This is a genomic window from Microcoleus sp. PH2017_28_MFU_U_A (genome assembly GCF_020738035.1).
Lineage (GTDB): Bacteria > Cyanobacteriota > Cyanobacteriia > Cyanobacteriales > Microcoleaceae > Microcoleus.
The window spans coordinates 58402-116072 of the sequence record NZ_JAEQCX010000045.1; the positions used below are offsets into that span (position 1 = coordinate 58402).

48 protein-coding genes (1 of these 48 running past the window's edge) are annotated in these 57671 nt (G+C 44.2%); 30 read left to right on the forward strand and 18 right to left on the reverse strand.

Features of this window, described 5'->3' with window-relative positions:
• Nucleotides 1-99: 99 nt before the first annotated feature.
• From JGK14_RS10930 to JGK14_RS10955, 6 genes are all read right to left on the reverse strand, one after another.
• Nucleotides 100-774 carry an SDR family oxidoreductase gene (locus JGK14_RS10930; protein WP_293197244.1) on the reverse strand — a complete coding sequence of 225 codons (675 nt, stop codon included), beginning with the start codon at nt 772-774 and terminating at the stop codon, nt 100-102.
• A 164-nt stretch (nt 775-938) separates the two neighbouring features.
• Nucleotides 939-1550 (reverse strand): class I SAM-dependent methyltransferase, encoded by a 612-nt coding sequence (locus JGK14_RS10935; RefSeq protein WP_293179678.1) that lies wholly within the window; start codon nt 1548-1550, stop codon nt 939-941.
• A 128-nt stretch (nt 1551-1678) separates the two neighbouring features.
• Nucleotides 1679-2746, reverse strand: a complete 1068-nt coding sequence (gene bioB, locus JGK14_RS10940) for a biotin synthase BioB (RefSeq protein WP_293179681.1) — start codon at nt 2744-2746, stop codon at nt 1679-1681.
• Nucleotides 2747-2763: 17 nt separating this feature from the next.
• Nucleotides 2764-4071 (reverse strand): adenosylmethionine--8-amino-7-oxononanoate transaminase, encoded by a 1308-nt coding sequence (bioA, locus tag JGK14_RS10945; protein WP_293314007.1) that lies wholly within the window; start codon nt 4069-4071, stop codon nt 2764-2766.
• A gap of 129 nt (nt 4072-4200) precedes the next feature.
• Nucleotides 4201-5706 (reverse strand): adenylate/guanylate cyclase domain-containing protein, encoded by a 1506-nt coding sequence (locus JGK14_RS10950; RefSeq protein ID WP_293179687.1) that lies wholly within the window; start codon nt 5704-5706, stop codon nt 4201-4203.
• Between the two features lie 280 nt (nt 5707-5986).
• The gene (locus JGK14_RS10955) at nt 5987-7462 is read right to left on the reverse strand and encodes an adenylate/guanylate cyclase domain-containing protein (RefSeq protein ID WP_293179690.1); all 1476 of its coding nucleotides are present in this window, start codon (nt 7460-7462) and stop codon (nt 5987-5989) included.
• Nucleotides 7463-7754: 292 nt separating this feature from the next.
• Here JGK14_RS10955 and JGK14_RS10960 point away from each other — a divergent pair, with 292 nt between their 5' ends.
• On the forward strand, nt 7755-8504 hold the full coding sequence (locus tag JGK14_RS10960) for a class I SAM-dependent methyltransferase (protein WP_293197242.1): 750 nt from the start codon (nt 7755-7757) through the stop codon (nt 8502-8504).
• 128 nt (nt 8505-8632) lie between these two features.
• Here JGK14_RS10960 and JGK14_RS10965 read toward each other — a convergent pair whose 3' ends face one another.
• The gene (locus JGK14_RS10965) at nt 8633-9019 is read right to left on the reverse strand and encodes a hypothetical protein (protein WP_293179696.1); all 387 of its coding nucleotides are present in this window, start codon (nt 9017-9019) and stop codon (nt 8633-8635) included.
• Between the two features lie 185 nt (nt 9020-9204).
• On the reverse strand, nt 9205-10092 hold the full coding sequence (locus JGK14_RS10970) for an ABC transporter permease (protein WP_293179809.1): 888 nt from the start codon (nt 10090-10092) through the stop codon (nt 9205-9207).
• Between the two features lie 106 nt (nt 10093-10198).
• Between JGK14_RS10970 and JGK14_RS10975 the strand changes: the two genes are divergently transcribed.
• From JGK14_RS10975 to JGK14_RS10995, 5 genes are all read left to right on the forward strand, one after another.
• Nucleotides 10199-10456 (forward strand): hypothetical protein, encoded by a 258-nt coding sequence (locus JGK14_RS10975; RefSeq protein ID WP_293179699.1) that lies wholly within the window; start codon nt 10199-10201, stop codon nt 10454-10456.
• 103 nt (nt 10457-10559) lie between these two features.
• Complete coding sequence (locus JGK14_RS10980) at nt 10560-10976, forward strand: XisH family protein (protein ID WP_293179702.1); 417 nt, start codon at nt 10560-10562, stop codon at nt 10974-10976.
• Nucleotides 10964-11299, forward strand: a complete 336-nt coding sequence (locus tag JGK14_RS10985) for a XisI protein (protein ID WP_293179705.1) — start codon at nt 10964-10966, stop codon at nt 11297-11299. Before JGK14_RS10980 ends, JGK14_RS10985 begins: the two co-directional genes overlap by 13 nt.
• A 17-nt stretch (nt 11300-11316) precedes the next feature.
• Nucleotides 11317-11802, forward strand: coding sequence for a hypothetical protein (locus JGK14_RS10990; protein WP_325315054.1), 486 nt, complete (start codon nt 11317-11319; stop codon nt 11800-11802).
• Nucleotides 11786-11908: a hypothetical protein gene (locus JGK14_RS10995; protein ID WP_293179711.1), complete on the forward strand. Its 123-nt coding sequence runs from the start codon at nt 11786-11788 to the stop codon at nt 11906-11908. The genes JGK14_RS10990 and JGK14_RS10995 overlap by 17 nt, the downstream gene beginning before the upstream one ends.
• A gap of 45 nt (nt 11909-11953) precedes the next feature.
• Here the strand turns inward: JGK14_RS10995 and JGK14_RS11000 are convergent, their stop codons facing one another.
• Nucleotides 11954-13024, reverse strand: a complete 1071-nt coding sequence (locus JGK14_RS11000; protein ID WP_293179714.1) for a hypothetical protein — start codon at nt 13022-13024, stop codon at nt 11954-11956.
• 389 nt (nt 13025-13413) lie between these two features.
• Here JGK14_RS11000 and JGK14_RS11005 point away from each other — a divergent pair, with 389 nt between their 5' ends.
• A complete protein-coding gene (locus JGK14_RS11005; RefSeq protein WP_325315055.1) occupies nt 13414-14028 on the forward strand; it encodes a Uma2 family endonuclease in 615 nt (204 codons plus the stop codon).
• Between the two features lie 106 nt (nt 14029-14134).
• On the opposite strand, the gene JGK14_RS11010 is transcribed toward JGK14_RS11005, so the two are convergent.
• From JGK14_RS11010 to JGK14_RS11025, 4 genes are all read right to left on the reverse strand, one after another.
• Complete coding sequence (locus JGK14_RS11010) at nt 14135-14470, reverse strand: DUF433 domain-containing protein (protein ID WP_293193185.1); 336 nt, start codon at nt 14468-14470, stop codon at nt 14135-14137.
• 166 nt (nt 14471-14636) lie between these two features.
• Nucleotides 14637-15659, reverse strand: coding sequence for an ABC transporter ATP-binding protein (locus JGK14_RS11015; RefSeq protein WP_325315062.1), 1023 nt, complete (start codon nt 15657-15659; stop codon nt 14637-14639).
• A gap of 759 nt (nt 15660-16418) precedes the next feature.
• Nucleotides 16419-16607: a hypothetical protein gene (locus tag JGK14_RS11020; protein WP_015175516.1), complete on the reverse strand. Its 189-nt coding sequence runs from the start codon at nt 16605-16607 to the stop codon at nt 16419-16421.
• Nucleotides 16608-16987: 380 nt separating this feature from the next.
• The gene (locus JGK14_RS11025; RefSeq protein WP_293179726.1) at nt 16988-17911 is read right to left on the reverse strand and encodes a histone deacetylase family protein; all 924 of its coding nucleotides are present in this window, start codon (nt 17909-17911) and stop codon (nt 16988-16990) included.
• A gap of 403 nt (nt 17912-18314) precedes the next feature.
• Here JGK14_RS11025 and gyrA point away from each other — a divergent pair, with 403 nt between their 5' ends.
• Together gyrA and JGK14_RS11035 are read left to right on the forward strand one after the other, a co-directional pair.
• Nucleotides 18315-21026: a DNA gyrase subunit A gene (gene gyrA / locus JGK14_RS11030; RefSeq protein ID WP_293206594.1), complete on the forward strand. Its 2712-nt coding sequence runs from the start codon at nt 18315-18317 to the stop codon at nt 21024-21026.
• A 190-nt stretch (nt 21027-21216) separates the two neighbouring features.
• Nucleotides 21217-21870: a Uma2 family endonuclease gene (locus JGK14_RS11035; protein WP_293212601.1), complete on the forward strand. Its 654-nt coding sequence runs from the start codon at nt 21217-21219 to the stop codon at nt 21868-21870.
• A 182-nt stretch (nt 21871-22052) separates the two neighbouring features.
• Here the strand turns inward: JGK14_RS11035 and JGK14_RS11040 are convergent, their stop codons facing one another.
• Nucleotides 22053-22913 (reverse strand): Uma2 family endonuclease, encoded by an 861-nt coding sequence (locus tag JGK14_RS11040; RefSeq protein ID WP_293219205.1) that lies wholly within the window; start codon nt 22911-22913, stop codon nt 22053-22055.
• Between the two features lie 570 nt (nt 22914-23483).
• Here JGK14_RS11040 and JGK14_RS11045 point away from each other — a divergent pair.
• The 7 genes from JGK14_RS11045 (at nt 23484) to JGK14_RS11075 (ending at nt 32220) form a co-directional block, all read left to right on the forward strand.
• Nucleotides 23484-25154: a hypothetical protein gene (locus JGK14_RS11045; RefSeq protein WP_293236505.1), complete on the forward strand. Its 1671-nt coding sequence runs from the start codon at nt 23484-23486 to the stop codon at nt 25152-25154.
• A gap of 18 nt (nt 25155-25172) precedes the next feature.
• Complete coding sequence (locus JGK14_RS11050) at nt 25173-28313, forward strand: ATP-binding protein (RefSeq protein WP_293219201.1); 3141 nt, start codon at nt 25173-25175, stop codon at nt 28311-28313.
• A 2-nt stretch (nt 28314-28315) separates the two neighbouring features.
• On the forward strand, nt 28316-28696 hold the full coding sequence (locus JGK14_RS11055) for a hypothetical protein (RefSeq protein ID WP_293212593.1): 381 nt from the start codon (nt 28316-28318) through the stop codon (nt 28694-28696).
• An 11-nt stretch (nt 28697-28707) separates the two neighbouring features.
• A complete protein-coding gene (locus tag JGK14_RS11060) occupies nt 28708-29253 on the forward strand; it encodes a hypothetical protein (RefSeq protein WP_293212591.1) in 546 nt (181 codons plus the stop codon).
• Between the two features lie 210 nt (nt 29254-29463).
• On the forward strand, nt 29464-30648 hold the full coding sequence (locus JGK14_RS11065; RefSeq protein WP_325315056.1) for a WD40 repeat domain-containing protein: 1185 nt from the start codon (nt 29464-29466) through the stop codon (nt 30646-30648).
• A 19-nt stretch (nt 30649-30667) separates the two neighbouring features.
• The gene (locus JGK14_RS11070) at nt 30668-30739 is read left to right on the forward strand and encodes a WD40 repeat domain-containing protein (protein ID WP_325315063.1); all 72 of its coding nucleotides are present in this window, start codon (nt 30668-30670) and stop codon (nt 30737-30739) included.
• A 185-nt stretch (nt 30740-30924) separates the two neighbouring features.
• Complete coding sequence (locus JGK14_RS11075; RefSeq protein ID WP_293219195.1) at nt 30925-32220, forward strand: ribonuclease D; 1296 nt, start codon at nt 30925-30927, stop codon at nt 32218-32220.
• 185 nt (nt 32221-32405) lie between these two features.
• Here JGK14_RS11075 and JGK14_RS11080 read toward each other — a convergent pair whose 3' ends face one another.
• The gene (locus JGK14_RS11080) at nt 32406-34937 is read right to left on the reverse strand and encodes a vWA domain-containing protein (protein WP_325315057.1); all 2532 of its coding nucleotides are present in this window, start codon (nt 34935-34937) and stop codon (nt 32406-32408) included.
• A 249-nt stretch (nt 34938-35186) separates the two neighbouring features.
• Between JGK14_RS11080 and JGK14_RS11085 the strand changes: the two genes are divergently transcribed.
• Both JGK14_RS11085 and JGK14_RS11090 read left to right on the forward strand, forming a co-directional pair.
• On the forward strand, nt 35187-36173 hold the full coding sequence (locus JGK14_RS11085) for an AEC family transporter (protein ID WP_293179738.1): 987 nt from the start codon (nt 35187-35189) through the stop codon (nt 36171-36173).
• 165 nt (nt 36174-36338) lie between these two features.
• On the forward strand, nt 36339-41783 hold the full coding sequence (locus tag JGK14_RS11090) for a trifunctional serine/threonine-protein kinase/ATP-binding protein/sensor histidine kinase (protein ID WP_325315058.1): 5445 nt from the start codon (nt 36339-36341) through the stop codon (nt 41781-41783).
• Between the two features lie 180 nt (nt 41784-41963).
• On the opposite strand, the gene JGK14_RS11095 is transcribed toward JGK14_RS11090, so the two are convergent.
• Nucleotides 41964-42182 carry a hypothetical protein gene (locus JGK14_RS11095; RefSeq protein ID WP_293179744.1) on the reverse strand — a complete coding sequence of 73 codons (219 nt, stop codon included), beginning with the start codon at nt 42180-42182 and terminating at the stop codon, nt 41964-41966.
• Between the two features lie 412 nt (nt 42183-42594).
• Here JGK14_RS11095 and JGK14_RS11100 point away from each other — a divergent pair, with 412 nt between their 5' ends.
• The 4 genes from JGK14_RS11100 to JGK14_RS11115 are packed head-to-tail and all read left to right on the forward strand — an operon-like array spanning nt 42595 to nt 48657.
• Nucleotides 42595-45354 carry a hybrid sensor histidine kinase/response regulator gene (locus JGK14_RS11100; protein ID WP_293179747.1) on the forward strand — a complete coding sequence of 920 codons (2760 nt, stop codon included), beginning with the start codon at nt 42595-42597 and terminating at the stop codon, nt 45352-45354.
• A 12-nt stretch (nt 45355-45366) separates the two neighbouring features.
• The gene (locus tag JGK14_RS11105; RefSeq protein WP_293179750.1) at nt 45367-46728 is read left to right on the forward strand and encodes a hybrid sensor histidine kinase/response regulator; all 1362 of its coding nucleotides are present in this window, start codon (nt 45367-45369) and stop codon (nt 46726-46728) included.
• A 20-nt stretch (nt 46729-46748) separates the two neighbouring features.
• Complete coding sequence (locus JGK14_RS11110; RefSeq protein ID WP_293179753.1) at nt 46749-46973, forward strand: hypothetical protein; 225 nt, start codon at nt 46749-46751, stop codon at nt 46971-46973.
• A 34-nt stretch (nt 46974-47007) separates the two neighbouring features.
• Nucleotides 47008-48657, forward strand: coding sequence for a calcium-binding protein (locus JGK14_RS11115; protein ID WP_325315059.1), 1650 nt, complete (start codon nt 47008-47010; stop codon nt 48655-48657).
• Nucleotides 48658-48701: 44 nt separating this feature from the next.
• Here the strand turns inward: JGK14_RS11115 and JGK14_RS11120 are convergent, their stop codons facing one another.
• Entirely contained in the window at nt 48702-49064 is a 363-nt protein-coding gene (locus JGK14_RS11120; RefSeq protein ID WP_293179759.1) for a hypothetical protein, read from the reverse strand.
• 399 nt (nt 49065-49463) lie between these two features.
• Here JGK14_RS11120 and JGK14_RS11125 point away from each other — a divergent pair, with 399 nt between their 5' ends.
• Both JGK14_RS11125 and JGK14_RS11130 read left to right on the forward strand, forming a co-directional pair.
• Nucleotides 49464-50309 carry a photosystem II manganese-stabilizing polypeptide gene (locus tag JGK14_RS11125; RefSeq protein ID WP_293179762.1) on the forward strand — a complete coding sequence of 282 codons (846 nt, stop codon included), beginning with the start codon at nt 49464-49466 and terminating at the stop codon, nt 50307-50309.
• 724 nt (nt 50310-51033) lie between these two features.
• Nucleotides 51034-51807 carry an RNA polymerase sigma factor SigF gene (locus JGK14_RS11130; RefSeq protein ID WP_293179764.1) on the forward strand — a complete coding sequence of 258 codons (774 nt, stop codon included), beginning with the start codon at nt 51034-51036 and terminating at the stop codon, nt 51805-51807.
• A 171-nt stretch (nt 51808-51978) separates the two neighbouring features.
• Here the strand turns inward: JGK14_RS11130 and JGK14_RS11135 are convergent, their stop codons facing one another.
• On the reverse strand, nt 51979-53145 hold the full coding sequence (locus JGK14_RS11135) for a pyridoxal phosphate-dependent aminotransferase (RefSeq protein WP_293179767.1): 1167 nt from the start codon (nt 53143-53145) through the stop codon (nt 51979-51981).
• Nucleotides 53146-53341: 196 nt separating this feature from the next.
• Between JGK14_RS11135 and JGK14_RS11140 the strand changes: the two genes are divergently transcribed.
• The 6 genes from JGK14_RS11140 to JGK14_RS11165 form a co-directional block, all read left to right on the forward strand.
• Nucleotides 53342-53854 (forward strand): adenine phosphoribosyltransferase, encoded by a 513-nt coding sequence (locus tag JGK14_RS11140; RefSeq protein ID WP_293212581.1) that lies wholly within the window; start codon nt 53342-53344, stop codon nt 53852-53854.
• Nucleotides 53855-54115: 261 nt separating this feature from the next.
• Nucleotides 54116-55156, forward strand: a complete 1041-nt coding sequence (locus JGK14_RS11145; RefSeq protein ID WP_293193045.1) for an ABC transporter permease — start codon at nt 54116-54118, stop codon at nt 55154-55156.
• 45 nt (nt 55157-55201) lie between these two features.
• Nucleotides 55202-55636, forward strand: a complete 435-nt coding sequence (locus JGK14_RS11150; protein WP_293193047.1) for a hypothetical protein — start codon at nt 55202-55204, stop codon at nt 55634-55636.
• Between the two features lie 7 nt (nt 55637-55643).
• Complete coding sequence (locus JGK14_RS11155) at nt 55644-56216, forward strand: hypothetical protein (RefSeq protein WP_293179776.1); 573 nt, start codon at nt 55644-55646, stop codon at nt 56214-56216.
• A 114-nt stretch (nt 56217-56330) separates the two neighbouring features.
• The gene (locus JGK14_RS11160) at nt 56331-56921 is read left to right on the forward strand and encodes a leucine-rich repeat domain-containing protein (protein ID WP_325315060.1); all 591 of its coding nucleotides are present in this window, start codon (nt 56331-56333) and stop codon (nt 56919-56921) included.
• 28 nt (nt 56922-56949) lie between these two features.
• Nucleotides 56950-57671, forward strand: the 5' portion of a protein-coding gene (locus JGK14_RS11165; protein ID WP_293243299.1) for a DUF6745 domain-containing protein. The gene runs 382 nt beyond the window's last position; 722 of the gene's 1104 nt are visible here — the first part of the coding sequence; the start codon lies at nt 56950-56952; its stop codon lies off the right edge, out of view.

Consider the following 57671-nt stretch of genomic DNA (forward strand, 5'->3'; position numbering starts at 1 on the left):
TGGGGTGGGCTTCTAGCCCGCCCAGAATTTTTTTGAACAGGCAAGATGCCTGTTCCACAAGCAATGAATTATCTTGTGGGGTGGGCTTCTAGCCCGCCCCTAGAAATTTAATACCTCATATTCGAGATTCCCATAAACCATTTGTTTGTCAACTGCCGACAAAACTTTATTATTAGCAGCATCCGAAACTAAACACTGACAAACTAACTGCGCTACATCCGCCCGGTGAATCGTTCCCGCAACTCGACAATCTTCTGTTAACACACCATTGCCCGTCGCAGGTTCCGATTTCAATCCGCCCGGACGAATTACAGTATAAATCATCCCGCTTGCGATTAAATGATTTTCGGCTTTTTCCTTTTCAAGTAATACCGGGCGCAACGTTTCTAAAGCTTGCGGTGGTAAAGCCGCAGCAGTGTTACCGCTACCGATGGATGAAACTAAAATAAATTTTTGTACGCCCGCTTTGACAGCAGCATCAATCAAGTTTTTGTTTCCCAAATAATCGGCTCTTTCCCCATCTTTTGGCAAGCCGCCAATGGTGCTGATTGCGGCATTGATTGGTGCGCCTCCAGCCATCGCAGCTTCCACAGCCGCTGTATCCAAAGCATCGCCTGTCATGACTTTGATGCCCATTGCTTCTAATTCGGTGCGGTGGTTGGGCGATCGCAAAAGTGCAGTTACTTGTATATTTTGTGCTACCAGACATTTGGCGATTTCTAAGCCAACGCCTCGACTAGCACCCGCTAAAAAGATATGCAATTTCTCTGTCATTTTAATCTTGTTTTAAGTTGGGAAGGAGTTAGTTTTTTGACTGTGGGTTATTATACAACAATTCTCGCTTAATTGGTGAGTTTTGTTTTTTTTAACCGCAGAGGGCGCAGAGGGCGCAGAGGAAGAGAGGGGAATGATTCGCAATCGCCAGTATTGCCTTTTGGTTAGATTTTTTTGCCTACGATTACTACCCAAGATTGAGCTTCGCGCGGCAAACCGGGAGGGCGGTAGTAGTGGCTGACAATGGCAAATCCTGCTTGTTCCAAACAAGGTGCTAAAGTTTCGTATTCCCATCCCGCAGTATAGCGTTTTCCTGTCGGTCTCTCGTCGTAGCCTTCCCAATTTCCCCGACACATTGACATGACAATTGCACCGCTAATAACTAAGGTTTTGTGCAAATCTTGCAGCACTTTCACCATGTTGTCGCTGGGAACGTGAATTAGGGAAGCATTGGCAAAAATACCGTCAAATTCAGCCTTTGGTAAGTCGAGTTCAAGAAAAGATTGCTGCAAAACTTCGCAGCCGGATAACTTCTTGGCTATTTGTACAAAAGCTGGAGTTGCATCTAAGCCTACAACGGTATGTCCTTGGCTCTTGAATGCTACTAAATCTCGTCCTGGCCCGCATCCTATATCGAGTATTTTACCGGGGTTGCGGGGCATGGCAGCGGTTAGTGCGGATCGATTTTGGGATACGTCGTGATGCCATGTTCCTTCTCGGAAAGATTCGGCGGTTGTCTGGTATTCTGCGATCGTAATTTCTTCGCGTTTGTCCACAATTCCCCCTCTTGTATGATTTAAAATTGATTCATTCAAAAAGACCGGGCGAATGAAATTCGCGTCTACAAAGACAAAACCCGCCTCCGCGGGTTGAAGAATTGGCGGTAAAAATTAGGTGATCTTCTTTAGTCCGCGGAGGCGGACATCGTTTGTGTAGACGCGGTTTCAACCGCCGTCTTATCTTCGGAAAATTCGATCGCAAATCCCCGATCTTCGGGAGATTCGATCGCAAATCCTGCATCTCGAATCATATCCCAATCTTGATTGGCGCTTTGTCCGGGAGTTGTGAGATAATCGCCCACAAAGATCGAATTAGCAGGGTAAAGTCCCAGAGGTTGCATCGATCGCAAATGCACCTCCCGTCCCCCAGCAATCCGAATTTCTTGGCTGGGAAGCAAAAATCGGAACAAGCAGAGAATCCGCAAACATTGGCGCGGATTTAAGCGATTAACGTCCGCAAAGGGCGTTCCGGGAATCGGAATGAAAAAGTTGACCGGTACGCTCGTAACGCCCAAATTCCGCAGCGACAGCGCCAAATCGATCGCATCGTCATCCGATTCGCCCATCCCCAAAATTCCGCCGGAACAAGTTGTGATTCCGGCTGCTTTGACGTTTTCGACTGTTTCCACGCGATCGCCAAAAGTGTGAGTTGTGCAGATGTCCGTGTGGTACGATTCGGAAGTGTTGAGATTGTGGTTTACGCGATCGACTCCCGCCTTAGCTAAACGGTGAGTTTGCTCCTCGGTCAACAACCCCAAACAAGCACAAATTTTTAGGTTATGATTAGCCTTGACCGTTTCTACAGCATCCAAAACGCGATCGAAAGTAGATGCACTTGGTTGGCGGCCAGAAATCACCAAACAAAACGTACCAGCTTTTAAATCTGCTGCGCGTTGGGCTGCATCCAGAATTTTTTCCTTAGCTAACAGCGGATACTTTTCTATTTCCGCACTCGAAATTTTCGACTGAGAACAATAATGGCAATCTTCAGGACAAAGACCACTTTGAGCGTTTAACAAATAGTGCAACCTGACGCGGTTTCCCCAGTAGTGGTGGCGCACCCGATAAGCTGCGTTTAGTTGTTCCAGCAAAACCTCATCCGGCGCGCGCAATACAGCCAAAGATTGCTCGCGAGAGAGACATTTTCCCGCCAGCGAGTCATCAGCCAAATCGTTCCAATTGGGTAAATTCATTACTAAAATTTAAGGGTTTACAGAGTATCCAAAACCTGACGAATTACCCGATAAATCGATTCTAGTTCATCAGGAGAAATGCAATAGGGAGGCATCAAGTAAAGCGTATTTCCCAAGGGGCGGAGCAAAAACCCCGCTTCCAGAAATCTGGCTTTCAATACAGGGGCGATGTCATTAAAATAACCGGAAACGCTTTCCGTTTTCACATCCATTGCTGCGATAGTGCCGCAAGTCCGAATCCGTTCGAGTTTAGGATGATCTATCAGCCATTGATTCAGGTATTTGCGGTGCAGTTTTTCCATTCCTTGATAGGCATTTGGGTTTTGCTCCAAAAGCTCCAGGGATGCTACACTCACCGCACAAGCTAAGGGATTTCCGGTATAAGAATGACCGTGATAAAAAGCTTTGTCCGATTCATCTCGCCAAAAAGCTTGATAAATATGCTCCGATGCCATTGTGACAGCAATTGGCAAGCAGCCGCCAGACAATCCCTTAGACAAACACAGGATATCCGGTGCAGTGTCAGATTTAACAGAAGCAAACAGTTCGCCCGTGCGCCCAAAACCAGTCATCACCTCATCGTAAATCAACAATACATTAAACTGGCGGGCCATTTGTGCGATCGCCCGCAAAAACTCAGGGCGACACATTCGCATACCCGCAGAACCTTGCACCAAAGGTTCGATAAAAATTCCCGCATACCCCTTCCCATGCTTCAACAAAGACTCAAGTTTCTCCAAACTCGCCGCCTCCTTGCTTTCCACCTCATCATCGCCATCAAAAGTCGCAGGAAAAGGCACAACATCCCCAGCAAACATTAAAGGCGCAAAAGGTTCCCACCACAGCGAACTTCTACCCGCAGACATCGCGCCCACAGTATCGCCGTGATAACCTCCCTCAAAACCAATAAAGCTAGTGCGGTTAGTTTCTCCGAGATTTAGCCAATATTGAAACGCCATTTTCAGAGCAACTTCAACAGCAGTCGAACCATTATCAGAAAAGAAAATCCGCGTCAAAGAATCAGGCGTATGAGTTATCAACTTGTCAGCAAGTTTCTGTGCAGGTTCGTGAGTAAATCCCGCAAAGATTACGTGTTCTAACTTTTTGGCTTGTTCGTAAAGAGCCTCAGCCAGAACAGGATGGCTGTGCCCGTGAATCGTCACCCACCAACTAGAAATACAGTCAAGAATTAGCCGCCCATCTTCTAATTCCAGCAGCGATCCTTTGCCGCTAATTACCTTCAGCGGCGCCGGAGCAGTTTTCATTTGCGTGAAGGGCTGCCAAATTGGTGAAGTTGAAGAATTATGTTCCTGCTTCGCAGTCATTTTTACCCCTGCCACTAATATCAACCTGCATTTTAAAGCAATTGTAACTCAATTGTGAACCCTTTATCTTCTCTTCTTTCTTCTTCTCTTTTCTTCCTTTCTTCGTGTCCTTTGCGCCTTCGCGGTTCGTTAAAAAAAATCTAGTTTAGTGTTGGGGGGCGGGGGCGCTGAAACGTCTACCGCCAGATCCGGTATTCCCGGGCGATAGTTGAATTTGTCAGTTAAATTTTTTCTGCCAATCAGCAAATAAGTCGTCATTGCTCCTTTTCCTTTAACATTGATTTTACCGCGTTTTTCCAACACATACCGATCGCGCAGCAATTCATAAGTTGAGCCGCTAACCTGAATTTTACCAGGGAGTCCCTGGGATTCCATGCGGCTTGCTGTATTTACAGCATCTCCCCACAAGTCGTAAATAAACTTTTTAGTACCGATGACACCGGCTACCACAGGCCCGCTATTAATTCCAATGCGGATACTGAGAGGTATATCGGATTCGTCGCGAAATTTCATAATTTCTTGCTGCATTTCCATCGCCATTTCGGCAATACATTCTGCATGATTTGTAGATGGAAGTGGCAAACCGCCTGCTACCATATAATTGTCACCGATTGTCTTAATCTTTTCCAAGCCGTATTTCTCGCTTAAGCAATCGAAAGCTGAAAATATTTTGTTCAGCAGTTCGACTAATTCTGCTGGAGACGTGCGAGAGGATATTTCGGTAAAGCCCACAATGTCCGCAAACAGCACCGTCACCTCAGCAAATCCATCTGCGATATTTATCTGACCTTGTTTTAGGCGATCGGCAATCATTTCAGGTAAAATATTTAGCAGTAAACGTTCCGACTTTTCTTGTTCGGCGCGCAATATTTCCTCAGCTTGTTTCCGCTGTGCAATTTCCTTGTAAACTCGTTGAAACATTTGATTGAAGGCGACCATAACTTCTCCCAACTCGTCATCGCGCTTGACAGAGAGAGAGTAGAAATCAGGTTTTTCTCGATCTTTGCTCAAAGCTACTCCCGCAGCGATCAAATCATCGCGCAATCTCAAGATTGGTGCAATTACTGTCACCCCTAAAAACAGCATAGTTACAGAAGTGACAAAGGCTGATATAATAATAACTAAAATAGCAACACGCCCTATAAATGCGTATAGTTCTGGTTGAACAGTAGAAGCATCATGCCGAACAATTAACGTATAATCTCCTCCCAAATGTCGCTCTGTCCAAGCAATATCGTAGCGCTTGCCATCGAAAGTTTTCTGGCGAATTATACGAGCAAGTTTTAGTTCATCCAAATCAATTTTGGGTGCTTCACCAAGTTGATATATTAGCTGGTCGTCAAATTGGTAAATAGATAGTCCTAATACTACTTGAGAATCCTTAGTAATATTTTTGACTTCTTCTTCAAAGACAGTACGATCGTAAATATCTTGTTTTAGCAAAACCTCTAGAGCCTCAACAGTCGCGTGAGATACCTGTTCCAGTTGATTTAAAAGTTCATTTTCGCGCCGAAAATAAGAGGGAACTAAAATAATTCCCTCTATCACAAGAATACTAGCAAACACCCACAAAGCTATTTGTCTAGACAAGCGAGATTTGAAAAACTCCAAGAATGATAAAATGTGCGCTGACATAAAATTTAGTCTTCTGCAAAGGGCTAATTTAGGACATAGGAAAAGAAACTGGGTTTCTTGTAATAAATTTTGGGTTTTTCAACCAAGATAGGACGGCGGTTGAAACCGCGCCTACACAAACGAAGTCCGCCTCCGCGGACTGAAGAAAGAAGATAGCGTAATTTTAACCGCCCGCTCTTCAACCTGCGGAGGCGGGTTTTTTTGTGTAGAAGCGGTTTCAACCGCCCGGTCTTCCGATCCCAAGCGTATTGGCTAGCTCCTTAATAATATAATAAACAAATTAAACCGAAACTACACTAACTAATCGGGATACAAGTAAATAAGTATTCATATCACCCTTGCCTTTGACATGGATAATTCCTCTGTCTTCAAACAGATACTTATTTTGCAAGATATCGTAAGTTGATTTTGTGACTTGAATCGCGCCTGCAATTCCGTGGGATTCCATGCGGGCTGCTGTATTGACGGCATCGCCCCAGAGGTCGTAAATGAATTTTTTGGTACCAATAACTCCCGCAATCGCAGGCCCGGTATTGATGCCGATCCGAATGTTAATTCCTGAATGATGTTTGGCATTAAATTTCGCTAATTCCTCCTGCATATCTAAAGCCATTTCCGCAATGCTTTCGGCGTGGTTGGTGCTGGGAGTTGGCAAACCTCCGACTACCATGTAAGCATCTCCTATTGTTTTGATTTTTTCCAAGCCATACTTTTCTGTCAAATTATCGAAGGCCGAAAAAATTTCGTTGAGAAAAACTAGCAGTTCTTCGGGAGATATTTGCGCTGAAAGCACGGTAAAGCCGACGATATCGGCAAACAAAATCGTGACTTCGGCGAAGCCGTCAGCAATGCTGCTTTGACCGTCTTTTAGCTTGGCAGCAATGGATTCGGGTAAAATATTGAGCAGCAGGCGATCGCTTTTTTCTTGTTCTTTCAACAATTCTACATTAGTTTCTTGCAATTGTGCCGTGCGTTCCCTGACCCGTTGTTCTAATTGTTTAGCATTTTGGCGCAACCTGCTGAGAGCTAAAGTTAATCCTGCGATGCCTAAAGTTGAAAGTCCTGCTAACAGTAAAAACAGGTCTTTCAGTCCGCTTCTAGTTTTTTGAGTAATGGTTTCTAGAGGTTGAGTAATTTCTAATATCCCGCGCACATCTCCCACTTTCCAGTCTTTTTTAGGACTATCGCGGTTAGTGTTGTGACAGTTAACGCAACTAGGAAGGAGACGATCTGCCTGGGCATATCGAAATGCGGGCTTACCGCGAAAATCCTCAGTGCGGAAAAATTGTCCGGTTGGATTTTGCATCAAATAGGTAATAGCTTGACGCTCAAAATCGTCTCGGGCACCACCTTCTTCTCGCCGCCAGGGAAACGGGTAGTCGCTGTAGAGACGAACTGATACTTCGGGATTTTTGTTGGTAATCTGGTTGCCGAGTTCTATTAAGAAGGTGGCAGGTACGGGAACTGTTACTTTTGTTGATATTGGGTTGTAGTCGTGGGTAAAGTTAATCGCTTTCTTTGTGTTGAGAGGACTGATAACATCAGAACTGTAAAGGGTGCGGGCTTCTTTAATAGCTTGGGCGTAAAGTGTAGCATTTTGGAGGGCTTGCGCTTGTATTAGGGTAGAGGAAAGACGAGACATATTTGCCATCGCTACTCCTACGCCTACACAAAATAAAATTGTCATCAGAAGCAGAATTCGCTTGTAAATTAATTGGTTGATGGCAGCCAGACTGCGAGAAATCAATTTGTCCATGCTATCCTCAAATGTGAGGTTCGATATTGATTTAATTTTATGCACTACTAACATAACACTGCTTTTTCAGAGTGTTTTGCTGTAAAGCAAGACTCGATAGTGCAAGGGATGGTTAATTCTTGTTTACCGCGAGTGTTTCCCTTGTCCGTAACAGTACGCATAACTTTATATATTTTTTAATCTAAATGAAATAAAATATCGGTAAGCACACGGCGCCGTGCCGTTTCCCTACTTCATGCACTTTTTGCTCTATTTCGGTTAGGATGACGATTGTAGTCTCTAATTGGCGATCGTGAATTCTGACTCTACTGTCTCACCTGCACGCAATGAAATTTTTCCGGGAGAAGTTTTTGTCAACACTGCGGATTTTGATACGGGCATTCGGCGACTTTTACCTAAATATGACGAAATGCTGGATGTATTAGTTGGCTGCATTGCTAGCAACAACCACCGCATTTTAGAACTCGGCTGCGGTACGGGGGAACTGAGTTTAAAAGTTCTGCAATGCTACCCGTCTGCGGAAATATTTGCTGTGGATTATTCGCCGCGAATGCTTGATTTTGCCCGCACCAAAATAGAGTCGGCCGGATACGCAGCGCGGTGGACTGGCATAGAATTGGATTTTGGAGAATGGGCGAACAATCCAAATGTTTTAGGTTTGGGGGATAAGTTTAATGCTGCTATTTCATCTCTGGCAATTCACCATCTTGAGGACGAAATGAAGTTGAAGTTGTTTCAACGGATTCGCGAAAGTTTAAATGCTGGTGGCTGTTTTTGGAATGCCGATCCTGTTTTGGCAGAATCAGCAGTAATGAAGGATATTTATCAAGCGGCGCGAGAAGATTGGGCGCTAAGTCAGGGGGAAACTTTAGCCACAATTCGTGCTGGTGTGGGGACGAGTGTGTCTTACGGCTATTCTAATCCCGATCGCCTAGCGACAGTTGCGGCACAGTTGGAAATGCTGGCAAATGCTGGATTTGAGACTGTGGCAGTTCCTTGGAAATACTACGGTATGGCGGTGTTTGGGGGGTTTGTTAGTTAAAGCAAATTGGGCGATTGAAATCGCTGTCGCGAGTCAAACAAAGCAGATTGGGGGATTGAAATCGCTGTCGCAAGTCAAACGAAGTCCGCCTTCGCGGACTAGGAAATGAGCAAACAACAGTTGTAAATTTAAGGGGCGGGGGCAGTAATTTCTGTAGGTGCCGCCCCCGGTGCAGGTGCTGCTTGTTTTTCCAGCATTTGGCGCTGTTTGTTGCGAAAATCGGCGGCGGCGTCGTTCAAATTTTGGCGCTGTTCAGTATTGAATTCTTCGATGCTGCGGCCACCTCCGAGTCTGGATCTGTGAATTAAATCAAATATTCCGCCTCCGGTGCTGCGGCCGGAAAAAGGGTCGGTGTTGTCTTTAGTTTGAAAGTCTTGCAGCGGTTGGGGGTTGTTATTATTTAAACCGCTGGCTTGAGCGAAGGTTGCTTGAGGTGACAAAAGAGCACTGGTGGCGATCGCACTTGCAGCAATCCGCACCATCAATTTGCCCGATTTAGAAGTTTTGTTGTTCATGATTTATTCGTTGTACTTTCAAAAAAACAATTGCTAAGAAGACCGGGCGGTTGAAACCGCGTCTATACATACAAAACCCGCCTCCGCGGGTTGAAGAAGACCAGCCAGTTGAAATTACGTTATTTTTTTCAGTCGGCGTCCGGCGGACTTGGTTTTTGTAGACGCGGTTTCAACCGCCGTGCGATCTAAGCAAACCGGCGCCGCAGCAGGGGTTGAATGCTGAGGAGCGCCACCAAATCAAACGCCAGCAGGACTAATAGCGCTCCTCCAAAGGTAACTGTACCCCAAGGAGCTTGCATTACGACGCTAGCTAGCGACCAATCGCTGTGGAGGTACAAATAGCGGATGGGTTCGATCGCATAACTGAGAGGATTGAGAGTGACGACAACTTGCAGCCAGTCTGGCATAAACGACAGCGGCGCGAGGGCGGTGCTGGCAAATAATAGCGGCAAGTTAGTAACAAAAATTACTGCGATTAATTCTACGTGGCCCGGAAGAGCGAAGGCTAAACCGAGACTGAGGCCGGTGACTCCCAAAACTAATAGTAGGACAATTAGGGCGATCGCGCCCAGTCCAGCAAGTCCGGGGAATCCCGAACCCAAAAAGGCTCCCGCCGTAACGATTGTGCCTGTTTGGATAAAGCTGAGGGTGACGATGAAAATAGCCGAAGCGAGGACTATGGAAAATCTCGAAGCCAGGGGCGCGACTAACAGGCGGTTGAGAAATCCGAATTCGCGATCGAACATAATCGGTAAACCGGCATTCAGCGCGCCTGCAAATGCAGTAAAAACTATTACGCCTGCGCCAAGAAATTGTCCGTAATTCTGGCTTTCGCCGAACAAGCCGGCTGGTGCATTTTTAAACAGAGCTCCGAATAAAACCAACCACATCAGCGGCTGAATAATTCCTGCAACTAGGGTGGAGGGGCGGCGCTGCAATTGAATAAACAGGCGCTTGGTTAGGGCTAGTGTTTCTTGGATGAAGTCGGCCAGCAGGGAACTCGAAGTGTCAGCGGATGGCGTGGTGAGTGGCCGCTGCTGGTTGAGGTTGGGGGATGTAACAGTACCGCTCATAATTGCTTGTGGATTAAATTTAACTATCTTTAGGGTAGCAAGTCTGGAGGGATTGGTGTTGGGCGGGCGATCGCTTTTTGTGTTGGGTTTTGGTAAACTGAATATCATGTTATCCCACACACCAGACCTCGCCGAACAAGTTAATGATTGGGAATTTATCGAATTGTGGGTAGATCCAATTGTTTTTCCGCGTCGAATTTTGATGTTAGTGAGTGGAAAGAATGGAACTTTTTGTATTTATGATCCATCAGCAAATTATAAGTCTCTATTTTCAAGTTCAAGTTATGATAAGACTCATTCATGGCTTTTGGAAGATGAATATGAGCGCTGCGATGGTCGGCTTTTGGCGGAGGAAATTGCTTGAATTTTGCAGAGGAGATATTATGGTAAAATTCAGAAGAATTTCCTCATAATCATCGGAAATTTTAGGATATAATTGTATTGATTAAAAATTGACTTCTTCCAATATGCCAGCCAAAGACCTGTATCATAATGTTGTCAAAAATGCCCTTATCAAAGACGGATGGAGAATTACCCACGATCCCTTGCGATTAAAATGGGGAATTAAAGATATGTACGTCGATTTAGGCGCAGAGCGGATTTTAAGTGCTGAGAAGGCTGGACAGAAGATAGCTGTAGAAGTCAAAAGTTTTGTGGGCGCATCAGACATGAATGACCTGGAGAATGCGCTGGGTCAATACTTAGTTTACCGTTCGGTTATAGCTAGAACTGAACCCGATCGAAAGCTCTATCTAGCTATTACACAATCAGTTTTTAGCGAATTATTGTCTGAACCACTCGGTCAAATTATTAGAGCGGATTATCAAGTATTTTTAATCGTTTTTGCTGAAAAAAATGAGGAGATAGTACAATGGGAAACTTAGAAAATTATCGTCGCATTATCAGAAAAATCCTGACTGAATATGCTCAAATACCTTATGCTTATGGAGATATTCAGATTCAAACGGTTTTTGATAGCGATTCCGACCGTTATTTGCTAATGATATTGGGGCGTGAAAACGATATCAGAGTTCACGGATGTTTAGTTCATGTTGATATTATTGAGGGAAAAATTTGGATTCAAAGAGATGGAACTGAACAGGGAATTGCCAATGAGTTAGTAGCGGGGGGAATCCCCAAAGAACAGATTGTTTTGGGATTTCGTGATCCCAATATTCGGCAGTACACGGGATTTGCTGTAAATTAAATATGGAGGATAAAGCTATGTCATCAAGTGCGATCGGCACTTTGATCAAAATCATGGAAACTCTGCCGGAAACTCTGCAAGATAGAGTTGTTGAACACCTGCAAGAGTACATTCTGAAATCAAATATTACTGTGACTGTGAGTCCAGACGGTAAGCTGGAGATTCCGGCTGAGGTTGAAAGTCAACTAAAGCCAGGGGATAGATATACAGTTACAGTTACAAAAGATAGCATTGTTTTTCAGAAGATGAAAGCAGGTTTTGACTGGGAGGAATGGCGGCGACGTATAGATTCATTACCACCAGATCCAAATCCGATGACAATCGAAGAAATTTGTGAAGTTGTCCGGGAAGTGCGTCGCGAAAAAATTTCTGAAAGAGAGTCACAGCTATTAGAACCACTGTATCAGTTTCAGACACAAATACAGTCTGATACTCAAGTTTTAGAAATACCTTCTATATGCTCAATACCCCAGCCGTCGCGAGTTTATGAAATTGCCCATTGAAGAGAGACGGCGCATTTTAGCAGAACAGGCTGAGGTGATGTTAAGTCATTACCAGGAAGATAGAGAATGGCAAGAATTACAGACAGGAGACTTAATTGACTACTAACTCTCTGTCTCCCAGGGATACGGCTTGTTTTAATTTGGCAAACTTTTACTTACTTTCTTTTTCGCTGTTGTCCTCTTTTTTTGTGATCGCTCGTTTTGATTTGGTCACGGTCTTAGTTTTTTTGCTTTCAGTTGATGTTTTTTTAGTGGGAGTTGTTTTCTTTACATTTGATTTTGTCTTCTTGTCTTCTTTTTGTGTTTCTTCTTCCATTGGCACTATATCTAATAACTTTCCTCTCGGGCTATAAAGATAACAAATAAACCATTCTTTAAAATTTTCAAATTTTTGTTTGTCGCCAAATTGAACAATAGGAATAGTCAACAATTCTCCGTGTCTGGCAAAATATATTCCGATGTTTTCAATGGGTCTGTCATTTGGATTACTATTTACACCACCAATAAGTGATAAAATGTAATACCCTAAAACTTGGTTAATATAATTTCTGTCTAGTTTAAGATTTTTAGTTACTTTTATGTCAATTAGAGTATTGTCAATAATCAGATCCGCGTCTGCATTACCAACTAAGGATGAGCCTGCGCCAAACGTTGGATTCAAATAGCATTTGTCTTTTGCTTGGAAGTTTTTATGGTCAACAAGTGAAATGAGTGATTTTAGGTCTTTGATATCTTCATGGTTATAATTGTCTAGATTCTCGTCGATAAAACCTGCTCTATAAAGCACATCTAGTTTTGCAAGAAAAATTGTATTACAAATTAATTCATCAGTTATCTGTCCGTTGTCAACATAATTATTATAATTAATTTTTGTCTGTTCATATTGATCGGTAATGATTGCTAAAAGGTCTTGTTTTTTGAATAGTTTGTCACCACGAAAGCCGGTCACTACTTCTCCTGTTGACTTTAAATGTAAACATAGCATTTTAAATGAACTATCTGCTACCCAAAAGTTTCTTTGAATACAAGTGTCTTTATTGTGGTATTGTAAATAAAAGCGAAGTAAATAGTCAAAAGCTGTTCCAATAATTCCATAATTAGTTGTCAATGGCGGTGCTTTAAGTTCCGCCTTTAACTTAAAAGATGGTGTTAAAAATTCTGTCTTGAATTTGTCTCTAAGTTCTTGATTATTTCGATCTGACAAGATTGATGTTAAACTCATAAATTGTCTTTGTTAAGTTTTTCTGTTTGAAGATGCTTGACTAGCTGTGAGAGGCTTGAGCATTCAAATAATAACACAATCTGACGCAGGTTAGTAAATTTTATAATCCCAAACCCCAAGAGCGCTCGCCACTGTCTGATTATTTTAGAAACAGGCGATCGCTCAAATCAGCAACGAGATCGAACCTCTCTCGCTTACCGAATTGATGGCAAAATGTCAAGGCTCGCCAGCCGAATCATTTAAAGCAATACATTCTTTAACAAGACGCGGAATAATTGAAAATTTGACCTGTGAAGCTGAAACCGTTTTTACGATGCCACCTGTGTTAAAACAGTATGTTAAAATAGTTGCTGGATAGTCTTAAAAATATAGCTAAATGAGAATCAACCATGACCGCAACTCCTACCCAACTTAAGCAGAACCTCACTTTTGAGCAATTTGTCAAACAACTTCCCGACGAAGACGGCCGCTATGAACTTGTGAATGGAGAAATTGTGAGAATATTACCAATAAGATTGCACGAGACCCTGGCTGAATTTCTTTCAGATAGTTTCAAAGACGAGGTGAAAAGACTCAAGCTCAACTACTGGGTATCTGGCAGATTCATGGTGAGGACTTTAACCTCAAATGGTAGAGAACAAGGTCGCCATCCTGATGTTAGTGTAATAAATAAAACTCTCTGGGAATCACAGCCTTTTGCCTACTCAGCCATAACTGAACCGCTGCAATTAGTTGTAGAAGTTGTATCGACCAATTGGGAAGATGATTATATCGATAAGCTGGATGAATATCAGCGTCTGGGAATTTCGGAATACTGGATTGTCGATTATTTAGCTTTGGGAAGTCGCGATTATTTAGGTAATCCGAAAGTTCCTACAGTTTTTGTTTACTTGCTTGATGAAAATGGGGTTTATCAAATGACGGCTTTTCGAGGAAATGAGCGAATTATTTCCCGAACTTTCCCAGAATTAGCGCTGACAGCAGAGCAAGTATTGGATGTATAGCAGTTGACAGTTGACAGTTGACAGTTGACAGTAGCTGTAGGGTGCGTCGCCATCAAAAATCCTCAAAAAGATCGACAATCTCACAGCGACGCACCTTACAAAATAGTTAACCCTCAAGATTTTTTTGGGCTAACAAACGCGATCGCACAACAGTCAAATCGGGTTGAATGCCCAACAAACGCTGATGAACGGAATCTGCTAATTTCTCGCGATAATTGAGATAAGCTTCCACTACTTCCTGGTGTCGGAGATAATAGCCGATCGCACTATAGACATCAGACAATGACACAGTAGAATAACGCTGCACAATGGATTCCGGCGATGCACCATCTTGAAAAGCTCGAATCACCAATTCCAGCAAAACTCTTGAGTTTCCCACCCGAATAGCACCTGTTGCATCTTCTCGGAAAGGAGGTGCTTCAACTTCTAAAACAAGATTCATCTATTAATATCTCCCAAAATTACTATCGTATTCAACCGTCGAATCATCTTAAATAGGACTAAGGCCAAAGAAACCCGGTTTCTTTACAGATTTCTCGTCACCCAACCAGATTTTCCTGAGAAACCGGGTTTCTGACCCCGCACCCATAATAACCACCTAAACTAAACTACGATCGCATTGCCTGTTTTTGTTCAGCCTTCAAATCCCGATTGCTAGCAGCAGCCAACTCCGCATCCAACAGCGTTTTACCAGTCGCCGCCAAATACACATCATCCAAACTCGGACGAGATTGAGCAATCCCAAAAGTAGGAAGTCCCGCATCTTTCAAGGCTTGCTGAATTGTCACCAGCGCGTCGCTGTGCGGTGTTACTACCAAATTTAGAGAATTTCCTTGGGCGCTGTTGATAATTACTTCTTGGACGAAAGGCAGAGATTCCATTAAAGCTTGGGCTTTTTCGGCTTCTTCCAGTGGCGAAAACTCCCGAATCCGCAGAGTCACCCGATCGCCCCCAACGCGATTTTTCAACTCCTCCGGCGTCCCCTGTGCAATCACCGTACCCTTGTCAATAATCGCCACGCGATCGGCTAAAGCATCCACTTCTTCGAGATAATGGCTGGTAATCAACACCGTCGTACCCTCATCCCGCAAGCGGCGCAGAAAATCCCAAACCACCACCCGGCTTTCAATATCTAGCCCGACAGTCGGTTCATCTAACACCAAAACATCCGGCTGGTGCAGCAATCCAGCGGCCAAATCCAGGCGCTTGCGGATACCGCCGGAATAGGTGCCCGTTTTTTTATTTTCCCACTCCTCCAAACCGAGGAGTTTCACCATTTTGTCAATCCGCCCTTTAATAGTCTTGCGCGGCAAATGGTAAAGCGCCGCTTGCAATTGCAGGAGTTCGCGCCCTGTCAACACCTTATCGAGAGCGACTTCTTGGGCGACGTAGCCGAGTTTCTGTCTGGCCATTCTCGGCTGGCTGACTGCTGAAATGCCTGACACTTCAATACGTCCGCTATCAGGCGCACTCAAGGTACAAAGTACCCGCAGGGTTGTGGTTTTGCCTGCACCGTTGGGGCCTAGCAAACCAAATATTTCCCCCGGTTCTACCTTGAAGGAAACATCTTTAACGGCTTCTACAGTGCCGTAGCGTTTCTGAAGATTTTCAATTAAAACGGCGGGAGCCATATATTTTAAGGATGAACTGGTTGTTAATATTTTGACACTTCTGGGCTTAATTTGCCGGAATGGGCGATCGCACGTTCCGACTTCCTGTGCTTGTGGCGATCGCACATTCCGACTCAACGCGAAACTGCTGATTGTTTTGATTTTTGATAACGGTTTAAAATTTTTGCACTTGATAGCGCTTCCTAATCCCGATCGCCCTCACTCTTTCCTAATCTCAAATATAAAATTTTCTAGCAACCGCGCTCGACGGTTCAGATATTCTTAATGACTGAAAACCTTACGTTCGATTGCTTCTACCTTCTACCCTCTTCTTTCTTCCTTCTTCCTTCTTCCTTCTACCTTCTACCCTCTTCTTTCTTCCTTCTTCCTTCTTCCTTCTTCCTTCTTCCTTCTTCTGTTACCTCCAAACAAGTATGAGTTTTGAGTTAATTCTAACTTGGAAGTTAGCAACTCAAAACTCACATTTTTTAAACAAGTAGAGATGCACCCGAAACCTGTTATTTTATAAATATCTCTACTTCTAGGCGGATGTCGATCGCAATTAGAATCATTAACACCGCTCTCCAAACATTAAACTGTCGCTTAAAAACACGGAAAACTTCCCTAAGTGGCAAGTTCTAATTTTATCCAGTTTGCAAAAGAATGTAACTGTAGGCCCATGTTCTATACCCCGATAATCATCAGTCATTACCAATTCTTTAAGCGAAAATTGAAAAGGCTATGAACTTCTTTCTCGCTCGGGGGTTGGGTGCTGGGTCTTTAATCGACAATTTTCACCCAACCGCGACGCACATTGTACAGCAGTCGGTTGATGATGGCATACTCATCTTCATTCAGGGTTCTTTCTAAGAGTGCGGATCTTAGCTGTCTCCGGTCGTGGCGAGTCACGACACTAGAGAACATGACCTGACCAAATAATTCTTCGAGTGTCATTTGGGAAACGGACATGATAAACCTCCTAGTTGATTGAGAGATATTAAAATATTACAGGCTGATCGTAGTCCTATTATGCTCTGTCCGATCGCCGATTCCTGCGATCGAAAACATTGACACGGTGTGATTTTTAGGCTAAAAATTTGTGACTGAGACTTAGACGCTCAGTGACTCGGATCTTTTAAATTCGTGATGCTTGTCACAGATGTTGACAGTTGACAGTTGACAGTTGACAGTTGACAGTTGATCGAGGGCAGAAGGCAGAGGGGAGAGGTTCGAGGAGAGAAGGCCGATCGGGCGATCGACAAATCTGAGCTTGGACGATCGCCCGCCATTGCTGTCAATCCCCTCCTAATCCCTTCTCAACCTCCTAATCCCGTCTGCCAATTTTGCAGCTAATTGAGGCACCGGTCAATAGTCGCTACAACCGACTCGGCCAACTCTTGCAGCGCGTAACCGCCCTCCAAACCGAAGGCTATGCGGCGAGTGATTTGTAGGCAATATCCCGTGAAAGTACCGAAATCTGACGGCGCCAGATTCATGCTGGCCAGCGGATCCGAGGCTATTGCGTCGTAACCGGCGCTGACAATCAACAAATCTGGTTCAAAATTTGACAAAAACGGTACGACAAGAGATTCAAAGGCGCTCAGGTATTCAGCTATGCCGCCACCCGGATACAGGGGAATATTCAGCACATTGTTGTAAGCACCTTGCTCGTCAGCATCTCCGGTTCCTGGATAGCAGGGAGATTGGTGCAGGGAACAGTAGGCGATTTGCCTGCTGTTTTCCACCAAAGATTGAGTGCCGTTGCCGTGGTGCACGTCCCAGTCTAGGATGGCGACGCGGTTGATTCCCGGCTGTTCCAAGGCATAGCGAGCTGCGATCGCAGCGTTGGAAAACAAGCAAAATCCCATCGCACGGCTGTTTTCGGCGTGGTGTCCCGGCGGTCTGGCGATCGTAAAAGCCGGTTCGTTGGTTGCTAAAACTCGATCGACCCCATCGAGCCAAGCACTCGCCGCCAGCAGCGCTACGTCGTAACTTTCAGCAGAAATCGGCGTGTCACCGTCGAGGTAGCCACCTCCACGATGAGCCAAATGTTCGACTTCTTTGATGTATCTTGGCGCGTGAACTTTTTTGATCGCCGAGAGCAGTTCTGGTTCGCGCTGCGCCACTGGGGTGGGGAGTTGCCACTCAATGCGATCGGCCCAGGGAGCAGCTTTCAGAGCATTGACGATCGCCGTCAAACGTTCTGGTCGCTCTGGGTGAAGCATTCCAGTCTTGTGCAGCAAAAAATCTTCGGAATAGATGACGGGTAGCATCAGCAGATTTTAGATTTTAGATTTTAGATTTTAGATTTTAGATTTTTAGTTTGCTTTAAGAAGGCCTTCGGTTTTGTGAAATTAAAATTGCGATCGGGCCACCATTTTAATTTTTTATATAGCCCTCAAAAAAACTCACCAAAGCATGAAACCAGACCGCCTAAAAAAACCTTTTTAGATTTTGCCAATTGATGACTAAATCACCAACTGTCAATTTACAAATTTCCCTTGTTTCGTCCCTTAATTTTTCTGGCAACTTTCCCATAAAGTTAAGGGCAAATTGTGATATAATTTTAGGAGTAATTTGCAATATTTGGCAGCTCAACTGAATCCAAATCGATTTTATCGCATTTTGGGGATTTATAGCGGTCAAATTTAAAGTTTTAGCGGAGTTTTTCAACCTATGAGTATCTCTGAGTCGCGGATAATCCCGACGGATCTGGGGGGTGAGATGTCCCGATCGTACTTGGAATACGCCATGAGCGTAATAGTCGGTCGGGCGCTACCAGATGCTAGGGACGGTCTCAAGCCCGTTCACCGACGCATTCTCTACGCCATGAACGAATTGGGCTTGACTCCCGATCGACCATTCCGCAAATGCGCCCGCGTCGTCGGGGAGGTGCTGGGCAAGTATCACCCGCACGGAGATACAGCAGTTTACGACGCCCTGGTGCGGATGGCTCAAGATTTCTCCATGCGCGAACGCCTGATCAACGGCCACGGCAACTTCGGCTCCGTTGACAACGACCCGCCCGCTGCCATGCGGTACACCGAATGTCGCCTCACAGCCCTGACGAGCGACTCCATGCTGCGCGACATCGACTGCGAAACAGTTGATTTCGGCGACAACTTCGACGGTTCCCAACAAGAACCCCTCGTACTCCCCGCACGCATCCCCCAAATTTTGCTCAACGGTTCCTCCGGGATCGCCGTAGGGATGGCCACCAACATTCCGCCGCACAACTTGGGCGAAATAATTGACGGTTTGGTAGCGCTAATCCACAATCCAGGCCTTACTGACCTGGAATTGATGCAGTACATTCCCGGCCCGGACTTTCCCACCGGCGGGCAAATTCTCGGCAGAGGCGGCATTCGCGATGCTTACACCACCGGGCGCGGCTCGATTACAATGCGCGGAGTCGCCGGCATTGAAACCATCGAACACGCCGGCCGCCCCGACAAAGAAGCAATTATTATCACCGAATTGCCTTACCAAACAAACAAGGCAGCGTTAATTGAGAAAATTGCCGAACTGGTAAACGACAAAAGATTAGATGGGATTTCCGACATTCGCGACGAAAGCGATAGAGACGGAATGCGGATCGTGATCGAACTCAAACGCGACGCCTATCCCCGCGTCGTCCTCAACAACCTCTACAAACAAACACCGCTCCAATCAAATTTTGGAGCCAATATGTTAGCGCTAGTAAACGGGGAACCCCAACTACTGACGCTCTCACAATTCCTCAATGTCTTCCTAGACTTCCGCATTGAGACAATTACTCGCCGGACTCAATACGAACTCCGCAAAGCAGAAGAACGCGACCATCTCCTGCAAGGCTTATTAATTGCCCTAGACAATTTAGATGCCATTATTCACCTAATTCGTGCCGCTGCCGACTCCGCCGCTGCCAAACAAGAATTGATCGAGAATTACGGTCTTTCCGAACAGCAATCCGACGCAATTCTGCAAATGCAGCTTCGGCGTTTGACAGCATTGGAAGCACAAAAGATTCAGCAAGAACACGAAGAACTGCGAATAAAAATCACCGATTTGGAAGATATCTTGGCGCGCCGGGAACGGATCTTAGAAATCGCTGAAGTTGAAGCAGTCGAAATTCAAACTAAAATCGCCACTCCCAGACGCAGCGTCATCGAACACGCCGAAGGAGAAATAGATGAAAGAGATTTAATTGCCAACGAACAAGCAATTATTCTGATCACAGAGCAAGGCTACATCAAGCGGATGCCTGTCAGCACTTTCGAGGCCCAAAGTCGCGCTACTCGTGGCAAAGCAGGCGCGAAAATGAAGGAAGATGACGGAGTAGAACATTTCCTTTCCTGTTGCGATCACGACAGCGTTTTGTTCTTTAGCGACAGAGGCGTAGTTTACTCTCTCAAAGCTTATCAAATTCCCGTCTGTTCCCGGACGGCGCGCGGCACTCCCGTGGTGCAACTGTTGCCGATTCCTATAGAAGAAAAAATCACTTCTATGGTGTCAGTTACAGAATTCACCAGCGAAGAATACTTGGTGATGCTAACTCGCGGTGGCTACATCAAGAAAACTTCACTTTCAGCTTTTGCGAACATCCGTACTAATGGGTTAATCGCGATTTCTCTAGAAGAAGGCGACCAATTGCGGTGGGTGCGGAGAGCAAAAGTTGGTGACAGCATTATCATCGGTACGCGCCAAGGTATGGCGATTCACTTCCGCACCAATCACGAGCAGTTGCGCCCGGTTGGCCGCGCGACTCGGGGTGTGAAATCAATGAAATTGCGATCGGGCGATGAGTTGATCAGCATGGACATCTTGCCAAGTTCCATTGTTGCCGAAATTGCTGACACAGAAGATTCAGAATTGGAAGGAACAGATATTGCTCCGTTAGAAACGGGCGACTCGGAATTTGAAGGAGTAGAAATTGCTGAATTGGAAACGGGCGATGTGGAATTGGAAGACGAAGAATTAGAACTGGAAGCTGAGGAAATTGAAGGCGAAGATGCCGAAGAAATTCCCACAGTTAATAGCGAAGTTCCTTCGGTGTTGGTAATCACAACTAACGGCTACGGTAAGCGAGTTCCTGTTTCTCAATTCCGCCTACAAAGACGGGCAGGCAAGGGATTAACTGCTACCAAATTCAAGTCGAAAAAGGGCAAGGATCAGGTAGCTGCGCTGCGAATTGTCAACGAAGATGACGAATTGATGATTATTACCAACCGAGGTATTATTATCCGTCAAGCTGTGAGTGCAATTTCCACGCAATCCCGGACTGCAACGGGCGTGCGGGTGCAGCGCTTGGATGAGGATGATTCGATCGTAGCTGTGGCTTTGGTGCCGGCTTCGGGTGAGGAATCGATCGAAGAAGCGCTATCTGAGGAAGCGACAGAAGAGTCCTAGGTTAATGGTTTGTAGGGTGTGCTGCGGTGCACCTTACTGCTGTTGAATGATTAAAGTGCGATCGGCGGTTGAAACCGCGTCTATACAAACGATGTCCGCCTCCGCGGACTAAAGAATCAAGCTAAAATGCGATCGCCCCTACTCAGAAATCTTTCCTCAAAAGTCAAAGATTTTTTTCGGTGATGTAATTATGAGTCAACTCCAAACCCAACTGCTAACGGATACCTGGGTGACAGCGACTTGGGATGAATATATAGAAATCATTAAACAGCCGGAGTACGATCGCGCAAAATGCTATTACTATAACGGACAGTTGAGGATTGAAATGGCAGCAGTCGGGCCAGATCGTGCTGATGACAACGGAATTATTGTCATCTTAATCAATTTATTTGGCCTTGCCAAAGGTATCAAAATGAGACTGCTGGTCAATTGTAGCTATGCCAAAACGGGTGTCAGAGGTGCTCAACCTGATGCTTGTTACTACATCGGAGAGAGGGTGCAAACGGCGCCTCGCGGTAGTTCTGTAGTGAATTTGGAGAGCGCAGCGGCCCCTGATTTGGCGATCGAAATTGCCGACACTTCTCTCGTTGACGATTTGGGTACAAAAAGAATGATTTATGAAGAATTAGGAGTGTCTGAATATTGGGTAGTAGACGTACAAAAAGCCCAAGTTATTGCTTTTAAGATAATTGCTAACCGGGGAAGCGAACGTCTGACAGAATCTCAAATTTTCCCAGGGTTAAAAGTTACTTTGTTAGAGGAAGGTTTGCATCGCAGTCGCCAGACGGACAATACAGAAGTAGGTAACTGGTTTTTAGAGGAAGTTGGCGGGAATCCTCAATAGTATGCGCGGCGTAGCTATCCGGTGAATCGAGCTTTTGGAGTTTTCAACCCAATCACGCAGAAACTGAGTTTTTCTAGGAAAAAGTATCGTTATTGCGATCGTTTCCGGTATAAAAACCCAGTTTCTTAAGGTTTACTGCATAAGTCGTGAATCAGGATCTTTCACGAGATGTTTTGAGTAAGTTATGACAAATAAATTTGTCGTAAGTCTTGTAAACCCTCAACTGTTAACAAGCTAGAAGTTATAGTTTGCAGCAAATTTAGATCGTCAATGGCAGAAATTTCGTCCAAAATCTCTAACCCGGAACTTCCAAACTTAAGCTGTAAACCTAACTGAATGCCTTGCAATAAAGCTTGTTTGGTCTGATTTTGAGATGCAGTTAACTGTAATTGAGATTCAGTTAACTGTGACTGAGTTTGAGAGAGTCGGGCGGCTAATTCCTCGACATTAGGAATAACATTACCCTCAGCATCGCACCATCTTAACCAAGTATCATTGACGCTTTCAAAGACACCAGGCCAGAGGGTTAAACCTAAATCAACTAAGGGAAACCAAGTATCGGTTTTCGGCACATAGCGCCCCCCTTGTAATTGAAAAATCTGTAAAGGGCGATCGCTCAATTCACCCAGAGGATCGTAAACAACATAATACATTACACCCATCAGGGCATAATCAGTAAATTTGCTACCCAATTCATTCCCCGGAGTCGGAGAAACAATTTCGATCGCAATTTCTGGAGGCTTGCCAAATTCCCAGAGTAAATAGGAACGAACATCTCGCCGATCCCAACTATCCGCAACAGTCACATTTAAACTGAGGAATATATCAGGAACAATCGCCGGATGCCGAACTGTACGGAAGATACCCACATTGGCTGCGACAATGAAAGGAATACCATCATTTAACTCATATCCAGAGAGAACTTCCGTAAGCAGTCGCTGTTGTTTTTCGTTAATGAAACTATCCAAGGGAGTATCGTCTTCTTGTACGAGTTGTGTCGTATCGGGGTATTGACTGGGGTCAAGAATTATCTGCTCAGACATGGCTGATTTTGCTAGGATTTAATCGGGTTATGATTGTGCGATTTTCCTATGACAATCTTATCTCAATCTGGCATTTTTGTGTAAATTGTTAACAATTTGTAGGGATTGTGATTATATCATAACTGTAGGGATATGTCACGGCAGTGTCCATACAAGTATGTAGTGAAAATTAAATCATAATTCTATGGCGATCGACTGAGGAATATGCTAAATTTTTAGTCAAGATTTAATTTTGGGCGATCGCCCTTTTTACGTAGAGGCAGTACCCCCATGCCCGCCCTTCCGGGTTTCTGAGGTGTACTCCAACCTGTATGTGTAAAACTGAGATGCTCCCGCCTAGATTGCGTGAAAAAACCCGCTTTCTCAATCAGATTCAGTAAATTTTAGCTCTGAGTTAAATTAGTTATGAACTGCATAAACCTAAACACCCCTGCTGAAATCATAGAAGCCTTCCGTGCTTGCAACAATCCGGGCGAGAAGATTGAGTTATTTGAATGTTTGGCAACTCGCTCCGATCCACCTATTGATGCTTTTCTCCAGATATTAGAAGGGGTTAAGTTAGAAGAGATTGTGGCGCTGACGATTCTAGCATTTGGCAAGATTACGGATGGTGACATTAAAGCACGGCTGAAAGAAAGTAGTGAGTTACTGAGCGTACTGAGTCAGCAGGCTCAGTCGGGCGCAACAGATTTGATTCGATGGGCGGCGGCGACGACTATTGAAACTGTGGGGTTTGATTTTATTACAGTTTCGCAACATCTGAGTGAGGAACCTCGGAAGATTGCTGAGAAGATAGTGCAGTCTAAAATCAGAAGGTTTTCCGACTCGAATCTTGTGAATAGCGATGATTATTATGATGAGTTTGTAATTTTTTGGATTTATGGAGGATTAGAGCGACTCAAATCAATTTCTTCAAATTGTAAATATGCAGAAGGCTCACCAATAGATCGAACCTGTCAGGTAGTTATGAGTTTTCTTGGTTTAAGAGCCATCAAAAATGTTAACGCTGCACTGCAACGAGCCGAGTCTATGGGAGATAAAGCTTCTGCTATTGACGAAAATGAAGTATTTGAGGGCAGCGCTCAAAACATGGCAAAGCAAAAGTTAGAGAGTAAAGTAAATCCTGATGAATTAAATATTTTAATTGAGAACCAATTACATTGTCTTCAGAGTAACAATTTGTCAACTAGAAAATCAGCAGCCCAAATCATCTCCCAATTTGGGACTACTTTTATTGAACAACTAAAACAATCCCAACCTACCCTAGCAATTGCTGTATTTATATTTTCTCAAGACTGGTATAAATTGCAATGGGTTACATCAGGAAAAAAGGATAGTTCAGGTCTTCAGGAATTAATCCAATGTTATGAATTCGATTCTTTGTCTTACAATCAACTAGATTTGATAGCACAAAAATTTGATTTTTTAGCAAACAATTTGACTAGAAAAAAAGTCAAGCAAGATTGTCGAGAATGGTGGAAGCAAGCTTTAAATGATTTAGACAAGCGACAAAAATTAGAACAGCAAAACCAGCAGAAATTGGCAGAAAGGAAACAAAGATTTGAAGAACGCAAGCAGAAATCCATCGCACTCAAAAATCAAATAGAAGCTGTCTTCAACCAAGTTCGTTCATTCAATACCGAATGGTATAATAGATTTTTTGCGAATCCCAGCTTGGCCTCTTTACCAAACTTGACTTTTGAAAGCAACGAGACTGATTATCATCAATTATTTTCGCAGTACGATCAGTGTTTGATAGATCAATTACGGAAAATGGACAAAGAATGGAATTCCTACTGGCGATCGCAAATTAGCCCTCTGGAAACTCAACGCTCGTCTGCTAAATCAGAAGAATCTAAGTTGTCCAAAGATTTACAAAATTCACGGTATGAACAAGAGAATAGTTCCGTCTTAAAATGGATATTAAAATGTATTGTTTGGTACTTTATATATTATTCTATAGTTCATGTCGTCATAGCAGCAGCAGGAGCAGGATGGATTTATTCAATAGTTCATGCCATAGCAGCAGCAGGAGCAGGATGGATTTTTGCAATTTTTGCGTTCGTAGGGTTCATTGTTTCTATTATGTTGACCGGATATTTGTTCTCTATTCCAACTAGACTTTTAGAGAAGACTGTGATAACTGCTCGTGTTAAATGTGAAACGATAGACTCAGAAATTAGGCATTTATACGAAAAACAAGATGAAGTTAGTCAACTGTTACGCCCCTTGATTAAATAGTCCTTTTAGTGGCACAATATGTTCCCATTAATCTTCAAAATCCCTCACCTCCCAGACCTAAAATCTCAAAAATACCTCTCCCTTTACGGTCAAGGAACCAGACAAAAAGTCCTGAGTAGACAGAAAGACTTTCTGCTATTACTCAGCGACTTGAGTATAATTTATAACCTCACCTTTTCCCTGCGCTATCGCTATGCACCCGGTTTGCCTTTTGACAAGCGTTTACGCATATATTTGGCAGTCAGTCAACCGGGAACAAATTCATCCGATACCCGCGTCGCCACAGATATTGAAAAGATTGTCACCCAAGGATTTCTTAAGGAATTTTATCAAATACAGTTAGCGCCAAAAGCGGAAGTGGATAAAATTCAAAATTTGAACTGGGTAAAATTCATCGGTGAAACAATCAAATATGAGGAAATAGTTTGCACGAATACTAATTACACCACCGAAGCTGGTAGTGGAAGCAACAAAAAAAAGGTTTTCAAAGATGCTTACTATGTCCCGCTGCAATTTGAAGCAGATGAAACTAATGATATGTTGGTTGTTTGTGAGACTATTGCCAGTTTCAATAGCCCTCTCCTGCTAGAAATTACCCTGGAACCTGACACCACATCTCTGCAAGAAAAATCTAGCTGGATTAACGCCCTTGACCAAATGCTATCCACATTAAGGAAATCTAACAGCGGTTCCACCTTCGGTTTGTCCAAAAATGAAGACAGAAATGCTCAATTAGTTTCTCGTATCTACGATAAATATCAATCGACTTACTTAACAGAAAGCCTCTATCGCTACAGCATAAAAGTTCTGGGAACCGATGAACTAGCTGTCCGCAGTATCCTAGGAACACTGCTGCTGAGTGGTACTAAAAAAAGTCGTTATCGCACTCTTGTACTCACTCAAAACTCTTCCGCTTTTCCCGCTAGTCTTGCAGCTACGCAACAGGGAAAAATTTCAACTTTTACCTATTGGGAAAAATGGGATAAAGAACTAGGAGACGCCTATTTTGGTAATGATTTAGTGGCTGGCACCGGTAATGTGAAAATCACTGATTTAAAACCCTTACACCGCTACGCTACGCTGAATGAAATTAGCGGCTTATTTCGCATTGTCGTTCCCAGCGATGCCCCAGTTAAGGGAATTAGCCAAGAAAATGATATCACAAGTTTAGGTGACGAACCATGCATTGACTTTGGTGGCTACGAAACCACGCGCCCAGAAAACATCATTCAAATTGCCCTAAAACAACTCAACAAACACGCTTTCATCTGCGGTGTTCCCGGTAGTGGCAAGACAACTACAGCATTTAATTTACTGACGCAATTGTGGTGTTACGATATACCATTTCTAGTCTTTGAACCCGCCAAAACTGAATATCGTTCCCTATTAGCCATCCAACCTAACAGCAACTGCTTTCCCCCAGAACAACTGCAAAAACTCCGCACTCTCACCCAAGAATTGCGAGTTTATACCCTAGGAAATGACCTAATTTCGCCGTTTCGGTTTAATCCCTTTGAAGTTTCAACTGGTGTGCCTTTCTACGAACATATTAGCAACTTAGAAGCCAGCTTTCGCGGTGCTTTGCCGCTGTCTGGGCCCTTGCCGGCTTTGCTTTCCGAAGCTTTAGAAGAAATTTATTATGACAGAGGATGGACGGGCAGTGAAGCAGGAACACCGGATAATTTAGAAATCCCTACCATGCGGGATTTGTATGATAAAATTACGGCTTTATTTGAAACCAAAGACTATGCGGGTGAGGTTAAATCTAATTTAAAAACAGCCTTGGAAGTCCGCATTGGTAGTTTATTGCGTCGAGGGGTGGGGGCGATGTTAAATACGCAGCGCAGCAGCCCGACTATTGATGATTTGTTGAAATATCCAACTATCTTAGAATTGGATTATCTCAACCAAGATCAGGCTAATTTGATGACGTTCTTTCTGCTAACAAAAATTAGGGAGTATGTGAAACGGCAGCGGACAGAAGGCAATGGCATTCCAGAACACATTATTTTGTTGGAAGAAGCTCATAATATTGTGGGGCGAAATCAGGGCGCGACATCCTCCGAAGATGGTAATAGTAAACAGGAAGCTGCTAATTACATCACTCGGATGTTAGCAGAAATGCGGGCGCTGCGAGAAGGAATTATTATCGCCGATCAATTGCCGACGGGGGTAGCGGCGGAAGTGGTGAAAAATACTAATGTGAAAATTGCTCACCGTCTGGTATCTGCTGATGACCGCAAAGATATCGGACAGGCTATGCTATTAGATTCCTCGCAAATTGAAGAAATTGCTCGTATCAGTCCTGGTGAGTCTTTCTTGTACATGGAAGGTTGGTATCGTCCGCGTCCTGTAAAGATTCCTTTTGAAAATAGTGCTAAGGTAAAGTTAGGGGTGGAAACTTCGATTGATAGCCAAAAGATTGCAGCTTTGATTCAGAAAAAAAGTTGGTATCGCCAGGGGCAAATGACGGTTTTGAATACTGCAATTAAGGAAGGCGATCGCCTTTCTACAGAATACCACAAAACTTTTGCTGAAATTCGCCATAAATTGCAGCCTGTTCAGCAAGAGTGTGAGGAGTTAGAACAACTGCTGAAAGAGTTAACTGCTGAAGTTTTTTATACCCTATCGGGGACATTGCGCCTTGACATCGATTCTATCCCAGAGAGTGAACTTTCGCTGATGAGGGAGTTTAAACCTAGCAGTCTTCTGAGTTTAGATGATTTACTGCCTGTTGCTAATTTAAATTTGGGAGAGTTGTTAGATTTGCGATCGCACCTCAATGCTAAACTAGATTTATTCGAGCAACGCCGCCAAGCTGTCAACGAGACTAACAGCCGGATTCCGCGCTACAAGTACCAGCAGCAATGGCTGCAACTCACTCGCCAACTGCAAACTATCCAGTGGCAATTGACAGCCTTAGCGAATTCTTTGGGTCAGCCACAGGCAGCGGCAAAACTGCAAGAGAAGTGGGATAATATTGTTTATGAACAAGACCTACTCGAAAAACAGGAGGAACCAGCACTCAAAGACACTCTCACCAAGCTAGGACAAAGTTACCAGAAATTGCGCTCTAAACTGATTGAAGTTTTAAATCGAGCGATATCGACAGCGCAATTTGATAAAGTAAAGCAAGATTTTCAAGCGGGAGGACAATAAATTTGGATTTAACGGTTAAGAATTTAGTTTTAAGTTACGAAACCTTGGCAAACCAAAGCGTTAAGCTGAATCAGTCCTACTTAAGTTTGCTCAAAGTTTATGATGAACTCAATTTTGATATTAGTCTGTTAGCTGACCTGGATCAGGCCGGCTGTTCGCCTCTCAAGGTTGTGGAGTCAATGAACCGCGATCAACTAATTATCGTGGATAAATTTACAGATTTAATCGGGTTAATTAGCAATGCCCAGAAGCATTTTGTCAGCGGTCTAGAAGCTAAAAAGTTGAGTGAAACTGCTCACGATTGCCTAGTAATGCGGAATTTTGTCAAGGGTATTGCCTTAAATCAGTTGCAGCAAATGTTCACTGAAATCAGTCTTTCATAGGAGAAGATACTATGTCTGTTGCAGAATATCAAGACCGTCAAGCTTTAGAAACTGAAATTAAAGACTATGCTAAGCAGGTTGAAACCCTCGGAGAGGAACAAAAAGACCATCAAGAAGACTTGATTAAGGTACAAAAAACTCTGCTTTCCTTTACCAGAAGTAAAGGTTTCGATCGGGTGGCTGATAGTAAGGTGATCAAGCATTTGGAAAATGCGATCGCTACCCGCGAAACTAATATCGGGGCTTGTAAAGAAAACATTGGTGCAGTTAAGCAGAAGATGGAGGCTACACAGCACAATTTAGAAAAATCTCTCGAAGAGGGAGAAAAAGCCGATCGAGAGATGGAACAAACAAAAAATTCGTTAAAGAATCCGCTTAAAGGTTTAGATGATGCCATCGATCAAAACAAAGATGATATAAAACATCGTAAAAAGCTTGGCAAAAAACTGCGAGAGATTGGTATAATGGCTGCTAAGCTGATATCGGCTAGTGCGATCGCAGCAAATGAAGTGATCGGAGTGGTCGAAAAGCTCAAGCAAATCGGAATTATTCGTTAATGATTCGTGAACAATTGGTAGGGGTAGTACCCCGTGCCTACCCCGAAATGATTGGTTAAAAATTGGTAGGGGTAGTGGATGGTGCGTGCCTACCCCAATACAGAGGGCAACCACGGGGGGTTTTCCCCTACATCAATTTCACCAATTATTTCGGATTGGTATATTCTTGAATCCGAACGTTTTGTTTATTTCTACGAATAACAGGATTTTATGGATTACAACAACATCAACACGGCTGCTGAAATTCTTAATGCTTTCCGCGCTTGCAATAATAACCCGGAAAATGAGATAGAATTATTTGAAAGATTGGCAACTCGTCCCGAACCACCGCTCGACGCTTTTATTGATATCCTAAGAGCGATTAAATTAGAAACACTTTTAGCGTTGACTATTCAAGCTTTTGGCAAAATTACTCATCCTGAGACGAAAGCCAGAATCCAGGAAAGTCAGGAATTATTGGAGTTACTGAGTCAGAAAGCTGAATCGGGATCGAGTGATTTAATTCAATGGTCTGCTGCTAGTGCGATCGAGGACATAGGATTTGATTTTTTAATGGTAGCACAGTATCTCTCTCAAGACCCTAAGAATATAATTGAGAGGATAGTAAAATCAAACAGCATTTCTAGCAGTAGTGACTCTAATGAAATAAATCGCTTTTGGAGTTATGGGCCGTTAGAAAAACCGAAAAAAGAAGCTCAGAAATGGAGGTGTGTACATACCCTCACTGGACATTCTGAACGAGTTTGCTCTCTTGCCATCAGCCCGGATGGACAGACGCTTTTTAGTGGTGGTTTTGATAAAACTATCAAGATGTGGCAGGTAAGTACACGCGAGGAACTTCGCACTCTCACTGGACATTCTGAACTAGTTTGCTCCCTTGCCATCAGCCCGGATGGACAGACGCTTTTTAGTGGTAGTTTTGATCAAACTATCAAGATGTGGCAGGTAAGTACAGGGAAGGAACTTCGCACTCTTCTCATTGATCGTTCTCCATTTGTTAATAGCCTCCCCATCAGCCCGGATGGACAGACCCTTTTTAGTGTTTTTTTTGATCGTGAAACTATCAATATTTGCCAGGTAAGTACAGGAAAGGAACTTCGCAGTCTCATTGGACATTCTGAACGAGTTTGCTCTCTAGCCATTAGCCCGGATGGACAGACGCTTTTTAGTGGTTGTTGGGATGCAACTATCAAGATGTGGCAGGTAAGTACAGGGAAGGAACTTCGCAGTCTCATTGGACATTCTCAAAAAGTTAGCTTCTTAGGCATTAGCCCGGATGGACAGACGCTTTTTAGTGGTAGTGTTGATAAAACTATCAAGATTTGGCAGGTAAGTACAGGGAAGGAACTTCACACACTCACTGGAGGAACTTCACACACTCACTGGGCATTCTGAACCACTTTATTCTGTCGCCATCAGCCCGGATGGACAGACGCTTTTTAGTGGTGGTTCAGATGAAACTATCAAGATTTGGCGACAAGATTAATTTTAATGAACTTGGGAAAATGCGATGAACAACGGGATGATAACGCCGACACTAGCACGAAGTCAGAATTAATCAATTTTTACCTCTGATTTAAAGAAGATAAGAGCAGAAAAATACTTGACAATCGATCCGATAATTGCTATAGCATAATATAAGCCTAAAGTTAATAGCAAAAGTCTGTAAAAATGCCTTATTTAACAGCAGCAAACGACATCAAAGCACTCATCGCTAAATTTTCGCAAGCTAAAATCCTGTGGGTTGACACAGAAATAGCAGACTATAAATCGAACCCCAGATTATCTCTAATTCAAGTGTTAGCTGACTCCACCGATGCGACAGGAGATGCCACGTTTCTACTAGATGTCTTAGATCAACCTGAATTGGCAAAAGACTTCATCAACCAAATCATGGTCAATCCAGATATTGAAAAAGTCTTCCACAGCGCCAGCTATGACATCAGATTTCTGGGTAATGACGACGCCAAAAATGTCACTTGTACATTGCAAATGGCGAGAAAAATTCCAGCTTATATCCTGCCCTTACCCAACCGACAACTCAAAACATTAATCGAAACACTTTGCGGCATTACTTATGTAGATAAAACAGAACAAAGTGGCGATTGGGGAAAGCGTCCCCTGACCCAGAAGCAGCTAGAATATGCCAAGATGGACGCGGTTTATTTAGCTAAAGTGCACAGCCGCTTGCTAGAAATCCTTGCCGAATCTTACCCCGAACCCGCAACGGAAAACTTGATATCCTTGGGGAAAAAATATCAGCAAATAGAATCTCAGTGGAAGCCGCTTGATTCAGAAATAGCTGAAGTCAAAGAACGATTTAAAGCAGGAATGATGGCACAAAAGCTCAAAGATAGTTCTTGTTTTCAGCTTTCCAGTTCGATAACTATGAAAGTTGATTTTATGACGCTGGCGAAACTGACACAAACTCAGCAAATTGATTTAAATTTTCCGGTGACACTGACGAAAGAAATTCAAAAACAGTTAGGTGAACTTATTACTCATCCATCTTTGCAAGTTGAGGATATTGCTAGTTGGCGGTTGAATTCTAATGTACAGCAGCGGCGAAAATCTACTGCTAAGAAAATTGTGCCGGAACCCGAGAGTGAAGATTTAACGGCATTGGGGAAAAGGTATCAAGAAATTTTCCCTGAATGGAAGTTGCTGGATTCGGAAGTTGAGCATCTGAAAGAACGGATTAAAAAAGCAATGTTGGTGCAAAATAAGAGCAATACTCCTGATTTTAAGTTATCTAGTTCTTCGATTTTGAAGGTAGATTTTGCTAGCTTGGCTAAAGTTGTGCAATCTGCGGGAGTTGAATTAGATTTTATGGTGACGCTGACTCAATACATCCAAAAGCAGTTGGGGGATGCGATTAACACAATTGATGTGCAGATTGAGTATATTACCAGTTGGCGGATGACGGCTAAGACTGTGGAAGATGAAGATGAGGAAATCCCGTTTTAAGTAATATCTTGGGTATGTTGTTGCGCTTCAGCGCTCTTTATCTTATGTATGAAAGAGCGCTGAAGCGCAACTACGTACCTAAAAAATAATCCCGCAAAGGTATGTTGTTGCGCTTCAGCGCTCTTTATCTTATGTATGAAAGAGCGCTGAAGCGCAACTACGTACCTGACTGCGAACCTTTGTTCCTACTTTCCTACCGTGAAATACTCATTTTTAGCGTACACGCTAATTATGCAGTCGCCGACTTCAAAAAACATCCCCTCTTGCTCATCTTTAGAGAATTGCAAGTTGCCGTATTTAGCATTGATTTCCTCAGCAGTCGCCGCCTTCGCTTCCATTTCATCGGGAATAAGTCCGGTTGAACCGATGTAGAAAACTAGCGGCGAAACTTTCTCAGCATACACTTTTTCGGCGTAGGTTTCCAGTTGCTCGTTTGCACGGGTTAAAGCAGCGACAAATTCGTCTCGCTTGACATCTTCTTCCTGCCATTTTGCTTGCAGAAGCCGCAGCAAGCTGTCTGCACCAACTTTGGCTAAGGTAGCGCTAACAATTCCGTTATTCTCCAATCCCAAAAAGTCATCGAAAATTTGTTTCATTAAGTCGTCAACTTTGGTGATTTTGGTGCGGGATGAAACTGTTTTGTGTGCGAAGACGACAGGCTCATCTAAGGTGATGTCAAATGTCGGTTTTGCCAGCTTTTCGCCTGTGTTTTTGTGGTAAACTTCGTACAGGCGATCGAGAAATTTGTTGGCAGAATGCAATTTGCCGAAATTGAGGATGTTTTTGCTGCCGATGTCGATTTTGTAGCTGACTCGCGAATCTACTGTACCGTTGGCGATCGCACTTTTCAACTCTGTGTACTCCGTCGTCGTCGGAAAGTTGAGGTAAAGGCTTTTCGACAGATAGTGATGTTTCAACTCTTCCAACTGTTGAGCCGTATAACTCTCGGATGCTTCCTTCAAATGAGCCGAGAGAATGCTGGAGAGAATTTTAATGTTTGCGAGTTCCTCAAACACTCCGTCAAGGCTGCCGTAACGTCCGTCAAACGGCACTAGCGGCAAACTGTCTAAGTTAATATCGTACTCCGAATGGAAGTCAAAATCTCCCGCAGGCGAGCCGTATTGTTGGAGGATACCGCATTTTTTGAGCAAATCAAACACTGCTTTGCTGCTGATTTTGGTTCGCAGCGACTTGATATTAACTTCGCCGTCGCTGACAATGGTATAGTTGTTGAAAGTATTCAGGTCTGTCACCAGAATTCCTGCCACTTCTGCGATCGCACTTCCATCCTCAACTTTTACCAGTTTAACTTTCCGGGTAATCAGCATATTGATGGTAGCGGTATTTTGATTGATCGCAAATGAACCCATCCGCACGTATTCGCCGCCATCTAAGAATTCTGTTTTCAGCCAAGGCTTGACAAGGTTGCCGTTTTCGTCTCGCTTTCCTTCAACTCGCTTCAAACCTTTGCGCTGATAGTTTTCTTGCAAGTGTTTCAAGTTGATGATGATGCTGTTGCTGTTTTCCTCCAATATCTCGATCAACTCCAGCAGGGAAATTTTATCGCTGACTTTTACCCGATCGCCAATTTCATGATTTTGCAACACATCAGGCGCAAACACAGCCCGTTCCAAATCCTGGGTAAACTCGGCTATTTGAGCATTTGTCAAAGCTTTCGCGTGTTTTTCCGTCAAAGTAGCATCGAAGGTACTCGCCAGCGCATACTTCGCCGTATTCAAATTGCCGTCAGCGAGGTTAGCTTTCGCAAAAGCAAACACCGACTCATCAGTTTGAGCAACCGGAACTTCTAATTTGTCATACTCATCTTTGGTGACTTGCTGATACTTGTAAAACAGTCCCGCATCGTCTGCTTTCAGCCCGCAGATTTTCAGCGTACTCGATGAACCGCTGATTTTTTTGCCAGTTTTGGAAACAAAAACTTGATAATCGTATTCCTTGATTAACGGTTCTTCCAGCGGTGGCGCCACCGAATCACCTAACAGTTTTGTGCTGTCGTACAGAGCATCATAAACCATTTTAACTTCGCCAGCGCGGATGCAATTTCCCGATAAAGTGTTGGCGATTTTTGAGAGCAGTTTGAAGTCAGCAGAAGCATAGGATATCGTGTTGGCAAACACATCCATGTCCTTAAGTTCGTTGCAGATTTCCGCTAGTTTTGCCGCTTCGGCATTAGGACTCGGGTCATTTGCATAACCGTCTGTGTGCAAGTTAATTGCTGTCACTTCTCCTGCTTTTACGAGAGATTTAGCAAGCTGCATCGACTGCGATATGCAGGTACAGCCAGCGGTTTGGATATTTTTAATTTGTTTGATGTATTGAGAGTCAATCTTCGTCACTTCTTGAATGGGAATTCGCTGGAAGTGACAAATTACGTCTCCATTGTCAGCGTAGGAAATGAGGCTGACAATTAGTTGGTAATTGTTATATTCGTCTAAAGTCAAAAGCTTGACTAGGGTTTCTTTCAGCGGTTTTAAGTCAGAATACATCGAGCCGGAGCGATCGATAATGATGATGCTGTGGGCGACGGATTTTTCGGGGATATCGCCTGGTGTTCTTTCGAGATTGAGGCGATCGACTAAATAGAATGCCTTTTCATTTCCGGCAAAATTGTAGAGGGTAAATTTGGTGCGATTATTCGAGGCTGCTTGGCTGCTGGAACTTTTGACCTGAGATGATTGTTTTGCTTGCCGTGCCATACTTTTCACTCGTGTTGATTTATTCCTCAACACTATCTTGACACGCCCTTTTGTCGGTGTCAAGGCCTGTTGAGGAAAATTATCTGCTAGGCTAAATAAGCATTAATGCTTAGCAACAGTTGCCAAAAGTAGTGTGCATCAAGGCCACAGAAACCGGGTTTTTTACCGAATCTGCGGGTAAAAACGAAATATTTTCGTAAAAACCCGGTTTCTGACCACCCGCGCCAGTCCTAAAATATTTAATCAATAATGCTTAATTTAGCAAATCCGCTGCTCAAACTCTATCTAAATTTAATCGGATGGGTAGCGTTTGGATTCATTCTCGGCCGCCTGCTACCGAGAAGCTATTCTACATATTTAGCCAAGTTTCTGTTCTTTTTTGGCACACCGCTGAGCATTGTTGCTTTTATCCGCCGCGCCAATTTGTCTGGCCCTATTTTGATTGCACCGCTGATAGCTTGGGTGGCAATTCTAGCGGGTGGCGGACTCGCTTGGATTGCGATAAATTTCGGCTGGGGCGAGGAACGTCTCAAGACTATTAATCCAGGCAAAAATACCTCGGAAGCCAAAACTGCTTGGAGTTTGCCGACTCAAGGCAGTTTTTTATTAGCGGCGATGTTTGGTAATACGGGTTTTTTAGGAATTCCCATCACCTTGTCTTTGTTGGGCCCGGAACACTTTGCTTGGGGGTTGTTTTATGACTTGCTGGGCACTGGTACGGCAATCAATTTACTCGGAATTGCGATCGCCTCTGGCTGCGGTAACAGCAATCTACACCAGCATTGGTTAAGTCCCCTGCGAGCAATTTTGCAGAATCCGGCACTGTGGGCTCTGGGTATGGGATTTGTTTCGCGCAGCTTGCCACTGCCGGCACCAATCGAAGATTTGTTAACAACAGGTGCTTGGGCTGTAATTAGTTTATCTTTGATTACGATCGGGATGCAGTTGAGCAAGTTGAATTCTTTGCACAATCTCAAACAAGTTTTGAGTTGTCTGTCAATTAAAATGCTGTTAATTCCCTTGGTATTTGGCGCGGGTTTAACGTTTGTTGGCATTACGGGCGCGCCGCGGCTTTCGCTGGTGCTGCAAATGGCAATGCCTCCGGCTTTTGGTACTACTTTGCTGGCTGAAGTTTTTAATCTCGATCGCGAATTGACCGTAACTGCGATCGGCATTGGCTGCGTTACGTTATTATTCACTATTCCAATCTGGATGCTGCTATTTAGTTTTTCATGAAAATAGAATCTGATTAGTTTAAGCAGCGCGTTGTTTTAGTGATATGAATCACAACAATTGAGCGATCTATGTCATGTTCATTTTACTTAACAATCATGGAAGTTGGAACTCTATTCCCTTCTGTTAAGCTACAAATAGCCTACGGATGAGGCAGATAATCAAAGTATGACAACTGAAAATTTTACATTCACAGGTTATGAAATTGTCGATCGCATTTACTCAGGCACTCGCACCCTAGTTTATCGAGGTTTCCGTACTAGCGACAAACAGCCAGTCGCCATCAAAGTCTTGTGCAGCAAGTATCCCAGCTTTAGCGAACTCGTGCAATTTCGCAATCAGTATACGATCGCCAAAAACCTCAATTTACCCGGAATCATCGAAACCTACAGCTTAAAAGCTTACCAAAACAGCTATGCGCTGGTAATGGAAGACTTCGGGGGAATCTCTCTGAAGGAATGGAGGGAACAAGCGGAAACTGCGCCGAATTTGAGGGATTTTCTGCAAATGGCGATCGACATCAGCAGTACATTAGATATACTCTGCCGCCACCGCATCATTCACAAAGACATTAAACCCGCCAATATTTTAATTAATCCAGAAACAAAACAACTCAAACTAATTGACTTTAGCATCGCATCTTTGCTGCCCAGGGAAACTCAAACCCTGATGAATCCTAACGTGCTGGAAGGGACACTCGGCTATTTGTCTCCCGAACAAACTGGAAGGATGAATCGCGGCATTGACTACCGCACTGATTTTTACTCTTTGGGCGTGACTTTCTATGAATTGCTGGCGGGAGAATTGCCGTTTCAATCCCACGATGTGATGGAATTGGTGCACTGTCATATTGCCAAGCAACCGCCATCGCTGCATGAAATTAAGCCGGAAATCCCGCAGGTACTCTCGGAGATTGTCAGCAAATTGATGGCCAAAAATGCTGAAAACCGCTATCAGAGCGCCTTAGGACTAAAATTTGATTTAGAATTGTGCTTGAGTCAACTAGAAGAAAGTGGTCAAATTGGAAGTTTTGCCATAGCCCAGAGGGATTTGTGCGATCGCTTTATCATACCAGAGAAGCTCTACGGGAGAGAAACCGAAGTAAAAACCCTACTCGAAGCCTTTGATCGGGTTGCATCCCCCCGAACCTCGGGGGGACAGAGGGGGGTCGAAATGATGTTAGTAGCTGGTTTTTCCGGGATTGGGAAAACAGTTGTAGTTAACGAAGTCCACAAACCAATTGTGCGGCAGCGGGGTTATTTCATCAAAGGGAAATTCGACCAATTTAACCGCAATATTCCATTTTCAGCATTTGTCCAAGCCTTGCGGGATTTGATGGGACAATTGCTATCAGAATCAGACGCTCAATTGCAAACGTGGACAGCTAAAATTCTCTCAGAAGTTGGAGACAACGGACAAGTTTTAATTGAGGTAATTCCCGAACTGGAACTGATTATTGGTGAGCAACCCGCAGCAACAGAACTATCAGGCAGTGCAGCACAAAATCGATTTAACTTATTATTCCAAAAATTTATTGGAGTTTTTACCACCGCAGAGCATCCGCTGGTGGTGTTTTTGGATGATTTGCAGTGGTCAGATTCGGCTTCACTTCAGTTGATCAAACTATTGATGAGTGACAATAGCTATTTACTGATGTTGGGAGCCTATCGAGACAATGAAGTTTCACCCATCCACCCATTTATATTGACCGTAGAAGAAATCAGAAAAGCGAACGCGATCGTTAACACAATTACTCTGGCACCGTTGGCGTTTAATGACACCAATCATCTGGTTGCCGATACATTGAATTGTTCGAGGGAACTGGCTCAACCGCTGACGGAGTTAATCGATCGCAAAACGAAAGGTAATCCCTTTTTTGCGACACAGTTTCTTAAAGCTCTGTATGAAGAGGGCTGCATCATGTTCGATCGCGATCACCGTTATTGGGAATGTGATATTGCCCAAGTGAATGCGCTGGCGCTTACTGATGATGTTGTTGAGTTTATGGCAGTGCAATTGCAGAAATTGCCCTTGGAGACACAACAGGTACTCAAATTAGCGGCTTGTGTGGGTAATCAGTTTGATTTGGGGACGTTGGCGATCGTCTCTGAGCAGTCTCAAACCGATGCCGCAACTGCATTGTGGAAAGCATTGCAAGAGGGCTTAATTCTACCGACGAGCCAAGTCTATAAGTTCTTTCAAGGTACAGAACAGTCAGCTTATCCGGAGTCTGTCAATCCAACGTATCGATTTTTGCACGATCGCATCCAACAAGCCGCCTATTCTCTGATTCCCGATGACCAAAAACAACAGTCACACTGGAAAATTGGTCACTTACTGTTAAAGAATCTGTCTCCGCAGGAACAAGTTGAACAGATTTTTGAGATCGTTAATCAACTGAATTTAGGGAGAACGACGATCTCCAATCCAGTCCAGAAATACCAACTGGCTAAGTTAAATCTGCAAGCTGGACAAAAGGCAAAAGTTTCAGCCGCCTATCAAGCGGCTCAGAATTATTGTGAAATTGGCATTGATTTATTAGCCGCTGAGTCTTGGCAGGTAGACTATGAATTAGCCTACGCCCTACATCGAGATGCCTCAGAAGCCGCTTATCTCTGTGGTAATTTCGACCAAGCAGAAACACTCTATGCGGTCACCCTGACCCAAGCCCAAACACCCCTAGACAAAGCGGTGATTTATCGGGTGCAGATGACTCAATACCAACTTCAGGGTCGCAATAAAGAAGCGATCGCCATTCAACGCCAAAGCCTCCAACTGCTGGGCTGGGGAATGCCCATAGAACCAGAAAGCATCCAAGCCAGCCTCGATGAACAAATTGCTGCGGTCAATCAATTCTTAGAACAGCAAGCAATTGAATCGATTCTTGGTTTGCCAAAGATGACGAATGACACCATTGCAGAAATGTTGAGGATATTACAAATTCTGTTCTATGCAGCATGGCTGGATGGTCAATCTACGTTGGCGCTACTTGCACTAGCTAAGATGACAACTTTGTCGTTACAGCACGGCAACAGCGATATGTCTCCCTTTGGCTATGTGGGTTACGGTCTAATCGCTAATGCCTTACTCAAAGATGCTGCCCAAGCTTATCAATTTGGTAATGTAGTGATACGACTTTGTGAACAATTTGATAATACTGATGTGCGGGGGATGACCAATTTCCTGTTTGCTGCCGATGTGCATAGTTGGAGTCGTCCCCTGCAAGCAGCCGATACCTACTATGACAATGCTTTTAAGTGTGGGATGGATGCTGGGAACTGGCTGACCGTAGGCTTCACGATCATCCAAAGTGGCTCCGATCGGTTGACCTATGGCAAAAACTTGAATGACCTGTATGCGATCGCCCAAACCCATACAGAGTTTCTTCGTCAGATTAAAAGTTTAGAGAATCTCGATGCCCTCACCGTTGGTGTGCTGCAACCCATTCGTCATCTTCTGGGGTTAACAACCACCCCCTTGAGCTTTGATGATGAAGGGTTCAGTGAAGCAGAGTATTTGCAAAAATATCACGACGCGCCCTATCATTTGGCATGGTTTTATTCGGTCAAAATTCGTCATGCTTTCCTGTTCAATCAACAAGCTACCTATCCAAAATTAATTCCTCAACTCCACATCATTGAGGAAACTGTTCCCAGCCATGCCAAAGTGCCGTCCAGTGTCTTTTATGTCATACTCATGCACTTGGCACTGATTGAGATTGCTGACGATGCTGCTGAGCGTCAGTCCCATTGGCAAGCCATCTTACCTCTGGAAGAACGGTTAACCCGTTGGCAGCAAGATTGTCCAGAAAATATTGAGCATAAGTGCCTTTTGATCCAAGCAGAAAAAGCCCGGCTCAACGGGCAAAAATCAGAAGCAATCGATTTGTATGACCAATCTATTGCCCAAGCTCAGACTCACGAGTATGGCTATGAAGCAGCCCTCGCCAACGAACTTGCTGCCAAGTTTTATCTAGACTGGGGTAAAGAAAAAATTGCCCAGGATTATTTGGCAAATGCCTACTACGGTTATGCACGCTGGGGTGCAAAAGCCAAAATTGATGACTTAGAACAACGCTATCCCGAACTTCTTGCTCCCATATTTCAGACCAAACAAAACCGTTCTGCAATCAGCGAAATTCGGCTACAAACCATCAATCAATCCTCAGTTTTACATCAAACCTTCCAAACAACTCAATCTAGCAGCAGTAGTATTTCCGAAGCTCTCGATTTCGACACTATTTTTAAAGCCTCCCAAGCTCTATCGAGTGAAATTGAATTAGAAAAATTGCAGGCGGCACTAATGTCTGTGTTGCTCGAAAATGCCGGGGCTACAAAAGCAGTTCTGCTGTTGGTTAAGCAGGGGAATCTCGCAGTCGAAGCTGTCGCCTCTATCAAGGAAAATGTCATCTCAATGTCTGTGCCGCTGTCAGCTAGTGCAGAGGTTCCTGCTGCTGCGGTTAACTACGTCAAGCGCACTTTGAAAACTGTTGTTTTGGATAATGCAGCAGCACAAAACGATTTTATGGCAGAGCCGTATTTGATGGAGCAAAAACCCAAAAGTCTTCTTTGCGCGCCGATTTTGCATCAGGGTAAATTAATCGGGTTGCTATATCTAGAAAATAACTTGACTATTGGGGCATTTACGGGCGATCGCACTCAAGTCATCCAAATGTTGTGCGCCCAAGCGGCCATCTCCCTCGAAAATGCCCGCTTGTACCAACAATCTCAAGCTTATGCCCAAAAATTAGAACGATCGCTCTTTGACTTGCAGCAAGCCCAGTTACAGCTCGTACAGAGCGAAAAAATGTCCGCCTTGGGCAATCTCGTCGCCGGAGTCGCCCACGAAATCAACAATCCTGTCGGCTTTATTAACGGCAATATTGACGAAGCAACGACTACCATCAAAGATGTGATTAACCACTTGAGATTATATCAAGAAAAGCTGCCAAATCCCGGCAAAGAAATCGAACAAGATGCTGAGGATATTGATTTGGAGTATGCCTTAGCAGATTTGCCCAAGATGCTGTCGTCGATGAAAGTAGGGTGCGATCGCATTCGCGGCATCAGCACCAGCCTCCGCACCTTCTCCAGAGCCGATAAAGACTACAAAGTTCCCTTTAATATTCATGATGGCATTGACAGTACGCTCTTAATTCTCAAACACCGACTGAAAGCTAACGAACACCGTCCGGCGATGGAAGTTGTCACCGATTACGGAAATCTGCCTCAAATCGAATGTTTTCCCGGTCAACTGAACCAAGTTTTTATGAATTTGCTCAGCAATGCGATCGATGCCCTAGATGAATCAAATTATGGACGAAGTTTTGCGGCAATTGAAAACAATCCAAATCGGATTACTATTCGCACAATGGTAGAAGGTGAATCTGTGAAAATTGCGATCGCCGATAACGGCAAGGGAATGTCGTCCGAGGTAAAAGAGCGGATTTTCGACCATTTATTTACCACAAAAGCTGTGGGGCAAGGCACGGGATTGGGATTGGCGATCGCCCGTCAAATTATTGTCGAAAAACATGGCGGTAATATCACAGTTAATTCTACTCCAGGACAAAGTACAGAATTTATCATTACCCTTCCCATTTATGCGGGATAATATTTTTGACAAGTTGATGCCTAGAATGTTAAACATCAAGTAAATTACAGCATTTTTCAGGTATGTTCGGGACATACCAGAGGTAGGGACACGGCAATGCCGTGTCCCTACAGGCTATTGAATGTACTTCAGAAACCAGCAATCTACTGCAGATCGCGGATCGAAATGCGTCCTGAAATGTCAAGTCAAAAACCCAGTTTTCCATCGCGTCTGCGTAATTCCCGATCGTTTACAATACCAGCAACCGCAAGTTAAAATATCGATCGAGTTGGGATCTATATAAATTGTTCGGGCGAGGCGATCGAAGATATCGAAGTCGCCGGGGAACTTCAGGATGCAAATGCGACGGCTTTTAGCCGAGAAGTTATCCGCCTTGCTGAAGCTTGCGAACTCAAACAACTGCGGCTCTTCATTACTTGTTATGCTAAAAGTGTCCGTGAAGTTGGCTGAAACCCTTTCTGGTCAATAAGTCTATTCGTTATGGCTATCATTTGAGGTGCTGACTTTCGCGACCATCCACTAGAATCGTTGATTTTACAGGCAATTTATGATGTTTAATTAATAAATTAGCATAAAAGGTAATGAAGAGCCACAACTGCGAACATTTATCCAAAACTACCTCGCTTAATAGAAGCCGAAACCCATGCCATGCCAAACCCAACCGTTTATCTCGATCGTGGATGACAACGCTACTAACTTGTCTGTGTTTTCTGGTGCTTTGAAAACTGCTGGCTATCAAGAACGAAATACCAAATTTTAGAGTATCCTTTAAAAAAATCAAATTAGTAATCCTAGCAACTTGTAAGCGATCGTGACACTCAAAAAGTTAAATTACATTTTTTCTCAAACTTCCAGGCAAGTTTCCCTGCGAACAGTCTTAATTGTGCCTTTTGTACTGCAAATATTTGCTGCTGTAGGATTGGTTAGCTATCTGTCCTTGCGTAACGGGCAGAAAGCTGTTAATGATGTAGCGGCTCAACTGCGAAGCGAAGTTAGCGATCGAGTCAAAATGTATCTGGACAATTATCTAGAGAAACCTTTTCTGATTAACAGGCTGAATGCAGATGCGATTGCTCGCAGGGAATTGAGTTTCGATTTGAAGAAACAGAATCCAAAAGCCGATCGATTACTTTGGCAACAAATGCAGTTTTTTGATTATGTAAGCTGGATTTCTTTGTGTTCGGCGCAAGGAGATTTATTTGGAATTGAGCGGAGGGCTAAAGATAATTCACTGCAATTTTATATGAGTAACAGTAATACAGGCTTTTACCCTTATTTTTCCAAAATAGATGCTCGGGGAAATCGCACGGAAAATCTAGAAAAAAGTACCACAAAATTTAATCCTTATATCCGACCTTGGTTCATTAATGACGAACGGAAAAGAAAGCAGGCTTGGAGTGAAATTTATCCTGAATTTATTAGCCTCCAACCGCAGATAACTGCTATATCGCCTGTTTATAATGATAGCAGAAAAATTCAATATTTTATTGGTACTACTTTTTCGTTAAAAGCTATTAGTCAATTTCTAAATAATCTCAAAATCGGTCGGTCAGGGCAGGTTTTTATTATCGAAAAATCTGGATTTTTAGTAGCAAGTTCAACCAAACAGCAGCTATTTACATTAGAAAATCAAAAGGATGCAAAACCCCAACGCCTTAAAGCATTAGACAGTAAGGATAAGTTAATTAGCGCAACTGCTCAAAGTTTAACCAAAAAATTTGACAATTTGAGTAATATAAAACAGGAACAACAACTAGAATTCACCATCTCTGGTCAGCTACAATTTATTCAAGTTATGCCCTTCCAAGATGATTTTGGACTTGATTGGTTAGTAATTGTAGTAGTTCCAGAAGCAGATTTCATGGAGCAAATTAACTCCAATACTCAGACAACTATACTGTTGTGCATGGCAGCATTAATAGTAGCAACTGGGGTCTGTTTTGTCACTGCTCGATGGGTGACACAACCAATTCGCCGCCTCAATCAAGCATCTAAAGCTATTGCCCGAGGAGATTTAAGTCAGGCTGTAGATTTAGATCGCGCTGATGAATTAGGAGAATTAGCTATCTCATTCAATCAGATGGCAGGACAACTCAAAACCTCTTTCAATGAACTCGAACACCGAGTAGAAGAAAGAACAGCAGAATTAGTAATAGCTAAAGAAAAAGCCGACGTAGCCAATCAGGCAAAAAGCACATTTATTGCCAACATGAGCCACGAATTGCGCTCTCCCCTCAACGCCATTCTAGGCTTTTCTCAAATCATGACTCGCTCTCAAACTCTGCCTCCCGAACATCAAGAAAGTGTCGGCATCATCTCTCGCAGTGGCGAACACCTGCTCACCCTAATTAACAACGTCCTCGATCTGTCTAAAATCGAAGCAGGCAAAACCACTCTCAACCAAAAAAACTTCGACTTGCATCGGCTACTTGAGGACATACACGATATGTTTGAAATGAAGGCAGAAGAGAAAGGTTTGCAGTTACTCATGGAATCAGCACCCCATCTACCTCGCTACGTCCGTACCGATGACGTGAAATTGCGTCAAGTGCTGATTAACATCATTAACAACGCCATCAAATTTACTCAAGAAGGAGGTATTTCCGTCAGAGTAACCGTTAAAGAAACTGCCGACAAAACCCACACCATACATTTTGAAATCGAAGATTCAGGAGCCGGGATTGGGCCTGAAGAAATTGGGAATTTGTTTGAAGCTTTCACGCAAACAGAAACCGGAAAACAAGCTCAAGAAGGTACGGGTTTGGGCTTGCCTATCAGCAGCCAATTCGTGCGTCTCATGGGGGGAGATATTACAGTAAAAAGTGTAGTAGAACAAGGCACGAATTTCCTGTTTGATATTCAACTTACTGAGGTAGAAGCCAGCGATATTGTCGCCCAGCAACCGACTCGGCGCATCATAGCTCTAGAGCCAAATCAACCGCGATATCGGATTCTGATTGTGGACGACAAACCGACAAACCGTCAGTTATTAATTAAACTGCTATCTCCCTTGGGATTTGAACTTCAGGAAGCCTGTAACGGACAAGAAGCAGTGGCTATTTGGCAGGAGTGGGAGCCACATTTAATTTGGATGGATATGCGGATGCCTGTGATCGATGGTTACACGGCGACTAAAACAATTAAATCTTACACTAAAGGTCAAGCAACGGCAATTATTGCTTTAACTGCTAGCGTATTAGAAGAAGAGAGAGCCGTGGTACTAGCGGCGGGTTGCGATGATTTCTTGAGAAAACCGTTTCGAGAGCAAGAAATATTTATTGCCATGAATAAGCAGATAGGAGTGAAATATGTTTATGAAGATTTAAGTCATGAAAATGAGAAAATAAAAACTCCCAAAGTAATTTTAAATGTAGAGACGCTGGCAGAAATTCCCAGGGATATATTAGCTCAACTACAAGAGGCAGTGATGTTTTCAGATGAGGAGTTGATGGCTGAGTTGGTGCAACAAATAGCTAATCGCGATCGGTTTTTAGCTGAGGAACTCGGGAAGAGTTTGCATAACTTTGAATATGAGAAGATTTTGAACTTAATTGCGGCTGCTATATCCTAAAAGGAGTAAAATATGAACGAGAGTAAAGGTCAAATTTTTATTATTGATGATACACCCGCCAATTTACATCTGCTTGTCAATCTTCTCAAGGAAAAGGGCTACCTGACGCGAGCATTTCCCAGCGGCAAGTTAGCTTTAGCAGTTATTGAACAATCATCTCCTAGTTTGATTTTGCTGGATATTCAAATGCCACAAATGGATGGCTACGAAGTTTGTCAACATCTCAAAGCTAACGAATCAACTGCCGATATTCCGGTGATTTTCATCAGTGCTTTGGATGAAATGATGGATAAGGTGAAAGCTTTTAGTGTAGGTGGAGTGGACTACATCACGAAACCATTTCAAGCAGAGGAAGTTTTAGCTCGGATTTCTACTCATTTAGAACTCAGTCGCTTACAAAAACTATTGAAACAGGAAAATTCTCTACAAGCTCAACAACTAGCCGAACAGAATCGCCAACTCCAGTCGATGAATCAGGCATTAGAGCAAGCTAATCAAGAATTGAAACAACAATACGATCGACTTCACTCTGCTCAATTACAATTGGTACAAAGCGAAAAAATGTCAGCTTTGGGTAACTTGGTGGCTGGGGTTGCCCACGAAATTAACAATCCGGTTGGCTTTATTAGCGGCAACATTCAACACGCTTTAGACTACATCAAAGATTTGTTTGGCTTGCTCGATTTAGTCAAGCAAGAATCTGGTAGTTTCAGCGAGGCAATTCAAGAAGAAATAGCAGCGATCGATCTTGAATACATCCGCGAAGATTTACCGAAGTTAATTGATTCAATGCGAGAAGGAGCGCACCGGATTAAAGACATTAGCACGAGCTTGCGTACATTTTCTCGTGCCGATAGCGAGCTCCCCATTCCTTTCAACCTTCATGAAGGTATTGATAGCACTATTTTAATTTTAAAACATCGCCTCAAAGCGTCGGAAAATCGCCCGGAAATAGCAGTTGTTAAAAAATACGGTAAAATTCCTATGGTAGAATGCTATGCCGGACAGTTAAACCAGGTATTTATGAATATTTTGGCAAATGCGATCGAGGCTCTGGATGAATCAAATTTCGGACGCAGTTATGCCGATATTCAACTGGCTCCCAATCGAATTGTCATTACTACCTCTTTAGAAGATAAGAGCGTCAAAATTACGATCGCCGATAACGGCAAGGGAATGTCGTCCGAGGTAAAAAATCGCATCTTCGACCACCTGTTTACCACTAAGGGAGTGGGTAAAGGGACGGGGTTGGGATTGGCGATCGCCCGTCAAATCGTGGTCGAGACCCACGGCGGTACAATTGAGGTGAATTCCTATCTGGGAAAGGGGACTGAATTTGCGATCGTGTTACCTGTTAGCCAAGAAAGTCATTAGTCATTGGTCATTGGTCAGAAGTGCGATCGTCCCCCCCGAGCGAACATTCGTCATTCTTGACGATCGCGATTTTAAGCTCTTCTGCTTTGCGATTGGACTTTAAGTGCGAACGATCGAACCTATTTGCCACCACTCCAGACACTGGCAAAATTTCCGGCACTCCTGCGCCAGATTGCCAAAATCTCAACTATGCTAACGTAGGCGAGCAGCAATCCCTTGTCACGAAGGCGATTGACATACTTTAAACAATTTATTTTATTGAGGAGCGGTGTATCCCCTATGGCAAACCTGATCGGCATGGACAGCAACGACTTTATTCTAGGTACTCCGCAGGGCGATCGAATTCGCGGCTTAGATGGCGATGACACACTGCTGGGCGCGAATGGAGATGATACCGTAGAGGGCGACGCAGGCAACGATCAGCTTCTCGGAGGCGATGGAGCAGATTCGCTGCTTGGGGGTGAAGGAAATGACGAGCTCATTGGCAACCAAGGCCGCGATTTTCTTTCCGGTGGCAATGGGGACGACTCGGTTCGCGGCGGTTTGGGTAACGATACTCTCGATGGCAACGACGGGTTAGACAGCTTGTTGGGAGATGCAGGGGACGACTTGGTTCGTGGTAACGGAGGCAATGATGTGATTGCCGGGGGTACTGGCAACGATACCCTCAGAGGGAATGACGGCGACGATTCCGTGTTCGGAAATAGTGATGATGACTATCTCTACGGGGATTTTGGGAACGATTCTCTCAACGGCGGTAGCGGGCGAGATCAACTGTTTGGCCTTGATGGCAACGACTATTTGGCCGGCAGTGACGGTGACGATACTTTGTATGGCAATGCTGGCAGAGATTCGCTCTTGGGAGAATCCGGCAACGACCAACTATTCGGCGGCAAGGCTGACGATACACTTTCTGGTGGCAGCGGTTTGGATACCATTCGCGGCGATCAAGGTGACGACTGCCTCATGGGAGATGAAGGTAATGATTTCCTATTTGGTGGCAAAGGTAATGATGTTCTCGACGGCGGTTTTGGCGATGATTCTTTGGCCGGAGGTCTGGGCGACGATACAATTTTGGGTAGTTTTGGCAATGACAATTTATTTGGGGCAGAGGGTAATGATTCTCTGGTTGGAGGTGAGGGTTCCGATACTCTAACTGGCGGTAGCGGCAGTGATATTTTTGGATTGGGAGCCGGCCCGGGAAGTTTGGTTTTAATTACTGATTACAATGAGGCTGAGGATTTCTTTGGGCTGCCGAGCAGTTTATCTTTCAGTCAATTGCAAGTTCGCCAAGGTAATGGTGCCAATCTCAGAGATACGGTAATTACGATCGACGGGAAGCTGTTAGCAATTTTGGTCAACACTCCGTCGGCGCTGATCGATGCCACTGATTTTATCAGTGTGAGTGGGACGTTTTCCCCCAGGCCGACGACTACGACGACTACGACTACGACTACTACGACTACTACGGGAACGGAAACGACTCCAACTCCGACGACTACGACTCCAACGCCGACGATTACGACTCCAACTCCGACGATTACGACTCCAACTCCGACGATTACGACTCCAACTCCGACGACTACGACTCCAACTCCGACGACTACGACTCCAACTCCGACGACTACGACTCCAACGCCGACGACTACGACTCCAACTCCGACGACTACGACTCCAACTCCGACGACTACGACTCCAACTCCGACGACTACGACTCCAACTCCGACGACTACGACTCGAGGATTCCGACTGCGCCGACTGTTACCGTACCTGATTCAATGGTGTCTATTAAGTCGATCGCCCCGACGCCTACTCCAGGACTTTTGCCGATGCCCGGCCAGATGCCGGTATTTCCTGCGATGCTGCCGAGTCCGATACCCGTACCTCCTACACCTTTCGGGTTCTAGGTGCAACAGCGCCCTTTTGTGATGAGTTTTGAGTTAATGTCAACGTCACCAACTCAAAACTCATCACTATTTAAGGTCTTCCTCAGTCCCGGCCGAGTCATTTTCAGACTTGGCCGGATCATCTTCTAGTGGAGATAATTGTTGGGCGTACCCCAAGATCGATCGAAGTTTCATACGCTGGATGTAAGGCCAGCCGCCATTGGCTTCAATATTCCTGAGCAGTTTGTAAACTGCTTGGCGGTTGTCGGGAAAAGATGCTTGGAACAAACCGTCCCGAATTTCCTGGTGCGAAGCTTCCAGGGCCCGCAGCAGGGTCAAAAGCAGCACACTGTCTCCCTGACAACTTTCGGCTAAAGTCCGAATCGCCTCTGTCAGCGATTGCAGTTGAGACTGCAACTTTTCTGACTCTAAATTTTTGCCGTTGTCCATACCGCTGCTTCCTTTGAAATCTACAAGGCGTTTGTCCCCAGCCTTTTGGTGAGCCGACTAATCGAGCTAGTGGCGATCGCCATTCGGGGCCAATAAGCAACGTAACTTAAGTGGGTTGACGATCGCAAGATTTATTTCCAATCCAAGTCAGGAAAAGAGCACAACCCGTCGTACCATGTGTATTGGGCTGCGATCCGAACATGATTGAGAAATCATAAGTTCTTGCTTATTTTCACCGCACTAGCTCGATTTTTTGAGTGAAAGCCAGTGTCGGTGAAGCAAGCGATCTGGATCTAAATGCTGCTATGGCGCTGGCCTAGCCTGCCGGCGGGCAATTATATTTTGCTCGAACTAGGGCTTTTTCTTAATATAATCCGATGTTGGATATTGAGGTTGGAAATGAAATATCGTGCTTTAATTGTTGCACTTTTAGCATTTTGCATGAGTGCGCTGGTTGCTTGTTCTTCTGCTCCTACTGATACGACGGTGGCGACTACCGAGTTGCTCACCTACGACGAGATTAGAGGTACAGGATTGGCCAATAACTGCCCTAGCTTGGCAGAAACTTCTCGGGGATCGATCCCCATTGAAGCGGGTGGCACCTATAAACTGGCTGGTATGTGTTTGCAGCCCACAACTTACTTTGTGAAGGAAGAAGCAGCCAACAAACGCCAAGAGGCAGAATTTGTGCCTGGTAAATTGTTGACACGGTTCACGTCGAGCATTGACCAAGTTCAAGGTACGCTCAAGGTTGGTAATGACGGTACTCTGACTTTTACAGAAGAGGACGGCTTGGACTTTCAAGCAATTACAGTTCAGTTACCGGGTGGAGAGCAAGTACCTTTCTTGTTCACCATTAAAGAGTTAGTGGCTACTTCCGATCCGGGAGTCGTTGCGCTCAATACTTCTACCGATTTTCAAGGGGAATTTAACGTTCCTTCTTACCGCAGCGCAGGCTTTTTAGATCCTAAAGGTCGCGGTGTATCGACGGGCTACGACAATGCTGTCGCGTTGCCGGCTACTGACAATTCCAAGCTGAAACGCTCTAATGTTAAGTTAGCTGACACCCGTACCAAGGCTGGCAAAATTTCTCTCCAAATTGCTAAGGTCAACAGCGCTACTGGCGAAATTGGGGGGATTTTTGAAAGCGTGCAGCCTTCTGATACTGATTTGGGAGCTAGACCTGCTCTGGACGTGAAAATTCGTGGTTTGTTTTACGCTCGGATTGAGCCTTCTGTTTCGTAAAATTGTCTTTCTGGATCGATCCTCTGCGAGGGCTTCGCCAACGAACTTGAGCAGTTTTTTGTCCTAAAGCTACTGCTCGCCTTTCATTAGTCAACAGTCTTTAGAAAGATAACTGAAGACTGTTGACTAATGACTAAATCTATGCTTAAAGTGTTATTGAGTTGCCAGTTATTAAATTAGGATTTTTGATTAATTGAAGTATTGCGTTTAAACAAATTTGCCACTACAATATGGTGTGAAAAATAAACATCATTCAATTGACAGTTGACAGTTGACAGTTGACAGTTGACAGTTGACAGTTTAAGAGCGACCTCTACCTAGAAGTAAGAGGATTGGAGTAATGAATAGTCTGATTTTAATTTCTCCCGATTAGGCGGGCGGGCTTTCAACCAATTCTTTCTGGTAAAATACGGATTTTGCTGAACACTTCTGGGATGACCCCGACCAAAAACGGAAGCCCTGACGATCGCTTAGGGTCGATCGCCAAATTTTAGACCCAAATAGAAGCTCCTAAATTAATCGGTGGAGTAAATTTAAAATCTAAAATTTAAAATCGACTAATTCCCTCAAATCCATGCACAGTCCCAAATTTTGACTGGTGTGTCTGCTGTCACAGATATTAAGTGCTAGGATTACACCACAGCAAGATTAATTTTTTTAGACTAGATTAAAAACTAGGTCTAAAGCAACATCAGTCCCCTGCTCTACCAACCTTTATGCAACCATGTCTACCACAATCCCCAACGAGCTAAAAAGCGAAAATTTGCAATTGTTGCGCGAGTACCAACATTCTGGCTCGAATGAAGTCCGCAATCAGTTAGTTCAACTGAATATTGGACTGGTGCGAAAAGAAGTTTACCACTGGATCAATCAGTGCGGTGAAAGCTACGATGATTTGCAGCAAGTTGGGTGTATTGGGTTGATTAGGGCGATCGAGCGATTTGATATCTCGAAGGGACACGCTTTTAGTTCCTTTGCAATTCCCTACATTCGCGGCGAAATTCAACACTACTTGCGGGACAAAAGCCCTTCTGTGCGAGTTCCCCGCCACTGGTTGGCCCTGGAACGCAAGTCTGTCGCAGCGATCAAGGATTTGCAGGTACAGTTCAACCGCAAACCTACGGATGCTGAAGTAGCAGCAGTGCTTGAGGTTTCTGTGGCAGAATGGCAAGAAATTAAGTTAGCGCATCTCAACCGATCGCCTTTAAGTTTAGACGCGCCAGTGCAAGATGAAGATGAGGGCGCGACTTGTCTGGGAGAATTGGTGCCCGATAGCAAGTATCGGAGTTTTCAGTTGGCGCAAGAGGATCAAATTCGCGTACAGCAAGCTTTGGCGATGTTGGAACAACGGACTCGGGAGATATTGGAGTTTGTTTTTCTGTACGATTTGACGCAGAAGGAAACGGCCGAACGCTTGGGTATCAGCGCGGTGACTGTTTCTCGGCGAGTCAAGAAGGGACTGGATTTGCTAAAGGAAATTATGACCAAACAGCTTTAGACAGTTGACAGTTGACAGTTGACAGTTGACAGTTGAGAGGAAAGCAGTTACTACTAATGACTACTGACTAATGATAAGGTTCGCGAGCGGGGACGCTCGCACTAATGACTGCTGACAACCGCCAACAGCCAACTGACTACTGCCAACTAACAAATGACAACTGACTAATTTTTAGATGCTTCGGACAAATTTATCGAGCCTTTCTACAGCTTTTTTAATTGTGCCTAAATCGGTGGCATAAGACAAGCGAATGTGGTCGTCTGCACCAAACGCAATCCCTGGAATAACTGCTACTTGATGCTGTTCTAAGAAAGCATCACAAAATTGCAGAGAAGTCATTCCAGTTTTGCTGATATTGACAAACATATAGAAAGCGCCGTCTGGTTTGATGCAGCTAATTCCAGGGATCGCCTCAAGCAATTCAAATATTACTTCACGCCGATCGGCAAAAGCTAACCGCATTTTTTCCACAGACTCTTGGCTGCTTTCCAAAGCTGCGATCGCGCCGTACTGTGCAAAAGTACACACGTTTGAGGTACTGTGTCCTTGAATGGTGCTGGTGGCTTTAATTAATTCGATCGGCCCGGCCAAATAGCCAATCCGCCAGCCTGTCATTGAGTAACCTTTTGCAAAACCGCTGCTAATGATGGTGCGATCGAAGATTTCTTTGCCCAGGGAACCGATGCTGACGTGTTTGGCGCCGTCATATATAATTTTTTCGTAAATCTCGTCAGAAACGACTAAAATATCTCGATCGACTATCACCTGGGCCAGCGCTTTAATTTCCGCTGGAGTGTACACCATTCCCGTCGGGTTAGAAGGCGTATTCAGCACGAATAACTTGGTTTTGGGAGTAATCGCTGCACTCAGTTGTTCCGGTGTAATTTTATATCCTGTAGAAGCATCTGTCCGTACAATTACGGGCTTACCGCTGGCGAGTTTGACCATTTCTGGATAGCTGAGCCAGTAGGGAGCCGGAATAATTACTTCATCTCCAGGCTCGATCAGAGCCATCATCAGATTGTAGAGGGAGTGCTTGCCGCCGTTGGTGACAATGATATTTTCCGGTTGATAGTGGAGATTGTTGTCGTTGCGGAGTTTGCGGGCGATCGCAGCTTTCAACTGCGCTTCCCCAGCCACCGGGCCGTACTTAGTCTTCCCCGCATCCAAAGCTTGCTTTGCCGCCGCTTTAATGTGTTCGGGGGTATCAAAGTCGGGTTCTCCGGTGCTCAAACTACATACATCAATCCCTTCGGCCCTCATAGCTTTTGCCTTAGCTGCGATCGCCAAGGTTATGGAAGGAGGAACCTCACCCACTCGTGCTGCCAACTTGATCATTGGATTTTAGATATTATATTTTTGACTTTAGATCATAGGTTGACAAATCTTGATATTCAACCCTGTCGTTAGGAAATTATGACATTTGTTTACATATAGTGAATCTAAAATCTAAAATCTAAAATTTAAAATCGATTGACGTTATGATTGTAGCATTTTTGATGCCTCGTTACCCTCAACGCCGATCTGCAAGCTTATGGATCTCAAATCTCTGATTCGCGACATTCCTGATTTCCCCAAGCCGGGAATTATGTTTCGAGACATTACAACTTTGCTCTGCAACCCGCAAGGACTGAGCTACACTATTGACAGTTTAGCTGAAAAATGCTCTGAAATGTCTGCTGACTATGTGGTGGGCATGGAATCGCGGGGCTTTATCTTTGGCACGCCTTTGGCTTATAAAATGGGAGTGGGCTTTATTCCTGTCCGCAAACCGGGAAAACTGCCTGGAGAAGTTCTTTTTGCTGAGTACGAGTTGGAGTACGGTGTCGATCGACTGGAAATGCACCGAGATGCGATGAAATCCGGCAGCCGGGTGCTGGTTGTGGACGATTTGATCGCCACTGGCGGAACAGCGGCCGCGACGGCTAATTTGTTGCAGCAAGCGGGCTGCGAGCTTGTCGGTTTTGCTTTTGTGATTGAATTGCTGGCTTTGGGCGGGAGGCAGAAATTGCCGGATGTGCCGATCGTCTCGCTAGTCGAATATTAGTCAGTAGTCAGTTGACAGTTGACAGTTGACAGTTGTCAGTTGTCAGTTGTCAATTGTCAATTGTCCGATCAATTGACCGTAATAAAAGAGGTTTGTAGTGAGGACTTTAGTCCGCATTCTTAAACCCGCAAGCCACGACTTCTGTCATTACTGCAAACATATAGGGATCGTATGAGCTGCGATCGATGCTTCACAAACAATTAATCAATCAAAAATCCCAAATTCTCAATCTAAAATCTAAAATCTAAAATCTAAAATGGTATGACTTCTATTAAATCTAATCGAAACTGGCGAATGTTGAATTCTTTATTTGGCAGCGAGACATTTACTTATGTTGTCAAACGACTGTTGCAGGCACTTTTAACCCTATTCTTAGCATCGGCTCTGTGTTTTGCAATTATTGAGCTCGCACCAGGAAATTACTTAGATACTTTGAGTCAAAATCCGAAGATTTCGCCGGAAACACTCAAGCAACTCGAACAGCAATTCGGCTTGGATAAACCAGCGATTGTGCAGTATGGGCTGTGGCTGAAACAAATTCTGACACAGGGGAATTTTGGCACGAGCTTTGTGTATCAGCGATCCGTAGCGTCGCTGCTGTGGGAAAGAGTACCGGCGACGTTGTTGATGGCGATCGCATCTTTGATTGTAACTTGGGCGATCGCACTGCCTTTGGGAATTGTCGCGGCCGTTAATCAGAATAAAACTGTCGATCGGGTTTTGCAAGTAGTCAGCTACACGGGCCAGGGTTTTCCCAGCTTTATCACAGCTTTGCTGCTGCTATTTTTTGCTCAAAATACTTCGCCCCTTTTCCCAGTCGGAGGAATGACAAGCATCGATCATGCAGACTTACCGTGGTGGGGTCAAATCCTCGATTATTGCTGGCACTTAATTTTGCCAACAGTCGCCCTCAGCGTCACAGGTTTTGCTGGCTTACAAAGATTGATGCGCGGACAATTGTTAGACGTGCTGCGTCAAGATTATATCCGAACTGCACGGGCTAAAGGTTTGCCGGACAATCGAGTAATTTACATTCACGCTCTGCGGAATGCGATTAATCCGTTGGTGACGTTATTAGGTTTTGAGTTTGCTAGTTTGTTGAGCGGTGCGTTTATTGCGGAATTTTTCTTTAATTGGCCTGGTTTGGGTAAGCTGACTTTGGAAGCGGTGAACAATCAAGACTTGTATTTGGTAATGGCGAGTTTGATGATGGGCGCTACGATGTTGATTGTTGGTAATTTGTTTGCGGATTTGTTGCTGAAGGCGATCGATCCGAGGATTAAATTGGAAGATTTGAAGTGATAGAATCATATTTGACTATAAATTTGATTCTCGTTAAATTCTGTTGTGACACAATCATTTTCAAATAATGTTCCTAGCCCTCGCTTTTCCAATCAGTCCCCCGCGACGCTAAATGATGAACTTCGATCGGCAGATGAGTTAGGCATCAGGCCCATTAAAGTGGGGGAAGCAGGATTTGACGATATAATTAATGAAGGGACTGTCAAATGGGCAGTGACAACAAACCCAGAACTCCTTGTAATTCCGAAATTTTTAGATGTTAACAATGAAATTTACCATACGGTTATAACTCGCGGTCAGCCTGTTTTGGCTGCGGGAGAAGCCGAGATAGTCGGCAGCAACGGTTTATATATTTTGCTAACAATCAGCAATCACAGCGGGCATTTTAGACCCAATTCAGAGAGCTTAGAAGTAGGAATTACAGCCTTTAGGCAGCAAGGAGTTGATACAAGTAATGCTGATATCGAATATGTGGAGTAGATAAATTATGACTCAATCTCCTACGACAATATCCCTCGATCGCATTCTCGAACAAAATGCCGAATCTGTACTGATTTGGGTGAAAAACATATTTTCAGGTCAAACCACCCAACCACAAGGGTTTAACTGGCTATTATTAGCCGATGTTTCCTCCGCTAAGGCTCGAAAAGGTGAAAATGGTTCTGGTTTGTGCGATCGCAAATGGGCAGAAGTCGCGATCGCAATTTACGATCTTCTAGCCGATGATGCCGATCGCAAAAAACCAGGTAGTGGCGAGTCTTTTACGATTTCCTCAATGATGTTGCGGGCTGCGGCGATCGAAAAACAGGAAGTAATTTCCGATGATTCTGTTCTCGATGTTAACTTAATTTTAGAATGGTTTTGGGATAACATCAAAGAGTCGCAGGAAGATGTCGAAAAAAAGGTTGCTAATTGGAAAACGCTACCTATTGCAGAAATTCGCGAGTTAAGAAAACTTAAAAATCGATTGAAAGTTATTGCAGCACTTTCTGAGAGTGATAAATATGTTTTAGATGAAAAACTCAACACTTGGCTTTTCCTGCGCGATAAATTACCATAAAAGTGCGATCGCACCATCACCGAACAACTTCTCATTGCACCAGCCATAATACGAACAGTTAATGGTATTCCATGCCCCATTCCCGATGCCCCATTCCCCATATCGGAGTTTTTTATGTCAGAAAAACAACCAAACGAGCCAATTAGTTTTAGTCGCTTTGCCGACTGGTGCAGGCATATTGACAGTCTTTCAGAAGGAGCAAAGCACACAGTTGAAGTGTTGTTAGAAAAGGCTGGCACTGATGACGCTGAAGCAGCGGAGCAGATACTTTCAAGCATGACAACACTGAATCTCAGCAGCAATAGAATTACCGACATCAGCTTCCTCGGCTCGCTCACCAATCTGACAACACTGTATCTCGGCGACAATCAAATTACCGACATCAGCTTCCTCGGCTCGCTCACCAATCTGACAACACTGTATCTCGACAACAATCAAATTACCGACATCAGCTTCCTCGGCTCGCTCACCAATCTGACAACACTCGATCTCGACAGCAATCAAATTACCGACATCAGCTTCCTCGGCTCGCTCACCAATCTGACAGCACTCGATCTCAAGGGCAATAAAATTCGCGACATCAGCTTCCTCGGCTCGCTCACCAATCTGACAACACTCGATCTCGGCGACAATAAAATTAGCGACATCAGCTTCCTCGGCTCGCTCACCAATCTCGCTTACCAATCTGACAGCACTGAATCTTGAAAACAATCAAATTACCGACATCAGCGCCTTGCGATCGCTCACCAATCAGACAACACTTAATCTGGACAACAATGAAATTACCGTTCTGTGCGTGCTAGGCGAACTCGCACAGAAACGTCTTACTCTCTCAACTACGCCAATTGATGCTCAAAAAGCCACAGCAGCCATCAAAGTTGCTTATGCCGCTATTGGTCTAGAAGAACCCGAAGTTATTATTTGCAGCAGTCTCCGCGACGTTTGTCCCCAAATCTTCAACAGGCTCAAACCCGACCATTCACAAAAATGCTCAGACGAATACAGCAATAGATTGGGGAAAAATCTAGACCTGAAATGGATACCCGCTGTGGGAGAATTTGCAAGTTCGGATCTGTGGGAGTATGAGCTCGATCACATGGTAATCGAGCCCGAAGCCGACAGCACACTGAGTTCGGTAATGTACAAATTGGTTGACAGCTATGTGCGATCGAAACAAACGATATGGAATGTTTTTTCCAATAATTTGTTCGGTTTTAATTGCCCTGAAACCCCCACGACTTTGTTTAAAGAAATCTATTTGACTGAATTGTATATATCTTCAGGCGTCAATATTTCCCAAAAGGCACAAGAAATACTTCGCTGCCAAAAGCTGCTTTTCGAGCATTGCGGTTTTATATTTCCCTTTGAAAAGATTTGCGCGGTGTGCGATCGCCCCCGCCACCTGCGCTTTGACAGTGAAAACCGCTTGCACGCTGAAGCAGAACCTGCGATCGA

Excerpts from the sequence above, each read along its gene's own strand:
- JGK14_RS11010 (WP_293193185.1), bottom strand. The coding sequence starts at position 14,470 with ATGAATCTTGTTTTAGAAGTTGAAGCACCTCCTTTCCGAGAAGATGCA.
- JGK14_RS11135 (WP_293179767.1), bottom strand. The coding sequence starts at position 53,145 with ATGATCAAGTTGGCAGCACGAGTGGGTGAGGTTCCTCCTTCCATAACC.
- JGK14_RS11130 (WP_293179764.1), top strand. The coding sequence starts at position 51,034 with ATGTCTACCACAATCCCCAACGAGCTAAAAAGCGAAAATTTGCAATTG.
- JGK14_RS10975 (WP_293179699.1), top strand. The coding sequence starts at position 10,199 with ATGTTATCCCACACACCAGACCTCGCCGAACAAGTTAATGATTGGGAA.
- JGK14_RS10990 (WP_325315054.1), top strand. The coding sequence starts at position 11,317 with ATGTCATCAAGTGCGATCGGCACTTTGATCAAAATCATGGAAACTCTG.
- JGK14_RS11000 (WP_293179714.1), bottom strand. The coding sequence starts at position 13,024 with ATGAGTTTAACATCAATCTTGTCAGATCGAAATAATCAAGAACTTAGA.
- JGK14_RS11035 (WP_293212601.1), top strand. The coding sequence starts at position 21,217 with ATGAGTCAACTCCAAACCCAACTGCTAACGGATACCTGGGTGACAGCG.
- JGK14_RS11005 (WP_325315055.1), top strand. The coding sequence starts at position 13,414 with ATGACCGCAACTCCTACCCAACTTAAGCAGAACCTCACTTTTGAGCAA.
- JGK14_RS10955 (WP_293179690.1), bottom strand. The coding sequence starts at position 7,462 with ATGGACAAATTGATTTCTCGCAGTCTGGCTGCCATCAACCAATTAATT.
- JGK14_RS10970 (WP_293179809.1), bottom strand. The coding sequence starts at position 10,092 with ATGAGCGGTACTGTTACATCCCCCAACCTCAACCAGCAGCGGCCACTC.
- JGK14_RS11090 (WP_325315058.1), top strand. The coding sequence starts at position 36,339 with ATGACAACTGAAAATTTTACATTCACAGGTTATGAAATTGTCGATCGC.
- JGK14_RS11105 (WP_293179750.1), top strand. The coding sequence starts at position 45,367 with ATGAACGAGAGTAAAGGTCAAATTTTTATTATTGATGATACACCCGCC.
- JGK14_RS11125 (WP_293179762.1), top strand. The coding sequence starts at position 49,464 with ATGAAATATCGTGCTTTAATTGTTGCACTTTTAGCATTTTGCATGAGT.
- JGK14_RS11160 (WP_325315060.1), top strand. The coding sequence starts at position 56,331 with ATGTCAGAAAAACAACCAAACGAGCCAATTAGTTTTAGTCGCTTTGCC.
- JGK14_RS11020 (WP_015175516.1), bottom strand. The coding sequence starts at position 16,607 with ATGTCCGTTTCCCAAATGACACTCGAAGAATTATTTGGTCAGGTCATG.
- JGK14_RS11015 (WP_325315062.1), bottom strand. The coding sequence starts at position 15,659 with ATGGCTCCCGCCGTTTTAATTGAAAATCTTCAGAAACGCTACGGCACT.
- JGK14_RS11120 (WP_293179759.1), bottom strand. The coding sequence starts at position 49,064 with ATGGACAACGGCAAAAATTTAGAGTCAGAAAAGTTGCAGTCTCAACTG.
- JGK14_RS11085 (WP_293179738.1), top strand. The coding sequence starts at position 35,187 with ATGCTTAATTTAGCAAATCCGCTGCTCAAACTCTATCTAAATTTAATC.
- JGK14_RS11155 (WP_293179776.1), top strand. The coding sequence starts at position 55,644 with ATGACTCAATCTCCTACGACAATATCCCTCGATCGCATTCTCGAACAA.
- JGK14_RS11040 (WP_293219205.1), bottom strand. The coding sequence starts at position 22,913 with ATGTCTGAGCAGATAATTCTTGACCCCAGTCAATACCCCGATACGACA.
- JGK14_RS11115 (WP_325315059.1), top strand. The coding sequence starts at position 47,008 with ATGGCAAACCTGATCGGCATGGACAGCAACGACTTTATTCTAGGTACT.
- JGK14_RS10980 (WP_293179702.1), top strand. The coding sequence starts at position 10,560 with ATGCCAGCCAAAGACCTGTATCATAATGTTGTCAAAAATGCCCTTATC.
- bioA (WP_293314007.1), bottom strand. The coding sequence starts at position 4,071 with ATGACTGCGAAGCAGGAACATAATTCTTCAACTTCACCAATTTGGCAG.
- JGK14_RS11050 (WP_293219201.1), top strand. The coding sequence starts at position 25,173 with ATGTTCCCATTAATCTTCAAAATCCCTCACCTCCCAGACCTAAAATCT.
- JGK14_RS11025 (WP_293179726.1), bottom strand. The coding sequence starts at position 17,911 with ATGCTACCCGTCATCTATTCCGAAGATTTTTTGCTGCACAAGACTGGA.
- JGK14_RS10995 (WP_293179711.1), top strand. The coding sequence starts at position 11,786 with ATGAAATTGCCCATTGAAGAGAGACGGCGCATTTTAGCAGAACAGGCT.
- JGK14_RS10950 (WP_293179687.1), bottom strand. The coding sequence starts at position 5,706 with ATGTCAGCGCACATTTTATCATTCTTGGAGTTTTTCAAATCTCGCTTG.
- JGK14_RS11060 (WP_293212591.1), top strand. The coding sequence starts at position 28,708 with ATGTCTGTTGCAGAATATCAAGACCGTCAAGCTTTAGAAACTGAAATT.
- JGK14_RS10965 (WP_293179696.1), bottom strand. The coding sequence starts at position 9,019 with ATGAACAACAAAACTTCTAAATCGGGCAAATTGATGGTGCGGATTGCT.
- JGK14_RS11140 (WP_293212581.1), top strand. The coding sequence starts at position 53,342 with ATGGATCTCAAATCTCTGATTCGCGACATTCCTGATTTCCCCAAGCCG.
- gyrA (WP_293206594.1), top strand. The coding sequence starts at position 18,315 with ATGAGTATCTCTGAGTCGCGGATAATCCCGACGGATCTGGGGGGTGAG.
- bioB (WP_293179681.1), bottom strand. The coding sequence starts at position 2,746 with ATGAATTTACCCAATTGGAACGATTTGGCTGATGACTCGCTGGCGGGA.
- JGK14_RS10930 (WP_293197244.1), bottom strand. The coding sequence starts at position 774 with ATGACAGAGAAATTGCATATCTTTTTAGCGGGTGCTAGTCGAGGCGTT.
- JGK14_RS11080 (WP_325315057.1), bottom strand. The coding sequence starts at position 34,937 with ATGGCACGGCAAGCAAAACAATCATCTCAGGTCAAAAGTTCCAGCAGC.
- JGK14_RS11065 (WP_325315056.1), top strand. The coding sequence starts at position 29,464 with ATGGATTACAACAACATCAACACGGCTGCTGAAATTCTTAATGCTTTC.
- JGK14_RS10985 (WP_293179705.1), top strand. The coding sequence starts at position 10,964 with ATGGGAAACTTAGAAAATTATCGTCGCATTATCAGAAAAATCCTGACT.
- JGK14_RS11075 (WP_293219195.1), top strand. The coding sequence starts at position 30,925 with ATGCCTTATTTAACAGCAGCAAACGACATCAAAGCACTCATCGCTAAA.
- JGK14_RS11145 (WP_293193045.1), top strand. The coding sequence starts at position 54,116 with ATGACTTCTATTAAATCTAATCGAAACTGGCGAATGTTGAATTCTTTA.